At 70.8% G+C, this 57,671-nt stretch carries 37 protein-coding genes and 2 pseudogenes (2 of these 39 only partly in view); 24 read left to right on the top strand and 15 right to left on the bottom strand.

Annotated elements, in window-relative coordinates:
* The 8 genes and pseudogenes from ACWCHM_RS15835 to ACWCHM_RS15800 form a co-directional block, all read left to right on the top strand.
* Nucleotides 1–6,060, top strand: partial view of a DUF6531 domain-containing protein gene (locus tag ACWCHM_RS15835; RefSeq protein ID WP_454222949.1) — the 3' portion only. 4,020 nt of this gene lie to the left of the window's left edge; 6,060 of the gene's 10,080 nt are visible here — the last part of the coding sequence; its start codon lies beyond the left edge, outside the window; it ends in the stop codon at nt 6,058–6,060.
* Nucleotides 6,061–6,144: 84 nt separating this feature from the next.
* Nucleotides 6,145–7,104, top strand: a complete 960-nt coding sequence (locus ACWCHM_RS15830; RefSeq protein WP_454222947.1) for a GlcNAc-transferase family protein — start codon at nt 6,145–6,147, stop codon at nt 7,102–7,104.
* 367 nt (nt 7,105–7,471) lie between these two features.
* The gene (locus ACWCHM_RS15825) at nt 7,472–9,934 is read left to right on the top strand and encodes a hypothetical protein (RefSeq protein WP_454222946.1); all 2,463 of its coding nucleotides are present in this window, start codon (nt 7,472–7,474) and stop codon (nt 9,932–9,934) included.
* A gap of 5 nt (nt 9,935–9,939) precedes the next feature.
* A complete protein-coding gene (locus ACWCHM_RS15820; protein ID WP_454222944.1) occupies nt 9,940–11,301 on the top strand; it encodes a condensation domain-containing protein in 1,362 nt (453 codons plus the stop codon).
* Between the two features lies 1 nt (nt 11,302).
* Nucleotides 11,303–12,532 carry an MFS transporter gene (locus ACWCHM_RS15815; RefSeq protein ID WP_454222943.1) on the top strand — a complete coding sequence of 410 codons (1,230 nt, stop codon included), beginning with the start codon at nt 11,303–11,305 and terminating at the stop codon, nt 12,530–12,532.
* A 637-nt stretch (nt 12,533–13,169) separates the two neighbouring features.
* Entirely contained in the window at nt 13,170–15,968 is a 2,799-nt protein-coding gene (locus ACWCHM_RS15810; RefSeq protein ID WP_454222942.1) for a LamG-like jellyroll fold domain-containing protein, read from the top strand.
* Nucleotides 15,969–16,060: 92 nt separating this feature from the next.
* Nucleotides 16,061–22,858, top strand: a complete 6,798-nt coding sequence (locus ACWCHM_RS15805) for an RHS repeat-associated core domain-containing protein (RefSeq protein WP_454222941.1) — start codon at nt 16,061–16,063, stop codon at nt 22,856–22,858.
* A 521-nt stretch (nt 22,859–23,379) separates the two neighbouring features.
* A pseudogene (locus ACWCHM_RS15800) lies at nt 23,380–23,670 on the top strand (helix-turn-helix domain-containing protein); the annotation flags it as partial.
* A gap of 157 nt (nt 23,671–23,827) precedes the next feature.
* On the opposite strand, the gene ACWCHM_RS15795 reads toward ACWCHM_RS15800, so the two are convergent.
* Nucleotides 23,828–24,424: a helix-turn-helix domain-containing protein gene (locus ACWCHM_RS15795; protein WP_454222939.1), complete on the bottom strand. Its 597-nt coding sequence runs from the start codon at nt 24,422–24,424 to the stop codon at nt 23,828–23,830.
* 141 nt (nt 24,425–24,565) lie between these two features.
* On the opposite strand from ACWCHM_RS15795, the gene ACWCHM_RS15790 reads away from it, so the two are divergent.
* Both ACWCHM_RS15790 and ACWCHM_RS15785 read left to right on the top strand, forming a co-directional pair.
* A complete protein-coding gene (locus ACWCHM_RS15790) occupies nt 24,566–25,258 on the top strand; it encodes a class I SAM-dependent methyltransferase (RefSeq protein ID WP_454222937.1) in 693 nt (230 codons plus the stop codon).
* A gap of 79 nt (nt 25,259–25,337) precedes the next feature.
* Nucleotides 25,338–26,930, top strand: coding sequence for an MFS transporter (locus ACWCHM_RS15785; RefSeq protein ID WP_454222936.1), 1,593 nt, complete (start codon nt 25,338–25,340; stop codon nt 26,928–26,930).
* A gap of 174 nt (nt 26,931–27,104) precedes the next feature.
* Here the strand turns inward: ACWCHM_RS15785 and ACWCHM_RS15780 are convergent, their stop codons facing one another.
* Nucleotides 27,105–29,210 (bottom strand): ThuA domain-containing protein, encoded by a 2,106-nt coding sequence (locus ACWCHM_RS15780; RefSeq protein WP_454222935.1) that lies wholly within the window; start codon nt 29,208–29,210, stop codon nt 27,105–27,107.
* Nucleotides 29,211–29,261: 51 nt separating this feature from the next.
* Nucleotides 29,262–32,102, bottom strand: a complete 2,841-nt coding sequence (locus ACWCHM_RS15775) for a PQQ-dependent sugar dehydrogenase (protein ID WP_454222934.1) — start codon at nt 32,100–32,102, stop codon at nt 29,262–29,264.
* Between the two features lie 1,266 nt (nt 32,103–33,368).
* On the opposite strand from ACWCHM_RS15775, the gene ACWCHM_RS15770 reads away from it, so the two are divergent.
* From ACWCHM_RS15770 to ACWCHM_RS15750, 5 genes are all read left to right on the top strand, one after another.
* A complete protein-coding gene (locus ACWCHM_RS15770; RefSeq protein WP_454222933.1) occupies nt 33,369–35,033 on the top strand; it encodes an Ltp family lipoprotein in 1,665 nt (554 codons plus the stop codon).
* 494 nt (nt 35,034–35,527) lie between these two features.
* On the top strand, nt 35,528–36,487 hold the full coding sequence (locus tag ACWCHM_RS15765; protein WP_454222932.1) for an acyl-CoA dehydrogenase family protein: 960 nt from the start codon (nt 35,528–35,530) through the stop codon (nt 36,485–36,487).
* Nucleotides 36,481–37,218, top strand: coding sequence for a PIG-L deacetylase family protein (locus ACWCHM_RS15760; protein WP_204960832.1), 738 nt, complete (start codon nt 36,481–36,483; stop codon nt 37,216–37,218). Before ACWCHM_RS15765 ends, ACWCHM_RS15760 begins: the two co-directional genes overlap by 7 nt.
* Nucleotides 37,215–37,841, top strand: coding sequence for a class I SAM-dependent DNA methyltransferase (locus ACWCHM_RS15755; protein ID WP_454222930.1), 627 nt, complete (start codon nt 37,215–37,217; stop codon nt 37,839–37,841). Before ACWCHM_RS15760 ends, ACWCHM_RS15755 begins: the two co-directional genes overlap by 4 nt.
* 5 nt (nt 37,842–37,846) lie before the next feature.
* Complete coding sequence (locus ACWCHM_RS15750; protein ID WP_454222928.1) at nt 37,847–38,572, top strand: glycosyltransferase; 726 nt, start codon at nt 37,847–37,849, stop codon at nt 38,570–38,572.
* A 99-nt stretch (nt 38,573–38,671) separates the two neighbouring features.
* On the opposite strand, the gene ACWCHM_RS15745 is transcribed toward ACWCHM_RS15750, so the two are convergent.
* The 3 genes from ACWCHM_RS15745 to ACWCHM_RS15735 form a co-directional block, all read right to left on the bottom strand.
* Nucleotides 38,672–41,311, bottom strand: a complete 2,640-nt coding sequence (locus tag ACWCHM_RS15745; RefSeq protein WP_454222927.1) for a beta strand repeat-containing protein — start codon at nt 41,309–41,311, stop codon at nt 38,672–38,674.
* Nucleotides 41,312–41,831: 520 nt separating this feature from the next.
* Entirely contained in the window at nt 41,832–42,197 is a 366-nt protein-coding gene (locus tag ACWCHM_RS15740; RefSeq protein WP_454222926.1) for a darcynin family protein, read from the bottom strand.
* Complete coding sequence (locus ACWCHM_RS15735; protein WP_454222924.1) at nt 42,187–43,104, bottom strand: NAD(P)H-binding protein; 918 nt, start codon at nt 43,102–43,104, stop codon at nt 42,187–42,189. The genes ACWCHM_RS15740 and ACWCHM_RS15735 overlap by 11 nt, the downstream gene beginning before the upstream one ends.
* Before the next feature lie 109 nt (nt 43,105–43,213).
* Between ACWCHM_RS15735 and ACWCHM_RS15730 the strand changes: the two genes are divergently transcribed.
* A complete protein-coding gene (locus ACWCHM_RS15730) occupies nt 43,214–44,152 on the top strand; it encodes a LysR substrate-binding domain-containing protein (protein ID WP_454222922.1) in 939 nt (312 codons plus the stop codon).
* 79 nt (nt 44,153–44,231) lie between these two features.
* Here the strand turns inward: ACWCHM_RS15730 and ACWCHM_RS15725 are convergent, their stop codons facing one another.
* On the bottom strand, nt 44,232–45,497 hold the full coding sequence (locus tag ACWCHM_RS15725; RefSeq protein WP_454222920.1) for a prolyl oligopeptidase family serine peptidase: 1,266 nt from the start codon (nt 45,495–45,497) through the stop codon (nt 44,232–44,234).
* Nucleotides 45,498–45,934: 437 nt separating this feature from the next.
* Nucleotides 45,935–46,552: a TetR/AcrR family transcriptional regulator gene (locus ACWCHM_RS15720; protein WP_454222918.1), complete on the bottom strand. Its 618-nt coding sequence runs from the start codon at nt 46,550–46,552 to the stop codon at nt 45,935–45,937.
* 97 nt (nt 46,553–46,649) lie between these two features.
* Here ACWCHM_RS15720 and ACWCHM_RS15715 point away from each other — a divergent pair, with 97 nt between their 5' ends.
* Entirely contained in the window at nt 46,650–47,294 is a 645-nt protein-coding gene (locus tag ACWCHM_RS15715; RefSeq protein ID WP_281898626.1) for an O-methyltransferase, read from the top strand.
* Here ACWCHM_RS15715 and ACWCHM_RS15710 read toward each other — a convergent pair.
* From ACWCHM_RS15710 to ACWCHM_RS15695, 4 genes are all read right to left on the bottom strand, one after another.
* A complete protein-coding gene (locus ACWCHM_RS15710; protein ID WP_454222916.1) occupies nt 47,272–47,733 on the bottom strand; it encodes a hypothetical protein in 462 nt (153 codons plus the stop codon). The two genes, ACWCHM_RS15715 and ACWCHM_RS15710, sit on opposite strands and share 23 nt — an antisense overlap.
* 97 nt (nt 47,734–47,830) lie before the next feature.
* Entirely contained in the window at nt 47,831–48,745 is a 915-nt protein-coding gene (locus ACWCHM_RS15705; RefSeq protein WP_454222915.1) for an alpha/beta fold hydrolase, read from the bottom strand.
* Nucleotides 48,742–49,431, bottom strand: a complete 690-nt coding sequence (locus ACWCHM_RS15700) for a TetR/AcrR family transcriptional regulator (RefSeq protein ID WP_454222913.1) — start codon at nt 49,429–49,431, stop codon at nt 48,742–48,744. Before ACWCHM_RS15700 ends, ACWCHM_RS15705 begins: the two co-directional genes overlap by 4 nt.
* A gap of 56 nt (nt 49,432–49,487) precedes the next feature.
* Nucleotides 49,488–50,474: an aldo/keto reductase gene (locus tag ACWCHM_RS15695; protein WP_204960844.1), complete on the bottom strand. Its 987-nt coding sequence runs from the start codon at nt 50,472–50,474 to the stop codon at nt 49,488–49,490.
* Between the two features lie 129 nt (nt 50,475–50,603).
* Here ACWCHM_RS15695 and ACWCHM_RS15690 point away from each other — a divergent pair, with 129 nt between their 5' ends.
* The 6 genes from ACWCHM_RS15690 to ACWCHM_RS15665 all read left to right on the top strand — a co-directional run bounded on the left by ACWCHM_RS15690 (nt 50,604) and on the right by ACWCHM_RS15665 (nt 55,448).
* Nucleotides 50,604–51,452 carry a helix-turn-helix transcriptional regulator gene (locus ACWCHM_RS15690; protein WP_204960845.1) on the top strand — a complete coding sequence of 283 codons (849 nt, stop codon included), beginning with the start codon at nt 50,604–50,606 and terminating at the stop codon, nt 51,450–51,452.
* 101 nt (nt 51,453–51,553) lie between these two features.
* Nucleotides 51,554–51,673, top strand: coding sequence for a MerR family DNA-binding transcriptional regulator (locus ACWCHM_RS15685; protein WP_454222911.1), 120 nt, complete (start codon nt 51,554–51,556; stop codon nt 51,671–51,673).
* Between the two features lie 44 nt (nt 51,674–51,717).
* Entirely contained in the window at nt 51,718–51,846 is a 129-nt protein-coding gene (locus tag ACWCHM_RS15680; protein WP_454222910.1) for a hypothetical protein, read from the top strand.
* Between the two features lie 126 nt (nt 51,847–51,972).
* Nucleotides 51,973–53,217: a sensor histidine kinase gene (locus tag ACWCHM_RS15675; protein ID WP_454222909.1), complete on the top strand. Its 1,245-nt coding sequence runs from the start codon at nt 51,973–51,975 to the stop codon at nt 53,215–53,217.
* Nucleotides 53,214–53,876: a response regulator gene (locus ACWCHM_RS15670; RefSeq protein WP_454222908.1), complete on the top strand. Its 663-nt coding sequence runs from the start codon at nt 53,214–53,216 to the stop codon at nt 53,874–53,876. The genes ACWCHM_RS15675 and ACWCHM_RS15670 overlap by 4 nt, the downstream gene beginning before the upstream one ends.
* A gap of 78 nt (nt 53,877–53,954) precedes the next feature.
* Entirely contained in the window at nt 53,955–55,448 is a 1,494-nt protein-coding gene (locus ACWCHM_RS15665; protein ID WP_454222906.1) for a serine hydrolase domain-containing protein, read from the top strand.
* A 16-nt stretch (nt 55,449–55,464) separates the two neighbouring features.
* On the opposite strand, the gene ACWCHM_RS15660 is transcribed toward ACWCHM_RS15665, so the two are convergent.
* A complete protein-coding gene (locus tag ACWCHM_RS15660) occupies nt 55,465–56,079 on the bottom strand; it encodes a TetR/AcrR family transcriptional regulator (RefSeq protein ID WP_454222905.1) in 615 nt (204 codons plus the stop codon).
* A 62-nt stretch (nt 56,080–56,141) separates the two neighbouring features.
* On the opposite strand from ACWCHM_RS15660, the gene ACWCHM_RS15655 reads away from it, so the two are divergent.
* The gene (locus ACWCHM_RS15655; RefSeq protein WP_454222903.1) at nt 56,142–57,080 is read left to right on the top strand and encodes an NAD(P)H-binding protein; all 939 of its coding nucleotides are present in this window, start codon (nt 56,142–56,144) and stop codon (nt 57,078–57,080) included.
* A gap of 36 nt (nt 57,081–57,116) precedes the next feature.
* Here the strand turns inward: ACWCHM_RS15655 and ACWCHM_RS15650 are convergent.
* Together ACWCHM_RS15650 and ACWCHM_RS15645 are read right to left on the bottom strand one after the other, a co-directional pair.
* A pseudogene (locus ACWCHM_RS15650) lies at nt 57,117–57,311 on the bottom strand (MmyB family transcriptional regulator); the annotation flags it as partial.
* A 104-nt stretch (nt 57,312–57,415) separates the two neighbouring features.
* Nucleotides 57,416–57,671: the final stretch of an ATP-binding protein gene (locus tag ACWCHM_RS15645; protein ID WP_454222902.1), read on the bottom strand. The gene runs 2,435 nt beyond the window's last position; only the last 256 of its 2,691 coding nucleotides appear in the window; its start codon lies off the right edge, out of view; the stop codon is at nt 57,416–57,418.

Genomic DNA, 57,671 nt, shown 5'->3' with positions numbered 1-57,671 from the left:
CGGGTCTGGCGCTACACCTACGATCCGGCCGGGCGGCTCACCACGGAGACCGACTTCGACGGCCGCACCCAGCACTACACCTACGACGCGGCCGGGCAACTGACCAGCCGCACGAACGCCACGGGCGACACCACCCACTACGTCCACGACCTGCTCGGACGGGTCGTCGAGCGGCGGGCCGGCGACGCCGTCACCCGGCTGGAGTACGACGACGCCGGCCACCTCGCCGGGGTGCGCAGCCCGGACGCGGTGGTGCGGTTCGAGCGGGACACCGAGGGCCGGATCATCGCCGAGACGATCAACGGCCGCACCGTGCGCACCTCCTACCAGGGCGGCCAGGCGCTGACCCGGACCACACCGTCGGGCCGGTCGAGCCGATGGACCCTCGACGCACAGGGCCGGCCGGTCATGCTCGCCGCCGGCGGCCACGTGGTGCGGTTCGACCACGACGCGGCCGGGCGGGAGATCAGCCGGGCCGTCGACGACGTGGTCGCGTTGCGGCAGACGTTCGACGGGACGGGCCGCCTGTCCGCCCAGCACGTCGCCGACGCCGCCGTGCGTGGCTTCGGCTACGACGCCACCGACCGGGTCGTGGCGATCACCGACACGCTCGACGGCGACCGTTCGTTCCACGCCGACGAGACCGGACGGATCCACACCGTCACCGCCGGCGGCACGGAGCGGGAACGGTACGAGTACGACGCGGCCGGCAACCTCGTCGGCACCGGCGACGGGCGCTGGGAGTTCGCCGGCGGCGCGCTCCTGCGCTCGGACGACGCGCGGTTCACCTACGACGGGAGGGGCCGCCTGACCACCCGGATCGACGCCGCCGGCAGTTGGCGGTTCAGCTGGGACGCCGAGGACCGGCTGACCCACGCCGTCACACCCGACGGCGACCGGTGGCGCTACCGCTACGACGGCTTCGGTCGCCGCATCGCCAAGCAACGCCTGGCCGCCGACGACACGATCCTGGACGAGGTGACCTTCTCCTGGGCCGGTGACCTCCTGGTCGAGCAGACCGACGGCACCGGCACCGTCTCCTGGGACTACCGGCCCGACGGGTCCGCACCGGTCACCCAGACCAACGGCGACGACAGGCTCCACACCGTCGTCACCGACGCCGTCGGTACGCCCACCCACCTGGTGGAATCCGGCGGTCAGCTGCGCTGGTGGTCGCGCGGCGACCTGTGGGGCCGCACCGGTGACCCGGCCGGCACCCCGCTGCGCTTCCCGGGGCAGTACCACGACACCGAGACCGGCCTGCACTACAACCGGTTCCGCTACTACGACCCGGCGACCGCCCGCTACCTCAGCCCCGACCCGCTCGGGCTGGCCGGTGGACCCAACCCGACCGCGTACGTCGACGACCCACTGACCAGCATCGACCCGCTCGGCCTGGCCCCGTGCAAGCCCGGCAAGAGGAAGAGCGGGGGTGGCCACCGGTCGTCGCGGCACAGTTCGCACCGCAGGCACAGTTCGCACGGCGAACCGAGCAGCCTCCCCCCGGAGGCGGCCCCCCCGGCGACGGACGAGCTGGTCCGTGCGCCGGACCCGGGGGTGGACACCGCGTACGGTCCCTACGACATCTTCGGCACCGACGACCAGGACGTGTCGCGCCACTCCGTCAGTCAGCTCTCCTCCGCCGAGGGCTCCTCGTACGCCGACGTCCAGCAGACCCTCACGCCGCTGCCCGCACTGGGCTCGACGATCGACTTCAGCCAGGCGGAGCGTGACTGGAAGAAAATCGAACGTCGAATGTCCAACTACGACAAACTGTGGAACAACAGGGAGCTCAGGAACGCCTACGACGACTTCAAGAAACAGCTTGAGCTGGAGCTGCGACTGAGGAACCAGGGCGCGACGGACGACGAGATCGACGCCGAGGTGGTCAGGCAGTTCGGCACCGAGAAGGTCGAACCGTTCGCGCAGCTCATGGCGGACAACCATGCCTTCTCCGTGCCGGCGAAGTGGTGGTACAAGCACCAGAAGGACCGCGACTTCGACACCCAGCTGGCCGACGCCGTGGAGAAGTACCGGCCGCATCTTGCACTCTGGGGAAAGATCGGCCCGGCAGTCGCCGAGCGGATTACCGAGCAGGACGGCAAACGGATGCTCGAGGCCTCGCCCGGCGGGCAGATCTTCGACAACGTCATGCTCGGGATCGACAACTACAACAACTACACGCCCGGATACAAGCGACTGTGGGAGAAGTTTTCCCACCAGCTCGTGGCGGTCACCAAGGGCATCGTCGACGCACACGTGCTCCGGGCGGTCATGGTCGGGAGTGTCCTGGACACCACCGAAGCGAAGATCCTGTTCGACAAGGTGGACAAGGGTGAGATCGAGGGCCTGCGCGTCGTCGCCTGGGAGTTCGTCGGCAAGAACCAGATCGCCAGGGCGGCCGAGTACGTCGTCAGCTCACAGAAGTCCTACGACGATAAGGTACCGAAGCTCTACAAGGGCCACACCACACCGTCGTTCGACGCGCACCAGCAGCAGCTCTACGAGCAGCTCTCGTACCGGCGTGCGGACTACAACCGGATCGGGCTGCAGGACTCCATGTCCGATGTCTCGCCGGTCGAACGCAGGGACAGCAACTACATCTTCGTGGTCTCCGACCCCAACAACGGCGTCTCGGAAAGCCCCGAGAGTCTCTCCAGGAAACTGTCGAGGGCGCAACAGCACGAGCGACCCGACAACCCGTTGGCCACGTTGGACCAGATGTTGGCCGTGCTGAAGTACGACCAGGACCGGTCGGGCAGTGACGCTTCGGTCGCCGATCTCGGGGACAACCTGCAGAGCACGTACCTGGACTCCACCCGCGACCGGTACGGCTCAGGCGACAGCATTCCCGTGCCCCCGACCCGGAACAACAGCGCGCTGGATCCGGGCGACTCCAGTGCCGGCCCCTTCGCGGAGAACCCCGGTCCGAGTCCGCACGGATCCGACTACTCGCCCACGCTCGATCCCGTCATCGAGGACGCCGAACCCGTCAGCGACTGGCGTCACTTCACCGAGGACTGGCGGGCCTACGACATGCCGGCAGCCGACGTCGCACGCAGGGACTCCCACGAGGTGGCGCCGTCCGAGCGCAGCCACCGTTCCCACCGCTCACGCAGGAGATCCCACCGGCACCCGAGCGGGACGGTCTCCGATCCCCGCAGCAGGTCCGGCAGCTCCCGCACGTCCAGCGGGTCCGGCAGCTCGCACCGCGACCAGGGCAGCCCGAACGCCGATCCCGGCAGGACCAACCAGGAATCCGGCTACGACCAGTCGTCCTTCCCTGAGCAGTCGTCGTACCCGGAGCAGTCGTACTATCCTGAGCAGTCCTCGTACCCGGAGCAGGCGTCCTACTTCGACCAGCCGGCCGCCAGCCAGGTCGTCTACACCGACTACTCGGGCGTGCCGTTCAGCTACCTGCCGGCCTCGTCGGCGAAGAGCACCGACGAGACGTACTGCGAGGCCGACCCGATCGACGTGACCACCGGCCGGATGATCCTCACCGAGACCGACGCGACGCTGCCGGGCCTCCCGCTGGTGCGCACCTACCGCTCCGACTACCAGTGGGGCCGGTCCTTCGGCCGGTCCTGGGCCTCGACCCTGGACCAGCGGGTCATCGTCGACGGCGAGCAGGTCCGTTACCTGGCCGCGGACGGATCCATTCTGACCTATCCGCTGGTCGCGGAGGGTGCGACGGCGGTGCCGGTGCTCGGGCGGGCGTGGCCGCTGCGCCGGCTGACGGGCGGCGGCTGGTTGCTCACCGACCCCGAGGCCGGCCGCGCGTGGGTGTTCGCCCCGGCACACCGTGGTGAGTCGCTGCTCAGCGACGTGACCGACGGCGGCGTCCGGTGGTCGGTCCAGCGCGACGACGCCGGCACCGTCACGGAACTTCGCTCCTCGTCGGGCGCGACGATCGAGTTCACTTCCGCCGCCGGGCTGATCACGGCGCTGCGCCTGCCGGACCAGGACGGGGCCCTGGTGGAGGCGTCCCGGTTCACCTACGACCAGGACGGCCACCTGACCGAGGTGGTCAACTCCTCGGGCGACCCTGAACGCTTCGTGTACGCCGACGGCCGGATCGTGCGGTGGGAGGACCGCAACGGCGAGTGGTACACCTACGCCTACGACGAGGCGGGCCGCTGCGTCGACACCGACGGCAGGGGCGGCTACCTGCGTTACCGGTTCGCCTACTCCGACGGTCTGACCGTCGTCACCGACTCGCTCGGCGCGACGCGCACCTACCAGCTCAACGACCGCCTCCAGGTGGTCGCGGAGATCGACCCGCTCGGCGCGACGACCCGGTACGAGTGGGACGACGCCTACCGACTGCTGTCCCGGACCGACCCGCTGGGCCGGACGACGACCTACGGGTACGGCCCCGACGGACGTCCGACCACGGTCACCAGGCCGGACGGCAGCCGGGCCCTGACCAGCTTCGACGAGCAGGGCCGGGCCACCTCGCGGACGGACTTCGACGGTTCGACCGTCCGCCGGGAGTTCGACACCGACGGGCGGGTACTGGCCGAGATCGACGCCAGCGGCGAGGTCGTGCGCTTCGACCGGCCCGCCGGGAACGGCCATGGCACGGCCATCCAGATCGGTCCGGCGGTCGTCGTCCGCGACGCGGCACGTCAGGTCACGGCGATCAGCACCACCGACGGTGACACCAGGTACACCTACGACCGGCTCGGCCGGGTCGTCTTCATCACGACCGACCAGGGCACCACCGAGATCGGCTGGACGTTGGAGGGTGAACTGTCCTGGCGGGAGAACCCGGACGGCGGTGTCGAAGAGTTCGGCTACGACGGCGAGGGCAACCTGGTCGAGACGGTCGACGCCACCGGCCGCCGCACGTTCTTCGAATACGGCGCGTTCGACCTGGTGACGGCCCGGATCGACGACGACGGCGACCGCACCGAGTACGCGTACGACACCGAACTGCGGCTGACCACCATCACCAACCCGGCCGGTGAGACCTGGCGGTACACCTACGACCCGAACGGGCGGGTGACCGAGGAGACCGACTTCCAGGGCCGCACCCAGCGGTACGCCTACGACGCCGCGGGTCAACTCGTCGCCCACACCGACGCGGCGGGCGAGGTCACCCACTTCGGCTACGACCTGCTCGGCCGGGTGGTCGAGCGGCGTACCGGCGACGCCGTGACCCGGCTGAGCTACGACCCGGCCGGCCGGATCGTCTCGGCCGTCGACGTCGACTCGGAGATCCGGTTGGAGCGGGACGCGATCGGTAGGATCATCGCCGAGACGGTGAACGGACGTACCGTGTCCAGTTCGTACGGCGACCAGTTCGACGCCGTCACCGCGCGGACCCGCCCGTCCGGCGCGGCGACCCAGTGGTCGTACGACGAATCCGGCCGACCCACCGTCCTGGTGGCGGGCGGGCAGCAGCTCCGGTTCGCCTACGACGGCGGACGTGAGGTGAGCCGCAGCTGGGACGCGGGCCTGACGATCCGGCACGATGCCGGCCGGGCGGCGACGCCGGACCACCGCCCGGGCGACGTCAGGTACACGATGGACGCCCTGGGTCGGCCGGTCACCCGGTCCGACGCCGCCGGTGACTGGAACCTCACCTGGGATCACCGGGACCGGCTGACCACGGTCACCACGCCTGACGGCGACCGCTGGGACTACCGTTACGACGCGTTCGGGCGGCGGATCGCCAAGCAACGCCGCGGCGTGAAGGGCGTGGTGGTCGAGGAGACCGACTTCGTGTGGTCCGGGGACCTCCTGGTCGAGCAGCATCACCGAGCCGACGGCGACCGAGTCACCACGACGGCCTGGGAGTACCACCCCGGTTCGGCATATCCGGTCGCCCAGATCGTGAACGGCACGGTTTTCGCGGTGTTGACCGACGAGGCCGGCACCCCGACGCAGGTCGTCGGCACCGACGGCAGCGGACCGGGCGACGTCCCGCTGCGGTCCGCCGGCCGTTACCTGGACGCGGAGACCGGCCTGCAGTACGACGGTTCCTGCTACTTCGACCCGGCGACGGCCCGCTTCCTGCCGGAGCCGCGGTTGGCCCCGGTGCCGGTGAGCTGAGTCCACTGCGGCGTCCGCCCCGTTCACCAGCGGTGATCGGGGCGGACGCCGCCGGTCAGATCGAGGAAGGGACCGACGCCAACCGTGGCGAGCATTTTCGTATCGGTCGCGGCCTACCGCGACCCGGAACTGGTGCCGACCGTGCTGGACTGCCTCGCGAAGGCCGACCGCCCGGACGAACTGCGCATCGTGGTCAACTGGCAGCATCTCGGCGGGGAGGACGTCGCGGCACTGTACGCCGACCCCCGGGTGACGGTGCTGGAGTTCGACGCCCGGCTCAGCCGCGGAGTGGGCTGGGCCCGGGCGCAGATCCAGCGCCACTACGTGGACTCCGACTGGTATCTGCAGGTGGACAGCCATACCCGGTTCGCCCCCGGCTGGGACACCCGACTGGTCGCGATGGCCCAGCAGACCGGGGCGGCCAAACCGATCCTGACCTGTTATCCCCCGACCTACGAACCGGCTGACGAGTTCACCGATGGCGGCGAACCCACCCTGATCTTCCTCGACGGATGGACCCACGACGGACTGCCCCGGTTCAAACACTTCCAGATAGCGGACTGGCGGCAGGCCACCGCGCCGGTCCCGGCCCGTTTCGTGGCCGCGGGATTCCTCTTCGCCCCGGGTTCGTTCGTCAGCGAGGTGCCCTACGACGGGCGTATCTATTACCAGGGGGAGGAGATAAACCTGGCCACCCGCGCCTTCACCTGGGGGTACGACCTGTTCCACCCGGTCGAGGTGCTGGCCTGGCACTACTACATCCGGGAGAATCAGGTCCGGCACTGGATGGACCACCAGGCACCGGGCGAGGATCACTGGTACGACCTGGATCGGGCCGCCCGCCGCCGGGTACGGACCCTGCTGCGGTACCCCATGGTGGGCGGCTACGGCACCGGCCCGGTCCGCCCGATGACGGCCTACCAGGAGTACGCGGGCGTCGACTTCGAACGGCGTACCGCGACGGCCGAGACGCTGGCCGGTCGGCTACCGGCCGCCTGGAAACCCACGCCGGAGCGGGAGGACGCCGACGGGCGCGGTGGGTGACCTCGGAAGCCGAGGGCCGGAGCGGCAGCCCGGCCAAGGTGCTCCTGTCCGACCCGGGCAACCCGTGGACCACGACGAGGTGATCAGCCGGGTCTGCGCCGCCGACCATGCTCCAAGAGATTGATTTCGCTCAATTGTTGGACGAGAATGTCGGGATCAGGGGCCGTCATCGCCCGTCTTCCTCGTCCGGTCGGGAGGAGGTGTCGAGCATGGAGCGCTACGAGGACCTCGAAGGAACCGCTGTGGGCCTGATCAACGCCGTCATCAACTGACGCGCCGGTCACCAACCGGGCGGGCACGGGTCGTCCCATCACCGCGTGTCCGCCCCCTCGGCACCGAACCAACGGACCGGCGCGGGAGGACAGGGGTGGCCGACCTCACCTGGCGGGATCCGGCGGCGTTGCCGCTGCGCCCGTTCATCGACCTGACCGCCGATCCCACGGTCGCGCCGTCCCTGGTCGCCGAAGCGGCCCTGTTCTGCGCCGCCCAGGCCGACCCCTGCGGTTGGCTGCCCGCCCACGCGGTCCCCGCCGACCTGCGTCGCACGATGTGCCGCGCCGGCCTGCTCGACGCCACGGACCCGCTCGTCGCGCCACCCGGGGTGGCGGAGCGGCTCGCCAGCGGAGACCACGCCGGTCTGCTGTGGGCGGCCCGACTGATGCGTGCGCTGGGCCGCTGGGACGATGCCGCGCAACTGCTGCGGCGCATCGGAGCTGACGCGCCACCCCCGGTGTACGCCTGGCGTGCTCTCCTGCTCACCGAGGACGGCCGGCAACCACCTCCCCCGGTGCCGCCCGAGGTGGCGGGCCTGCCGGTCCGGCTCACCACCGCACTCGCCCACGCCCGGTCCGCCGGGACGGCCGGCCAGCCGGCCGGGAAGGCGCTCACCGTGGCGGAGTCCCTGGCCGCCGGTCTCGCCGGCGAACGGTTCGGGGTGATCGCCCGGGCCCGGATCCTCGCCGTGCGGCTGGGCTGCCCGGGTGAGCCGGGGCCCGAGGCCGACACGGTCCGCGCCGTCGCCCACGACCTGGGCAAGGACCGGAACGACTTCCTCGCCCGCGACGCCGCGCTGGCGCTGCTGCGGGCCGCCACCCTCGCCGCCCCGAACGGGACCGCTGCCTGCTCGGCGTACGAGTTCGCGGGCGTCGCCCTCGCCCTCGATCCGACCGGCGCGGCGACCCGGCTCCTCGCGGCGGACGCGGCCCTGGCGGCGGGCGACCGGGAGGCGGCCCGCACCCACTACCGGGTGGCCGCCCGGACCGGTCTGGCGGAGCGGACCGCCGCGCTGGCCGGACTGCTCGACCTGGCCACCCCCGCCGCGCCCGGCGCGAACCGCGAGTCCACCGGCGGGTCGGCTCCGGCAGCGGACACCGGCGAACTGGTGGGGGCGCTGGCCGACCTGCTCGCCACGGATCGCCGCGCCGAACGGGACCGGTTGGCGGTGCTCGTGGCGCGGCGTCCGGCCTTGGCCGGCACGGCCTGCGCCGACGCGGTGCGGTGGGCGGTCGCGGCGCAGGGCGGTCCGGCGGCCGGGGCGCGTCCGCTTCCGCTGGAGCGCTACCGGCCGTTCCTCGACCTGAACCCGAGCGCGCTCCTCGACCCGGTCGACACCCCGCCGGTCGCGATCCACACGCCGCTGATGTCGTACGCCGCCGTGCTGGAGCGTCGTGAGCCGTGGTTCCGGGAGATCCACCCGCAGCGGGCCACGGCCGCCATGTTCCGCGACGAGATGCAGGCGACGGCGGCGGTGTACGGGTACCCCTCCGGTGCCGCCTCGGCCGACTACGCGACGTGGCTGGCGGCGTCCGACGGCTGCCCGCCCGGGGTGCGGGACCGGCTGGCCAACGTGTCGGACCTGCCGCTGCTGGACCGGGCGCTGCTGGGCCGGCTGCTGTCCGCGCTGGGCTTCCACGCCGAGGCCAAGCGGATCCTTCCCGGGCCGGACGTGCCGGTCCGCGACCCTGTGGACGCGTACGCGCTGGCCAGCTGGATCTTCGCCGAGCAGATGCTCACCACGGGGCACGCGGCCGAGTTGGAACCGCACTTCCGCACGCTGTACGACCAGCTCGGCGACGACGTCAGGTACGCCCGCACGCGGGTGGTCACCACCATCAACGCCACCGTCAACGCGGCCCGACGCCGGGAGCCCGACACCATCGCCCGGTGGCGCAAGCTCGGCGAGGAGGACCTCGCCCGGTACACCGCGCTGCCCGAGGTGTCGGAGTTCGACGCCGCGATCATGACCAGCAGATGGTTCCGGGCCATGGGGTTCCTACCGTTCCTCACCGGCGACCGTGACCTGCTGCGGGCGGACCTGGACCGGTGGCTCGGCATCGCCCGGGAGGTGACCGGACACGACGGGCACACCCGGGTCATCGCCGCCGACAACTACTTCCCGGCCGTGGAAACCGCCGTACGCACCCACACCCACCTCGGTGAACGCGACACCGCGCTGGCCCTGGTGGACGAGCTGGCACAGCGGATCGACCCGATCGACCCGAAGACCTGGCTCACCGCCGGGGAGCTGCGGTACCAGGCCGGCGACCACGGTGGCGCGCTTGAGGCGTACCTGCGGGCCGCGCACCTGCAGTTCCCGTACGGCCGGATCTCCTGGTTCAACGCCGGCCAGGTGCACGAGCAACTCGGCCGGGCGGACCTGGCCGCCGAGTGTTACCGCCTGTCGCTCGCGCACTGGCCGACCGGGGTGACGCCGCTGCGCCGGCTACGTGACCTGCACCTGCGCGGCCGGCTACCCGACGACGGGGGAGTGCTGGCGGCCTGGCTGGCGGGCCAGCCGGCGTGGTCGCAGCTGCCCGCGTTCCCGGGGTGAGCGGGGTGCGGGTGCCGCCCTACGGGGCGCAGCGCGAACTGCTGCTGCTCAGCGACACCGACCCGGCCGGCCTGCCCCGGCACAACCCGATGCCCCGGGCCTGGACACTGTGGCGCGTCCGGGGCGGGGTGGACGTGCCGCGTCTGGCCGCCGCCATGCGGGCCGTCGCCGCCGGCAACGACGTGTGGCGGGCCCGGTTCGCCGCAGGCCCCGAGCTGGTGTACGGACCCGGGCAGCCCTTCCCGGTGACCGTCGTGGACCGCTCCGGCGTGCCGGCGGACCGGCGGGCGGCGGCGGTCGGAGCGGCCCTCGGCGACGCGGTGTACGCGCCGATCGACCTGCGCCACGACCCGCTGGCCGGGGCCTGCCTGGTGCGGCTGGCCCCGGACGACCACGCGCTCGCCCTCGTGGTGGACCACGGCTTCGCCGACCACGCGACGCACACCCGGTTCGTGCGTCGCACGGCTGCGGCGTACCAGCATCCGCGGCGCACGCCGCCGCCGCTGCCGTCGTTCTTCGCGCACGCGGCCGAGGTCGCCGCCGACCCGCGGCGGGCGGCGTCCCGGGAGTTCTGGGCGGCGGCGATGAGCCGGGACGTCCCGGCGGTCGCCTTCCCCGGCGGGCGGTGGAAACCGTGGCCGGACACCACCGCCAGCGCCGCCTGGCCGCTGCGGCTCGACCGAGCAACCACCCAGGCCATCCGGTACGCCCGGGAACTCACCGGCGCGACCGGCTCCGGTCTGCTGCTGGCGGCCCTGACGTTCCTGCTGGAACTCTGGACCGAGACGGACGTCCCGGTGCTGTACGCGCGGGGCGGCCGGTGGACCCGGGAGAGCATCGAGGTTCCCGGCGCGCTGCACGAGGCGGTGGTGAGCGTACCGCCGGGCCAGCGTGCGTCCGCCTCGCTCGCCGACCGGGTCCGTGGTCTCACCGCCGCCAACGCCGCCGCCCCGCCGCTGTTCGGTCAGTGGCTCACCGACTTCGGTGGGGTCGAGGCCCTCCGGGAACGGCGTCGCCTCGTGCTCAACGTGGTGGCGGCGGAGCCCACCGTCACCCTCGGTGACGCCACGATCGGCCCGGCGGACCGGCTGCTGCGCGGCAGCGTACGCCCGCCGGAAGGCCGGCGTGGGTTCCCCGCCCACAACGCGCTGCACCTGGCGGTGACCTGGTCGGCCGAGCAGCCTGAGGTGACCGTGCACCACGACCCCGAGGTGCTGCCCGCTGCCGCGCCGTTCGGTGCCGCCCTGCTCCGGTTCCTCGCCCTGCTGGCCGAACAGCCCGACATCGCCGTCGACCGGGCCGCCGACCTGCTGCGCGCGACCTGGCTACGGGCGGCCGACGCCCCGCCCACGGCCGCGTCGACCTGACGTGACGGACCGCCGTGGCGGGCTGCTCCGGCAGCACGACTTCCGGTCCCTGTGGCTCGGGGCGGTCGCCAGCCAGTTCGGTGCCCGGATGGCCCTGGTGGCGCTGCCGCTGGTGGCGGCCGGCCCGATGCACGCCTCCGCCTGGCAGGTGGGGCTGGTCGGCACCCTGGGCACGGTGGCGTTCCTGGTGGTCGGCCTGCCCGCCGGCGCGGTCGTCGACCGGGTGCGGCAGCGGCGGTTGCTCATCGGCACCGACCTGGGGCGGGCCGTGCTCGTCGCCTCGCTGGCCGTGCCGGTGGCGTCGGGCGGGACGGCGCTCGGCCAGGTGTACGTCGTCGTCCTCGGCGTCGGGGTGCTCACCGTGTTCTTCGACGTCGCGCACCAGAGTTACCTGCCCCGGGTGGTGCGGGCCGACGAACTGGTCGAGGCTAACGCCCGGCTGAGCACCACCCTCGCGGTGGCGCAGGTCGCGGGGCCCGCGCTGGCCGGGTTGGCCGTCGACCTGGCCGGCACCCGGCCCGCCGTCGTGGCGATCGCGGTGGGGTTCGCCGGGTCCGCCGCCTACCTGGCCCGGATCCGGGCGGTCGACACGCGGCCCGTCCCCGCCGGCCGGTCCCGGCTCGCCGGGCAGATCCGCGACGGCGTGGCCTACGTGCTGCGCCACCGGGTGCTACGCCTGCTGGCGCTGGCCGGCGGCGCGTACAACATGTTCGCCCTGGTGGTGCAGACGATGGTGCCGGTGCGCCTGGTCAGCGAGCTGGGCGCGTCCCCGGCGACGGCCAGCGCGTACTTCAGCGCGGGCGGTGCCGGCGGCATCCTCGGCGCGGTCGTCGCCCGGCGGCTGGTCCGACGGCTCGGGCTGTACCGCGCGGTCTGGCTCTGCCTGCTCGTCACCGCCCCGTTCGCGCTGCTCACCCCGCTGATCGACAGCGTCGGTGGGATCTGGTTGGCGGCCGGCGGCTACCTGGTGCTGTGGGCGGGTGCGACAGCCTCCAATGTGGCCCAGGTCAGTCTGCGCCAACAGTTGTGCCCGCCCGACCTGCTCGGCCGGATGAACGCCACCATGCGGTTCCTGCTCGGCGGGGCGATGCCGGTGGGTGCGCTGGCGGGCACCGTGCTGGGGGCCGCCGCTGGTGCCCGAGTTGCCCTGTGGGTGGGTGCGGTCGGTCTGCTCCTGTCCTGCCTGCCGCTGCTGCGCCTGCGCGTCCCCGCCGACCGGCGGCCTGCATAGCGGACGTCTGCTCCCGGTCGGTGTGGATCTTGTGGGATATCCACCCTGCTACGGCCCGTCACATCAGGTTATCTGGGTGTCCGTTTCGGCGTTGGTCGGGTTGTTTGTGGTGTCAAGTTGTGACGGCTCTTTACGGGCCAGCTGAGTGATCTCTAAGGTCCCGGTGACTTCGATCGTTGATCACGGGGGCAGTTGTGCGGGGATGGGTGGGTCGTACGGTGCTGCGCGCCTTGGCGGCGTGGCGCGGTGGACGGCTGCTGTAGCCACGGCGGTGTCCATCGTGGTCATGGGCTCCGTCATGGGTACGCCGGTGGCGCGGGCGGCGTCGCCGGCAGTGGGTGAGTTGGAGGCGGACGGTGAGGCTGCCGCTATGGCCCTTGCCTACCGCTATCGCAAGCCGGTGCTGGTGACCGGGATGATGTCGCCGACGTCGACGGTGTGGGCGCAACCTGATGGGACGTTCCGGGCGCAGATGCACTCAGCGCCGGTGCGTGCCCGCACGCCGGAGGGCTGGGAGGATGTCGATCTGAGGTTGGCACGGCAGCCGGACGGCTCCGTGGGGCCGAAGGTTCATCCGTACGGATTGTGGTTGTCGGGGGCGCGGCCAGCCGGCAGCGACGGGTTGGTACGTGTTGGCGTGGGGCAGCAGCAGAGCGCCCTCGGCTGGGCCGGGGAGCTGCCGGATCCGCTGCTGGTGGACACGACGGCGACCTATCAGAACGTGAAACCGGGCGTCGATCTGGTGGTGGAGGCCCGTCCGACGGGCTTCCGGTACTCCTTCGTGGTGCATACGGCGGCGGCAGCGGCGGGGATGACGTCGGTGTCGATGCCCTGGTCGACCGGCAGTGAAGCCGCTTCCGCCCGGCTGACCGGTGCGGGATCGGTGGAGGTGTCGCAGGGCGAGATGTGGGACGCGCAGGTGTCCAGCAGTGGTGAGCCTCTGCACCGTGCGAACGTGGCTGTCGCCGCTGCTGTCATCGATGGTCAGAACAGTCTGGTGATGACGCCTGACCGGGAGTTCCTCGACAGTCCCGGCCTGGTCTTCCCGGTGACGATCGATCCGTCGGTCAACCTGAGCCCGTCGTTCGACGCGTACGTGCAGAACACCATCTCCATCACCGACAAGTCGGGCGACGACGAGCTGCGTCTGGGCTACATCGTGGATCCGAACGAAGGCTGCTCGTCGGCCTGCCTCGCACGGTCCTTCCTCAGTTTCCACAACCTCGGCGGCTACTCGGGGGCGACAGTCGTCTCGGCGGAGTTGTTCCTGTGGAACTACCACTCGTACTCCTGCACGAAGGCATCCTGGGAGACCTGGCGGGTGGATTCGGTCTCGTCATCGGTGCGTTGGGGCAACCAACCCGCCTGGCGGGAGAAGGACGGCACCTCCGACGGCACGAAGGGGTACAACTCCGGGTGCGGTGACGGCTGGGTGTCGGCGTCGGTGAAGGAGACGTTCCAGACGAGCTTCTCGGGCAATTCGGCGACGGCGAACGTGGGGCTGCGGGCGTCCAACGAGTCCAGCAACAGCGGATGGAAGAAGTTCAACTCCTCCGAGGCGTCGTCGAACCGGCCGTACGTGACGGTGGTGTACAACCGTGCCCCGAACGTGCCGACGCAGTTGGCGATCGACTCGTGCTACTCGGTCTGCAAGTCCCCGGCGGTGGTCCGATCCGGTCGGCCGACGCTGTCGGCGATCGTCTCCGACCCTGACGGTGGGACGATGCGCGCCGAGTACGAGGTGTACGACAACGCGAAGACCACCTTGAAGGCAAAGTCCGGGACCGCGGTCACCGGTGTCACCTCCGGCACGGCGAGGCCGTGGCGGGTGACGACGACGTTGCCCGACGGGACCTACCACTTCCGGGTCCGGGGTTGCGACAGCTATCAGTGTGGAAGTTACTCCGGCTGGTTCACCTTCACCGTCAACACCCAGGACCCGGCCTTGCCGACCATCGCCGGTGTCACGTATGCGGAGCAGTCGACCGGGGCGTGGAGCGGTGGTCCAGGGCAGGCGGGAACATTCACCTTCGGGCCCAACGGCGCGTCCGACGTGCAGGAGTACATCTACGACCTGAACGGCGCCAACGCGGTCACCGTGCCCGCCGGAACGGCACAGGGGCAGATCCTCACGGCCAACCAGCAGCAGGTGTCCACCGACCTGACCGGCTTCGGCGGGCACAACGCGACCCTCACCCGGGACACCGGTCGTGGCCACAACAGCGGTCAGTCGCTGAAGATCGCGCCCTTGGCGTCCGGTGGGACGGCCACCGCACCGCAGGGGGACACCTTCGCCGACCTCGGCGGTGACTTCGGTGGCCTGCGGCTGGGCATGACCGGCGGCAGGCGGTACTGGATCACTGGCTGGATCTACGTGCCGGCCGCCACCGGCCTGGGGACCAGCGGCACCTACGGCACCAGCCGGGGGCTGCGGATCGCCGCGTTCTACAAGGTCGGCTCCCTCAACGTCGAGGTGACCTCGCCGAAGGCGACCGTGGTCGACGGCTGGCAACAGTTGTCACTCGTGATGTCGGTGCCTGTCGGCGCGACCGAGGCGTTCGTCCGGCTCTACAACGGTTTCCCCTCCGGCCAAGCCAGCAAGGTCGTGTACTGGGACGACCTGTCGGTCAGGGAGGTCGTCGGCACCAGCACGACAGAGTCGATCACCCCGAGCAGGGACGGCGTGAACGTCCTGTCGGTGCAGTCCCGGAACTCGGCCGGTGCCACCTCCGATCCCCGGATCTACCAGTTCCTCGTGATGCCCACCAACGGCGAATGGGCGTGGACGTTCGACCAGGACACCGCCGCCGCGGTGTCCGCCCCGACCGGATTCACCGCCGCCTACACTCCCACCGGAGTCATACCGTCAACGACCGGTCATATCGGGGAGGGGGCGGTGTACCTGGACGGAAGCGGGTACCTCTCGACGTCCGCTCCGGTGTTGAACACAGCCGACCCCGGCGGATTCACCGTCGCCGCCTGGGTGCGGCTGACGGACCTGACCACCTCCCGTACGGCCGTGTCGCAGCTGGGTGCCGCCAACGCCATGTTCCGGCTCGGCTACCGCAACGACGTCGATCTCGACGGCGACACGATCAGCGACTCCGCCTGGTGCTTCACCGCCACGGCCGCGGACGCCGTCAACGCACCCGAAGCCACGGCCTGCACGAGTCAGTTCGTCGCGGCGGACGACTGGGTGAGTCTCGTCGGCGTCTACGACAAGCCGACCGGCACGATCCGCCTCTACGTCAACGGAACGGCACCCGACGGTGCCGAGGCGGCCACCAATATCGTGGGCGGTTGGGCTTCCACCAGCCCACTCCTGATCGGCCGGGGCAACGATCCCACCGACCGGTGGGTCGGCGACATCGACCATGTCAAGGCCGCCAGACGCGTGTGGAACTCCACCGACGTCGACAACTACCTCGACTCGTGATCCGCCCTCTGGACACTGTGCTCGCCGGCCGTACGAAGAAGGGAACCTCTGTGAGGTCGTTCGGTTCAGCCCGCTGCTCCACCGCGCGGGGCGTGCGCGCTGTCGCCGCTGCTGCCGCTGTCGTCATGGTGACGGCGCTCGCGCAGGTGCCCGGGAGCGAAGCGTCGGCGGCCTGGCGACAGCCCAGGCCGAAGGACGTCACCGGCGTGGCCGTCAAGCCGCTCAAGCACACGGTGCGCCCGTCCTGGACCGCCGGTGGGCGGGAGGTCGGCGCGGCCGGCGCGGTCACCTGGCCTGTCGGCGACGAGACGGTTGAGTTGTCACCCGCCGGTGCACGCAGTTCCGCCGCCACCAAGACCCGAGCGGGGAAGCTGCCGGTCTGGGTGTCATCCGGCGCAGTGGCGGCCCCGGCGACACAGGAGACCCCGCACCGCGAGGCCGCCCCGGTGACGCGGGCGCGGGTCGAGATCGCGAACCGGACGGTCACCGCGAAGGCGGGCGTCTCAGGACTGTTGCTGAAGGTGTCGCGGGCCGATGGTTCGTCCCAGGACGGACTCGTCACCATCGAGGTCGACTACTCCCGGTTCGCTGCGGCGTACGGCGGGGACTGGGCCTCCCGGCTGCGCCTGACGCGGGTGGCCGACGGAAGATCCCTGAACAGCCGCAACAACCTGAAGACCCGCACCGTGACGGCGGCAGTGCCCGTTCCCGGGAGCGGATCGGCGAGCCTGGTCGCCCTCGCCGGCGGCGCCTCCGGCGACAACGGGGACTACTCGGCCACCAGCCTGTCGCCTGCGGCTACCTGGCAGGTGTCGGCGCAGACCGGTGCCTTCTCCTGGTCGTACGCCCTCAACGATCCGCCGGCGGTGGGTGGCCCCGAGCCCGGTCTGAACATGTCCTACTCCTCGGGAGCGGTGGACGGCCTGTCGGCGAGCACCAACACCCAGGGCTCGTGGGTGGGGGACGGTTGGAACCTGTGGCCCGGGTTCATCGAACGCAAGTACAAGGCGTGCGCGGACGATAAGGACGCCATGCGGGGTGGGGAGCCCAACAACAAGACCGTCTACGGCGGTGACCAGTGCTGGTACAAGCCGGAGGGCAACGCCACCATTTCGCTCAACGGCAGCGCCGTGGAGTTGGCGAAGTCGTCCGGCAACACCTGGAAGGGTGTCTCCGACGACGGCACGAAGATCGAGTTGCTGACGGACACCAGCCTCGGCAACGGTGACGCCGACGGCGAGTACTGGAAGGCCACCAAGCCCGACGGCACCCAGTACTACTTCGGCCGTAACTACGGCCCCGGCGGCTCCTCGGGCGGCACCGCCACCAAGTCCACGTGGACGCTGCCGGTGTACGGCAACCACCCCGACGAACTCGGTTACACCGCAGGTGACTTCGCCGCCTCCCGCACCACCCAGGCCTGGCGGTGGAACCTCGACTACGTCGTCGACCGGCGCGGCAACACCATGACCTACTTCTACGACCGGGAGGACGGCGCCTACGGCCGGGAGGGCGACAAGGACAAGCGCACCACCTACCACCGGGCCGGTTGGCTGACCCGCATCGAGTACGGCAACCGCAGCACCGCGGCCGCCACCGTCCGTCCCGCCGCGCGCATCGTCTTCGACACCGCCGACCGGTGTGCCAGCAACTGCTGGAACGACGGTGACCCGGTCAAGGCGTCCTGGCCGGACACCCCGTGGGACCAGTACTGCAAGACCGCCCCCTGCACCGACCAGTTGTCGCCCACGTTCTGGACGGCGAAGCGCCTGGCCACCGTCCGCGCCCAGGTCTACTCCGGCACCGGCGACACCTACCAGGACGTCACCACCTGGACGTTGCGGCACACCTACCTGCAGGCCGGCGACAACGAAGGCAAGCCGATGTGGCTCGCCGGGGTGACCCGCACCGGGAAGGTCACCACCGCCGGAGGCGCCGAGGCCAGCGACCCCGAGATCGTCTTCGACCCGGGCACCGAACCCCTTCCCAACCGGGTCGACGCGATGGCCGACGGCCGGTCCAACCTGTTCCGCTCACGCATCAACACCATCACCACCGAAACCGGCGCACAGATCGCGGTCAGCTACTCCGCACCGGAGTGCGTCCGCAACGCCCTGCCGACGGCGCACAGCAATACGAAACGCTGCTACCCGCAGTACTACGGCCCGAAGGGTGAGGAACCGACCCTCGACTGGTTCCACAAGTACCGTGTCGACCGCATCGACGTGTACGACAACACCGGCGGCTTCGCCCACCAGCAGACCAACTACGACTACCTCGACACCCCGGCCTGGCACTACGACGATTCCGAACTGGTCGACGAGAAGAAGCGCACCTGGGGCGAGTTCCGCGGCTACGGCAAGGTCCGGGTCCGCACCGGCCTCGAATCCGGCGTCCAGACCGCCACGGAGTTCCTCTACTTCCGCGGCATGGACGAGGACAAGCAACCCGCCTCGGCAGGGGAGAAGCCACCCACCGGCTCCCGTGACGTGTGGATCACCGACTCGCAGAACGTCCGCGTCGAGGACCACGAGGCGTACGCGGGCATGATCCGTGAGGAGACCACCCTGCTCGGTGCCGGCGGCGGTTGGATCTCCGGGACGATCACCACCCCGTCGAGGCAGGGCCCCACCGCGACCTTCGGCAACCTCAAGGCCTGGATGGTCAACAGCGAGACCGTCCGCAACCGGACCAAGCTCGCCAACGGCACCACCCGCTGGACCAAGACCGTGACCACGGTCAACAGTGACAACCTGCCCACCTCCATCGACGACCAGGGCGACGAGAGCACCACCACCGACGACACCTGCACCCGCACCTGGTACGCCCGGAACCCGAGCCTCTGGCTTCTGAACCTGCCGAAGAAGACGGAGATGGTGGGCGTCGCCTGCGCCGCCACCGCCACCCTTCCGGCCGATCTGTTGTCCGCGTTCCGCACCACCTACGACGCCGCCGACAACAACTGGGACACCTACCTCCCCGTCGCCGGCAACGTCGCCAAGGTGGAGGAGATCGACGCCTGGAACGGCACCACCCCGACCTGGATCACCACCGGCACGTACAAGTACGACGCCGTCGGACGGGTCCGCGAAAGCACCGACGCCCTCGGCCGACTGACCAAGATCGGCATCACGCCGGACGTCACCGGACCGGTCACCGCCATCACGACGACCAACCCGCTCAACCAGAGCAGCACCACCACCTACTCAACCGCCTGGCAGAAGCCCGTCACCGTCACCGACGCCAACGGCATCCGCACCGACCTCACCTACGACGGGCTGGGACGTCTGCTCAAGGCGTGGCTCCCCGGCCGCACCAAGGCCGCCAACCCCACCGCGCCCAGCGTCGAGCACATCTACCAAGTGCGGAACACCGCCGCGACGGCCGTCACCACCAAGACCCTGCTGCCGTCGAACACCACCTACAACACCTCCATCACCCTCTATGACGGGCTGCTGCGCCCCCGGCAGGTGCAGCAGCAGACCCTCGGCGGCGGACGGGTCCTCACCGACACCGTCTACGACTCCCGCGGACTGCTCGACTGGTCCACCGCCCCCTACTACGACAAGACCAACACCCCACCGAACACCACCGTCTACGGCGGCGCCGGCACCCCGGCCGTCCCCGCGCTGACCCAGAACGTCTACGACGGCGCCGGACGCCTCACCGACGCCATCTTCAAGGTCGGCGTCAACGAGACCCTCAACGAGAAGTGGCGCACCACCACCAGGTACGAGGGTGAGAAGACCACGGTCATCCCACCCAAGGGCGCTATCGCCACCACCACGATCACCGACGCCCGCGGGAGAGCCGTCACCCTGCGGCAGTACAAGGACCGCGCCAACGCCGGCAGCGACACCGCCACCACTTTCGACGCCTCCCAGTACCGCTACACCGACCGTGGTGAGATCGCCTCACTGACGGACCCGGCCGGCAACGTCTGGCGGTACGAGTACGACCAGCGCGGTCGCAAGAAGCGCGACGAGGACCCCGACCGTGGCGTCACCACCTTCACCTACGACGACGCCAGCCAGCTCATCAGCACCACCGACAGCCGCACCAAGACCCTCGTCTACGGCTACGACAACCTCGGGCGCAAGACGAGCCTCCGCGAGAACACCACCACCGGCCCCCTGCGCGCTGAGTGGACCTACGACACCCTGACCAACGGCATCGGGCACCTCACCAGCAGCACGCGCTACGAACCGGCCGGCACCACCAACGCCTACGTCACCGAGACCACCCAACTCGACGGCGCGGGCCGACCGACCGAGAACCGCCTCACCATTCCGGCCGCCGACAGCGGCCTGTGCCAGTCCGGCACCCTGACCCCGTGCACCTACACCTGGACCAGTACCTACCGCGACAACGGCACCGTGGCCACCGCCGAGCAACCCGCCGCCGCCGGCCTGCCCAAGGAGAAGCTCAGCTACCTCTACAACGAGGTCGGCCTGCTCCAGGGCATCCTGGGTGGGGGGCAGATCTACCTCTACGACACGGTCTACAACAAACTCGGCCAGCTCACCCAGCAGATCAGTGGCCCGTACGGCAAGCGGACCTGGACCACCAACATCATCGACGAGAACACCGGCCGTACCACCAACACCAACGCCATCCCCGAACTCAGGTCGGACGTGTTCAACTTCGGCTACGAGTACGACAACGCCGGCAATGTCGAGAAGATCGCCGACCGGCCTGCCGGCGGCACCGCCGACACCCAGTGCTACAGCTACGACGGACTGCGCCGTCTGGAAAACGCGTGGACGCCCGCCAACGGCGACTGCGCGGTCAGCCAACGCCTGAACACCAACCTCGGCGGCCCCTCACCGTACTGGCACGCCTATACCTACTACCCCGGCACGGACAACCGGCACACCGAATGGATATCCAAGACCACGCAGCTCGGCCCCACCGCCAAGACCTCCATCCGCACCTACGCCTATCTCGGCCAGCCCGGGGTGTCCGGTAGCCACCCCCACGCGGTGAACACGGTCAAGACCAGCGTCGAACTGACCGGCACCACGGTCAAGACCGAGACCTTCGGCTACGACGAGACGGGCAACACCAGTTCCCGGCTCGGCCCCAACGGCACCCAGACCCTCACCTGGGACCACGAGGGAAAGCTCTTCGCCTCCGCCGACAACGCCGGCACCACCAGCTACGTCCACGACGCCGACGGCAATCGCCTCATCCGCCGTGACCCCGCTGGTGCCACCCTCTACCTCCCCGGCGGCACCGAGGTCCGTAAACCCACCAGCAGCCCCGCCACCGCGACCCGCTACTACACCGGCGCGCAGGGTGTCATCGCCGTTCGTACCTCCGCCGGCAGTCTCGACTGGCTCGTCAGTGACCACCACGGCACCGCCGAAGCGGCCATCAGCAACACCGACCTCAGCGCCACCCGCCGTCGCAGCACACCCTTCGGTTCTCCTCGCGGCACCACGCCGTCCACCTGGCCGGTCGCCATGGACAAGGGCTTCCTCGGCGGCACGGTCGACGACACCGGGCTCACCCATCTCGGTGCCCGAGAATACGACCCACAAATCGGGAAGTTCATCTCCGTGGACCCCGTCATGGACCACGGCGATCCGCAGCAGTGGAACGGCTACGCGTACTCCCACAACAACCCCGCCACCTTCAGCGACCCTACCGGGCTCATCGACGCCGACTGCGCCGTGATCGCTGGCGGCTGCCCCGACTACCACCCCGGAAACGAGCCGGCCAACCAGCAGGTGAAGGGGTCCGGCGGTAACCCGTGCTGGCCAGCGAAGTGCAGCCCTCAGGGCAACGGCGGTCAGGATCCGTTCAACCCGAAAACCTGGACCGAGCAGATGCCCGACGGCCGTAAGGTGCCGAGCAAGGGTTACGTAACGCTCCAGGTCTGGGCGCAGCTTCTGTACGGTGCCAACGGCACGGGTACGCACGTGTCGAACCTGAACGCCATGGAACTCGACAGGGCCCGGCGTGACGTCTTCTGCTACAACTTCTCCGAAATCTGCAAGAAGGAGCTCGACGACTCCATCGCCGCGCAGAACAAGTTCCTGGGCGACCTGCTCGGCATCACCGACGCCGTCGACTGTGTCCACGGCAGTGTCTCCGCCTGCGCCTGGACCGTCATCGGGTTCGTGCCGATCGGAAAACTCAAGGCGGCCGGCACCATTGGTAAGGCGCTCTACAAATCCGGAAAGACGCTCTGCAGCTTCGGTGGCGAGACGCAGGTCCTCATGGCCGACGGATCGTCCAAGCCCATCAGCGACGTGCGGGTGGGAGACAAGGTCCTGGCCACCGATCCAGAAACGGGCGAAACGAGTGCGCGACCGGTTACCCATACCTGGATCCATGAAGATGGACTGCGTGAGCTGAAAGTCGGCGGATCGACGGTCGCCACGACTGAGGACCACCCCTTCTGGGTCGCCTCAGAGAAGCGCTGGCTCGGCGCTGGCAAGATCAAAATGGGTCAGAAGCTGTCCTCGACGGAGGGTCGCGAAGTCGCAAGCGACGGGGTTGCGGCAGCTCCAATGCGTCTCGACATCGCCTACAACCTCACCGTAGGTGAGATAGACACGTACTATGTCTTCGCCGGCAATACTCCGATCTTGGTGCACAACTGCGGTGAAACGATCAAAGCCGGAGATCTCGAAGGTCTGTTTACTCCCGGTCAGTTGACTCGCGACCCCGCCTCGCAGTGGTATCACGAGATGCTTGAAAATGACGACCTTCTGGGTGGAATTAACAGTGCTGAACATGGTGACGGGATCTTGGTGTCGAGAGACGGGCTCATTCTCGGCGGACATCACAGGTTGGATGAGGTGATCAGGCGTGTGAAAGACGGCCGCTTGGATCCCGACACGCCGATTACGATCCAACGCCACCCATGCTCATGCGACTGAATCGGATTAGGATATTAGGAATTTTGCATAGCTGATTTCCCGAACGCATCGTCGAGATTTTTGGTGAGAGGATTTGTAAGTCTGATGTCGATGGTGAGACAACAAGACCCGGATTTTCGCGTGTGCTGCGTCAGCTTCGATTCATTGCTGGAGATGCAGCGGGACGCGGAGGGTAGGGGATTCGCCGCTAGGTGGACGTCGCTCGATGCTCTTCGTGCTCAGGTGAAGGAGGCGAACGTCCTGGTTTCACCACTTATGCGGGAGTTTAGGGGTGGTCAGATCCGTGCTTACCGATGTGCCGTCCTTTTCTCTATGGTTGGTGGAGGGGGTGGGGGAGGATTGACGACTATCGATATTGCTCCAGAGAAGTTCGATTTATTGGCGCGGTTGGATAGGGATCCGGATGTGAGAGAGGCTCTGGCAAGCGTGTTCACACTCGCTCTGGGCGGAATTTCTGCCGTATCCAAGAACTAAAGGATGTCTGGTAACTCCGTCGGTGGTCCATGGTGGATCATGTCCGGGTGCAGGTGATCAGTGCGGCTCGCCCGGAGCGGATCGTCCCGTTCACCGGGCTGCAGCCCGCCCAGTTCCGCAGACTGGTCAGGCTGGTCGCCGAGCGTGGCGGAGAAGCCATCGCTGACGGCCGGCCGGGCCGGCAGTGGCTTCTCGACCTCGCCGACCGAGTGCTGCTGGTAGCCGCGTACTGGCGCACGAACCTGACGATGCGGCAAATCGGCCCCCTGCTCGGGGTGTCGCACTCCGCCGTGCACCGGGTCATCGACACCCTCGGCTCCCTGCTCGCCCTCACCCCAGGGGGCGCCGTTCCACTTCCTCGATGGCGTCAGGGCTGCCGTGGCCAAGGTGCAGGAGCTGCGGGTGACCGTGTTGTTGAAGTCGCCGCTGTGACGTCGAGGGCCAGGTGTTGGCCGCGGCCCTGTTCGACCCGCGTCGCCGTCCCGGCTGGATCTTTCACGCGGTCGTGCCCGGTCGTGGTGCGGCACGTACGTGGGCGCGTTCGCCCTGTCTGCCGACGAGGCTCAGGAACTCGACGGGCCCGGAACTGGTCGCGCCGAACCAGTGCGGGGTGCGGGTGTCGAACTCGGCGGCCTCCCCGGCGTGCAGGATGAGGTCGTCGTCGCCGAGGACCAGGCGCAGGGTGCCGTTGAGGACGTAGACCCAGTCGTACCCCTCGTGGGTGCGCAGGTCGGGCACGCGGTCGTCGTCGCCCGCCGGCAGGACGAACTTGTAGGCCTGAATGCCGCCGGGCCGGCGGGTCAGCGGCAGGATGGTCACGCCGTCGGCGGCGGCGATGGGCCGCAGGTTGATCCGGGGGTCACCGGTCAGGGGCGCGTCCACGAGTTCGTCGATGGTGACGCTGTGGGCGCGGGCGAGCGGGAGCAGCTGTTCGAGGGTGGGGCGTCGTAGACCCGCTTCGAGCCGGGACAGGGTGCTGGCGGAGATGCCGGTTTCCTCGGCGAGGTCGGTGAGGGTGATGTTGCGGCGTAGCCGCAGCTGCTTCAACCGGGGGCCGACCGCGTCGAGGGTGCGGTTCACGTTCTCGTCCACCCGGCCATTTTGCCATTCGGCAAGAATCTTTGCGGGTTCTCCCCGGTGGTCGCAGGATCGCCCCATGGTTAGCGAAGACGGGGAAAGGACAGGTCGGATGGCTGCACCGAAGGAGATCGTCGCGGTCACGGGGGCCGTCCGATGACGCACAGCTTCGACCGGGACTACTGGCAACGCCACTGGCAGCCCACCGCCGGGCACGGGCCCGGCTCGATGGCCGGCAACCCGCCGAACCCGTACCTCGCCCGGGAAACCGCCGGCCTGACCCCGGGCACCGCGCTGGACGCCGGGTGCGGTGCCGGCGCGGAGGCGATCTGGCTCGCTACCCGTGGCTGGCGGGTCACCGCCGTCGACATCGCCGCCGAGGCGCTGACCCGGGCCGCCGACCGCGCGAGCGCCGCCGGGCTGACCGGACCGCCGATCCGGTGGGTGCAGGCGGACCTGACCGACTGGGAGCCGGGCGTCGGCTTCGACCTGGTCGCCACGCACTACGCGCACCCCGCGATGCCGCACCTCGCGTTCTACCAGCGCATCGGCGGATGGGTGGCGGCCGGCGGCACCCTACTGATCGTCGGCCACCTGCACACGCCGCACTCCGGCGGCCACGGGCAAGCGCCGCACTCCGGCGGCCACGGGCACACGCCGCACTCCGGCGGCCACGGGCACCACCATCCCGCCGAGGCGACGGTCACCCTCGCCGACATCACCGCCGGCCTGGACGTGGCCGCGTGGGAGATCCGCACCGCCGAGGAACACCACCGGGCCATCCCCGGCCCCGGCGGACACCCGGCCATCCTGCACGACGTCGTCGTACGCGCCACCCGCCGCCCCTGACCCACCGTCGCCGCGACGCCGGGACCGAGGTCCACCCCCGGCGTCGTACCGAACTGCGCCCTCGAAAGGAAACCCACGCATGTCCTCGCCCGACAGCTCGTCCCACCTGAGCGGCCCCGACGCGACGGTCCACGACCCGCGTCGACGCCGTGCGATCCTGCTCGCGGTGTGTGTCGCCCTGATGGCGGTCATCGCCTCCGTCTCCGGGCTCAACGTCGCCCAGCCGCAGGTCGCCGTCGAGTTCGACGCGTCGCAGAGCACCGTCCTGTGGATGATCAACATCTACACCCTCAGCCTGGCCGCGCTGCTGCTCCCGCTCGGCGCGCTCGGTGACCGGGTGGGCCGCAAACCGGTCCTGCTCGCCGGCCTGGCCCTGTTCGGCGTGGCCAGCGCGGCGGCCGGCCTGGCCAACTCCGCCACGATGATGATCGCCGCCCGGCTGCTCGCCGGCGTCGGCGCTGCGATGATCATGCCGGTCACGCTCGCCGTCATCACCTCCACCTTCCCCGACGGGGACCGTTCCAAGGCCATCGGCATCTGGACCGGTGTCGCCGGTGGCGGCGGCATCCTCGGCATGTACCTGTCCGCGGTGCTCGTCGACTGGGCGAACTGGCGGTGGCTGTTCCTGCTGCCTGTCGTCCTTGTCGCCGCAGCCGCCGTTCTGGCCCTGCGCGCCGTCCCGAACTCCCGCGAGAAGGCGCGGCACCGCTTCGACGTCACCGGGTCGCTGACGTCGGTGATCGCCGTGACCGCCCTCATCTACGTCCTGCACGAAGGCCCGGTGCACGGCTGGACCGCGCCGGTGACCATGGTCAGCCTGCTCGTCGGTGCCGTCGCCGCCGTCGGGTTCGTGGGGTGGGAACTACGCCACCCGGCACCCCTGCTCGACGTCCGCCTGTTCGGTGACCGACGCCTCGCCAGCGGTTCGCTGGCCCTGCTGACGCTCTTCGGCGTCCAGGCGGGCATCTTCGTCGTCCTGTTCCCCTACTTCCAGGCCGTCCTCGGCTGGTCCGGCCTACGCGCCACCCTCGCGCTCATGCCCATGGCGGCGATGATGATGCTGTCATCAGGCCTCGCCCCGCGGGTGGCCGCCCGCGCCGGAGCCCGCGCGACCATGGCCACCGGCATCGTGCTCGGCGGTGCGGGCCTGGCCTTGATGGCCACCCTCGTCTCCGTCGACGGCGGCTACCTGGCGATCCTGCCCGGCATGCTCGCCATGGGACTCGGGATGGGCCTCACCCAGACCCCCTCCACCGAGGCCATCACCTCCGCCCTGCCCCGGGAACGGCAGGGTGTCGCGTCCGCCCTCAACGACGTCACCCGGGAGTTCGGGACCGCGCTCGGCGTCGCACTGCTCGGCGCGGTCCTGACCGCCGGCTACCGCAGTGCCGTCGACACCCACCTCGACACGGTCCCCGCCGGCACCGCCGAAGCCGCCCGCGAGGGCATCGCCACCGCCATCGCCACCGCCGACACGGCCGGTGCCCAGGCGCCCGCACTGGTCCGCGCCGCCCAGGAGTCCTTCGTGGACGGCTGGCAGCAGGCCATGTGGGTGGGGACCGCCGTGATGGCGGTCCTGCTCGGATACGTCCTGGCCCGGGGCCCGCGACGGACCGCGCCCGGAACACCGGTGACCGTGCCGACGTCGCCGGGCGACGTCACCGTCGGATGACAACGGCCTGACACGGCCGGCCGGTCGTCCACGCGGCGGTGCAGGTCCGGGGCCGGTCACCACCCGGGAACCACCGGTGTACGCGGATCGCGGCGGCGGTGAACGCCACCGTCGGACCCGACGTGCCCCCGCTGCCGGACCGGCAGCGGGGGCACAGGCTGTCCACCTACCGGATCACGGCAGGGTCCACTTCTGGTTGGCGGCGGCGAGGCAGGTCCACAGGTGGACGGCCTGGCCGTCGGTGGCGCTGTTGTTGGACACGTCCAGGCACTTGCCGGACTGCGGGTTGCGCAGGGTGCCGTCGGTCTGGGCGGACCAGTTCTGGGCACCGCTGCCGTTGCACGTCCACAGTTGGATCTTCGTGCCGTCGGCCGAGCCTCCGCCGGAGACGTCCAGGCATTTACCCAGTGCCTTGACCGTGCTGTTCGGGGTGACCGACCAGGTTTGCGCGGTACTGCCGTTGCAGGTCCAGATCTGGATCTGCGTACCGTCGGCGGTGGCCGCGTTGCGGACGTCCAGGCACTTGCCGCCGAGCCCCACGATCGGCCCGGTACCCGGGGTGCCGGGGGTGCCGCCGCCCCGGACCAGGGTGAAGTCGTCCACGTCGAACAGGCCGGTCCCGGAACCGGTGAAGGTCAGGTACACGGTCTGCGTACCGGTGGGCACCCCGGCCAGGGTGGTGCTGACGTCGGCGTACGTGGTCCAGCTTCCGGTGTTGGGCACCGCCACCTGGCCGAGCAGCGGGCCGGTGGCCGAGCCGGTCCGGACGCCGATGGTGCCGCCGGCCCCACCGGAGACCACCCGGGCCCGCAGCGAGGTGACCCCGGTCAGGTCGAGACCCGGGTACGCGGCCCAGTCGCCCGGGTCGACGTAGCCGAGGGTCTGCCCGCCGTTGGCCCCGGCCTTGGTGAACGCGCTGACCCCGTTGGCCGAGCTGAACGCCTCGGCCTGCACGGTGGTGGTGCCGCCCGGGGTACCGCCCAGCTCCCTGATCCGGACGTTGCGGAACGACACGTCGTCGCCCGTACCGTGGTTCTGGAGCCCGACGTGGCCGGCGAGCGAGCGGGCCGGGTCGGTGTTGGTGAAGTCGTTGATCTTCCGTCCGTTGAGGAACACCTGGAGGCGTTCCCCCTCGACCAGCAGCTCGTAGCTGTTCCACTCGCCCGGCGGGTTCAGGGCGGCGTCCCGGGCGGCCAGCTCGGCGGACTGGAAGGTGTAGACCGCACCGGTGGTGCGGTCGGCCGCGTCGGTGGCGTCGATCTGGATCTCGTAGCCGTTGTCCACCGCCGACCACGGGTCGGTCGACGGCGGGAAGCCGATGAAGACGCCCGAGTTGTCGTCGCCTGACATCCGCCAGTCCAGCTTCAGTGAGTAGTTGGTGAACTGCTTGGCGCTGTACCAGTACAGGCCCATGCCGCCGACGGAGGTGAGGGTGGCGTCGGTGTTGCCGAAGCTGCCCGGACCGGCCTGCGACCAGCCGGTCGTCGACCCGTTGTAGAGGGTGACGTAGCCGGTCTCCGGGCGGCAGTCGGCCTTCGCCCGACCGGCCGCGTACCGGATGCCGCCGAGCAGGTGGCTGCGGAACGCCGCCTCCGCGTACGACCCCTGGGTGTGCCCCAGGCCGGTGTAGAACGACCTGCCGGAGTTGACCGTCTTGCACCAGGAGATCGGATGGTCACCGCCCATCGAGCCGCCCGAGTACGACGACTCGTCCAGGGTGGCCAGGACCCGGGCACCCGAGCGCGGGTTGGTCTGGTAGTTGTACCACTCGTCGGTGCGGGTCCAGGTCTGCGGCAGGTGCCCGGTGGCCGGGTGCGCCCGGTTCTCGACGCGGACGGTCGCCTGCTGGATGGCCGGGTGCGAGGCGAAGTAGCCGCCCACCAGGCTGCCGTAGTACGACCAGCCGTACTCGGTGTCGGCGGCGGCGTGGACGCCGACGTACCCGCCGCCGCCGTTGACGTACGACTCGAAGGCGGACTGCTGTGCGGCGTCCAGGACGTCACCTGTGGTGTTGAGGAAGACCACCGCCTCGTACGGGGCCAGGTTCGCGGTGGTGAACCGGGACGCGTCCTCGGTCGCCGTGACGGTGAAACCGTTCGCCGTACCGAGTTCCCGGATGGTCTGGATGCCGACGGCGATCGAGTCGTGCCGGAACCCGGCGGTCTTGGAGAACACCAGCACGTCGTACGGGGCGTCGGCCGCACCGGCCGACGTCGGGACGGCGAGGATCGCGGCGGCGGCGGTCACCGCGCCGAGGATGGATCGAAGGAGTCTGCGCATGTCACTCTCCCGAACGGGTGGAGGAGGGTGCCGGGTGCCCCGCTTGCCAGGTCACGGCAGGGTCCACTTCTGGTTGGCGGCGGCCAGGCAGGTCCACAGGTGGACGGCCTGGCCGTCGGTGGCGCTGTTGTTGGACACGTCGAGGCACTTGCCGGACTGCGGGTTGCGCAGGGTGCCGTCGGTCTGGGCGGACCAGTTCTGCGCCGCGGTGCCGTTGCACGTCCAGAGTTGGATCTTCGTGCCGTCGGCGGTGCCTCCGCCGGAGATGTCCAGGCACTTGCCGAGTGCCTTGACGGTGCTGTTCGGGGTCACCGACCAGGTCTGCGCGGCGGTGCCGTTGCAGGTGTAGATCTGGATCTGGGTGCCGTCGGCGGTGGCGGCGTTGCGGACGTCCAGGCACTTGCCGCCGAGCCCGACGATCGGCCCGGTGCCTGCGGTGGTGCCGCCGGTGACGAACGTGAACGCATCGAGGTCGAACAGCGCTCCGGTGCCCCCGGCGAAGGTGAGGTAGAGCGTGCCGGTGCTGGCCGGCGCGCCGGAGAGGGTGCCGGTGACGGTGGTGAAGGTTTCCCAGCCGCCGGTGACCGGGACGGTCGCCTGGCCCAGCACGGTGCCGGTGGGTGAACCCGTGCGCACCTGGAGGGTGCCGCCGACGCCGCTGGAGGAGACCCGGGCGCTGAACGAGGTGGCCTTGTCGAGGCGGTACGGCTCGAACGCGATCCAGTCGCCGTTGTCGATGCTGCCGACGGTCCTGCCGCCCTCGGCGGGGGTCTTGTCGTAGACGGTGATCCCGGATGAGGTCGTGAAGTGCTCGGCCTGGCGCTTGCGCGGCTGGAGGGTGTGCTGGGTGTGGGTGGTGAGGCCACCGGCGTCGGTGTACTCGGCGTCGAAGATCGCGAAGATGTTCGCCGCGTCGTCGTGCTCGCCGTCGACCGGGATGGTGATCGTGCCGGAGCAGCCGCTGGTCGAGGTGATCTGGTGACCGTGCTGGTCGTGGCCGAGCACGTAGGTCATCCTGACCCTGGCGCAGTCGACGGTGCCGTCCTCGGGGTCGGTGACGGTGATGCTGAACGGCACGGTGTCGCCGTAGGAGAACAGCGAGCCGTTCGCCGGGCCGGTGATGGTGACCGTCGGGGCGGTGTTGCCGACGCCGATCCGCACACTGGCCGTGCCGGTCGCGCCCTGCGGGTCCCGGACGGTCAGGGTGACGTTGTAGGTGCCGTTGGCGGTGAACGTCTTGCTGGGGTTCGCCGCCGTGGAGGTGGTGCCGTCACCGAACGCCCACGAGTAGGTCAGCGCCCCACCCTCCGGGTCCGACGACCCAGCCGACGAGAATGCCACCGTCAGCGGGGCCGCCCCGGAGGTCTTGTCGGCGGTGGCGACGGCGGTCGGCGCGCGGTTGCCACCGGCGACGTAGTCGTACCGGTACAGCGCCGAGTTGGCGTCACCGTTGAAGTAGCCGGTGCCGTAGTCGAGGACGTACAGCGCGCCGTCCGGACCGAACGCGGAGTCCATGACCTGCTTGCCGTTCCAGGGGAACGACGCGTCGATGGCGCCCCGGGAGCCGTCGGCGTTGACGTGGATCGGTTTGATCCAGCCCCGGCCCAGCTCGGTGGCGAAGAACTGTCCGTCGAAGGACTGTGGGAACTTCGTGGTGGACGGGTTCGACGCGCTGTAGCGGTAGACCGGGCCGGCCATCGGCGACTCGGAGCCGCCGCCGAACTCCGCCGGGCTGCCGGCGTCACCGGCGTACCGGATCCAGGCCGGTTGGGCCGCCGGCAGGGTGGGCAGGCCGGTGTTGCGGAACGAGTTGTTGGTCGGCCCGCCGGCACAGTTGTACTTGGCGCCCGCGGTGCCGGCGGCGAAGTCCCACTCCGCGTACGTCTCGGCGGCGGTGTTCGTGCCGGTGCAGTACGGCCAGCCGTAGTTGCCCGGTCCGGTCACCCGGTTGAACTCGACCTGCCCGCTGGGGCCGCGCGTGCCGGTGGTGCCGGCGTCCGGGCCGTAGTCCCCGACGTAGACGACGCCGGTGGCCTTGTCCACGCTCATCCGGAACGGGTTGCGGAACCCCATCGCGTAGATCTCCGGACGGGTCCGCGCGGTGCCCGGGGCGAACATGTTCCCGGCCGGGACGGAGTAGCTGCCGTCCGCGTTCACCCTGATCCGCAGGATCTTGCCGCGCAGGTCGTTGCTGTTGGCCGCGCTGCGCTGCGCGTCGTACGCGGGGTTGCGGTTGGTCCGCTCGTCGATCGGTGAATAGCCGGCGGAGTCGAACGGGTTGGAGTCGTCGCCGGTCGACAGGTACAGGTTCCCGGCCGCGTCGAAGTCGATGTCCCCGCCGACGTGGCAGCAGATGCCCCGGTCGGCCGGCACGTCCAGGATGGTGACCTGGCTGGACGTGTTCAGCGTCCAGTTGGCGTTGAGGGTGAACCGGGACAGCCGGTTCACGCCCTGCCAGGCGGAGAAGTCCGTCCCGGTGGCCGGGGCGTCCCCGGCGGGGGTGGACAGCGGCGGGGCGTAGTACAGGTAGACGTGCCGGTTGGTGGTGAAGTTGGGGTCCACCCCGACGCCCTGCAGGCCCTCCTCGTCGTGGGTGTAGACGGGGATGGTGCCCACCACGGTGGTGGTGCCGGCCGCGTCGGTGCGCCGCAGCGTGCCGTTGCGGGCGGTGTGCAGCACCGACCGGTCGGGCAGCACCGCGATGGTCATCGGCTCACCGACCTCGGGCTCTCCCTTGGCCAGGGTGACCTGCTGGAAGTCGGTGGGGTTGATGGTGTGGGCCTGGGCGGGGGCCGGGCTGCCGAGGGCGACCAGCCCGGCGGCGGCGACCAGGAGCAGTGCGGAGCTGACCGACGTCGTTCGCCGGCCGAACGCGCCATGGTGTGAGGACACTGGCTGTCCGTCCCTTCCTGACGTTCGATTGCCAGGGCGGGGCGCGCGCCGTCGCGCCGGATGCCGTAGCGGGGGAGGGGGTCGATGGATCACCGCGCCGCCGGTTCACCTCGCCGAAACACCTTCGTGATGGCGAAGACATTAAGCTGTTTCGATCCCGCTGTCCACACCTTCTGTCGAGCCGGGGCAGACTTTCGCTCGAATCACGAAAAGTCCCGGTGTTGAGGCCCCGCGCGGCGACGGCGGGAACGGTCGCTCGGGTTGGCGGTCGACGCGGTCAGACGCCGGCGAAGGTGAGTAGCCGGTCCATCTCGGTGATGGGCCGGGTCGCTGCCGCCGTCGCGTTCCTGCCGTAGCCGGCCGACCCGGTTGTGCAGCGTTTCGTGGTTGACGCCTAGCTCCGACCTGCGTCACGCATCGTGTACTGGAATCGCGCACCAGCACTGCGGCCTGTGCCGAAACTCCTCGGGGGGCTTGCTCTGCCGAGGCGCAGCGGCTTTCTTCCCGTGGCGAGAGGTCAAGATAGGAGCCGTCCGGCCTCAGGAGATCACTTCACTGTCGGGCCATCTGCCACTGAACAGCCAGACCTGGTTGTTCGGCACAGGATGCGCTGGCGGACAATCAGGTCTGTGACGATGCCCGTGCTGCTCCCCGGCACCCAGACACTTGTCGACTGGCGATCTAGTATCTCTCGGTCTGATCTAGGTGTTGGCCTGCCTTCCGCAACTTTGATCAGCTTGTTGGTCGTGAGCATGAGTTCTGCGCAGCATTACGAACGCAGCCATCGAATTGGCAACTGCGGGCGTCGCGGCGACAAATTTTCCTTAGTGCGAAGACTGGATGGTCCTCGCTGTCGCATGCCACGTGGTCGTACGGGAAAGCTGCCACGACTTGCCGGCAGATTAACCCACCCTTTGGTTAGCGCTGAACGCCGCGGACGCGGCCGTGCTTCTGTGCTTCACCGTGCCGCAAGGCGTGCCCGTTGCTTAATCGACCGGTGATCCGATACGCGGAATGGTGGAGGCCCGACAGCTTTGGTGGTTGCGGCTCCGACGTTCGGGCAGGCGATGGTTCGGCCGGGAGGTGCATCGGTTCCGGCAGATCGATGGTCGGTAGGCTGTTAAGAGCTCTTTCTAAGGTATTGGTGGCATAATTCTGGGATCGCGAAGTCAGGCCTGGTTTTGGTGGTCGCGGCGATACCAAGGTTTTCCGATTCGGCAATCGTTGCGGTGTGTGTAGTCAGCCGCGCCATTCGGGGAGGCGTAGATGATCAATGGGGGAGATTCGATGCACCATGCCGATGTTGTGGTCATTGCGGCGCTGCCGGAAGAACTGGCGGCGGCGCGGGATGCTGCTCTGGAGAGCAGTTCGGAAGGCATGGGAATTGCTCGGTGGGAGCAGCGCAGCCAAAATGATTTGCCATACCTTTGGGGTGAATACCGTGTCCAAGGGTCGGTCCGGTTTGCGGTGGCGCTGGCCCGGCCGACTCACATGGGTGGCCGCACGACCGGTACGTTTGCTGCGACGATTGTTGACCGGTTAGGCCCGGCAGCGGTAGCTATGTGTGGAGTGTGTGCCGGTAGTCCCGAGGAAACTGCGCTCGGCGACGTTGTGATCGGTGAGCCGGTCTACGAATGGGACGAGGGTAAGCACTCTCCGTCTGGGTTCCGCGGTGAACATCGGCAATTTCCTATGAATGTCCGATGGGTGCGTGCCGCGCAAGATTTTGATCCCACCGCTTTGCCCAGCTATGGCGACGCCACCGAGGAGGAGGCGTTGATGTGGTTCCTGGAGCAGATGGATCGGGGTCGGGAGCCGCGGCACCATCCCGCTGTCAAGCGTTACTTTCCTAGCGGGACGTGGGGGGCGCGCCTGGGCCGGCTGGAGGCCGAAGGCTTGATCATGCGTGAGTCGAACGGCATGTCCGTGTTGACCGCCGCCGGGGCCGATCGCGTTCAGCAGTGGCTTTACGACGACGTTGATGGGCCGCAGAGGTTGCCGTTCCGTGTGCTCGTCGCACCCATGGCCAGTGGTAGTTCCGTCATCGCTGACCCCCGCCAGTGGGACGAGCTGAAGGCTATGGGCATCCGAAAAATCGGGGCCATTGAAATGGAGGCCGCCACGATCGCCACCATTGCTCAGGCTAAGGGGCTGCCGTGGGTTGTGGCCAAAGGCGTGATGGATCATGCCGACACCAAAAAAGATGATCGCTATAAGCAGTTCGCTGCCCGCGCCTCGGCCCAGGTGTTGTTCGCCCTTCTGGGGCAGCTGATGTGCGGCAGAGACGCTGGTTCCCGATATGGCGACCGCATTGTTGAGCGGGAGCCTGCACCAGTCACCCTGGGTCGTGTAGCCGAACCGCGAGCGCGCGTCTCCGGGTCGGCCCAGGAAAATGTCGCGTCGCAGTCGGATATTCTCGCGTCCGGAATTAGTTCTCCGGACGCGACCATTCGTGTTCCAAGCGACAGGCAGAGATCTGTGGAGCGCGAAAATGCTATTCGGTCGGCCCGGGAGTATCTGAAAATTGGCGCGTTTTCCCGCAAGAGGCTGATTGAGCAGTTGTCGTCGGATGTTGGTGAGGGTTATTCCTTGGATGCGGCGACTTATGCGGTGGATTCTTTGGGTATCGATTTTAATGAGCAGGCTGTGAGGTCGGCCCGGGAGTATCTGAAGACTGGCGCGTTTTCCCGCAAGAGGCTGATTGAGCAGTTGTCGTCGGATGTTGGTGAGGGTTATTCCTTGGATGCGGCGACTTATGCGGTGGATTCTTTGGGTATCGATTTTAATGAGCAGGCTGTGAGGTCGGCCCGGGAGTATCTGAAGACTGGCGCGTTTTCCCGCAAGAGGCTGATTGAGCAATTGTCGTCGGATGTTGGTGAGGGCTTCACCCACTCGCAGGCTGTGCATGGGGCCAACGAGTTGGGTCTTTGAGAGGCGTCCCATTCTGCAAGCTGCACCGTTTGTGCATCAGTCGGCGTATTAACCCGGCGGCAGTGGTGGGCTCCCGGCGACACGATCGAGCAACCGTGCGAGGTGAACCGGCGTCGACAGGCCGCCAGCCATGCGCTGCTCCTTGCGGCATACGGCCACTGCGCGTCAGGCACGTTCAGGACAGCCGGGACGGCCGCAGGCCGTCGGCTCTGCAGACTCGGGTATCTGTTCCCTTGATGGTCCCGCCCCGGCGCAATGAGACGAGGGCTACCGGCGTCATCCGGTCGTCACGCGCTCGTGTGCGTCGTGTTCAGGTTTCGCCCCCGGGGAGAGGGGCATCTTCCGGCGGCGACCCGTGCGGGCCGCGCGTCGTCCGAGTGGAGGTGCCCGATGACGACCGGTCGTGCCGAGATGTTGCCCGTGGTGGACGGCGTGCCGGGCCGGGCCGGGCGGCTGCGGTCCGGAAGACCGTCCCGTCCGGCGGGCACCCGGTGGTGACCCCCGGAGCCGACGACCCCGGGACGGCGTTCCGGTCGGCCGTCCACGCCGGGCTGCTCGACCTGCCGTTGCCCGGCGGCGGACGCACCCGTGACCGGTTCCTGCGTTTCGTCGAACTCGGCCGCGCCGACCTGGCCCTGGCCCGGCTGGGCGAGGGGCACGCCGACGCCCTGGCGATCCTCGCCGAACTCGGCGTGCCGGTCGACCCCGACCGGCGTCGTGAGCCGTGGGGTGTCTGGGCGGCCGTGCCGGCATCGGTCACGGCGACCCGCGACGGCGACCGGTGGCGGCTGGCCGGTGACCGGCCATGGTGCTCCGGGGCGGGTCTGCTCGCCCACGCCCTGGTCACCGCGACCGCCGACGACGGCATCCGGCTGTTCGCCGTCGAGGTCGACGCCGCCGGGGTCACCGCGTTGCCCGACACCTGGCCGGCCGTCGGCATGGCCGCCAGCGACAGCCGTACCGTCAGCTTCGACGGCGTGACCGCGCTGCCGGTCGGCGGACCCGGCTGCTACACCGGGCGGGCGGGTTTCTGGCACGGCGGGCTGGGGGTGGCGGCGTGCTGGTACGGCGGGGCGGTCGGGGTCGCCGACACGCTGTACGCCGCAGCGCGGCACCACCGGCTCGGCCCGCACGCCCTGGCGCACCTCGGGGTGGTCGACGCGGCCCTGACCGCCGCCCGGGGCGTGCTGTTCGCCGCCGCCGACGAGATCGACGCGAATCCCACCGGGGACGCGGACCGGTTGGCGCACCAGGTGCGGGCCACCGTCGAGGCGGCGGCCACCACGGTCGTCGACCGGGTCGGCCGGGCGTTGGGGGCCGGCCCGTTGTGTCAGGACGCCCACCATGCCCGCCGGGTCGCCGACCTGACCGTGTATCTGCGGCAGAGCCACGCGGAGGCGGACCTGGCGCATCTGGGTGAACTGGTGGCGGCGGTCGGGGACCCCGGATGGTGAGGCCGATCGTCGACGCGGGCACCGACGAGAGCAGTTGGCGTGCCTGGCCGGCACCGGCGGGTTGGCCCGTACTGACGCTGGACGAGCGGGTGCGGGCGGTGCCGCCGCTGGTGGTCGCCCCGCACCCCGACGACGAGGTGCTCGGGGTGGGTGGCCTGGTCGCGATGCTCGCCGGCGGCGTCGAGATCGCGGTCGTCACCGACGGGGAGGCGTCGCATCCGGACTCCACGGTCCACTCGCGGGCGGCGCTGGCCGCGATCCGGCGGGCCGAGACGGTCACGGCCTGCGCGCTGCTCGGGGTCGCCCCCACGGCCATCGACCATCTCGGGCATCCCGACGGCCGTGTCGACGAGGGGGCGCTCGTCGAGGCGTTGACCGGCCGGCTGAGGCCGGGGCGGTGGTGTGTCACGACATGGCGCGGCGACGGACATCCGGACCACGAGGCGGTGGGGCGGGCCGCCGAGGTCGCCTGCCGGCGTACGGGTGCGACGTTGCTGGAGTTCCCGGTGTGGACGTGGCACTGGGCCCGGCCGGACCATCCCGACGTGCCGTGGCACCGCGCGCGTCGGATCGACCTGACCGGGGCGGCCCGATCGGCCAAGCTCGCGGCGGTCGACGCCTTCCGGAGCCAGGTGCTGCCGCTGGGGCCGGCACCCGCCGACGCCGCGATCCTGCCCCCGCACGTGCTCGCCCGCTTCGCACGTCCCTACGAAACGGTGTTCGTGCCATGACCTCAGGCGGCACCCCGGCCGGGTACTTCGACGACATGTACGCCGGGGCGGAGGACCCGTGGAGTTTCGAAACCCGCTGGTACGACCAGCGTAAGCACGAGATGACGGTGGCCTGCCTGCCGCGCCGCCGGTACCGCTCGGCCTTCGAGCCGGGGTGTTCGACCGGGATGCTCACCCGCCGTCTCGCCCCGCGGTGCGACCGGCTGCTGGCGGTCGACATCGCCGCCGCGCCGGTGGCGAGCGCCCGACGGCGGCTGGCGGAGCAGCCGCACGTCCGGGTGGAACGGATGCGTGTCCCCGACGAGTGGCCGGCCGTGGCGGACGACGGTTTCGACCTGATCGTGCTCTCCGAGCTGGGCTACTACTTCGACGACGCCGGACTGGAACTGCTGGTGACCTGTACGGTCGACTCGCTCGAACCCGGCGGCACGCTGGTGGCCGTGCACTGGCGGCCGGCGGTGGCCGAGCACGCCCGCAGCGGCGACGACGTGCACCGGCTGCTCGCCGGTGTGGACGCCCTGGCGCGGACGGCCCGGCACGAGGAGGCCGACTTCCTGCTCGACGTGTTCCTGCGGGTGCCGCCGCCGGCCAGGTCCGTCGCCCAGGCCGACGGTCTGTGGTGAACCGGATGGCGGTCGTGGTGCCCGCCCACGACGAGCAGGCGTTGCTGCCCGGCTGTCTGACCTCCGTCCTCGACGCGCTGCGGCACCTGCCGGTGCCCTCGGAGGTGATCGTGGTGGCCGACGACTGCCGGGACGCCACGGCCGCCGTCGCCGCCCGGGCCGGCGTCGTCGTGCTGACGGTACGGGCCCGCAACGTCGGCCGGGCCCGGGCCGCCGGCATGACGTACGCGCTGCGCGACGGCCCGCAGGGGTTGTGGCTCGCCACCACCGACGCGGACAGCCGGGTGCCCCGGCGGTGGGGCGGCTGGCAGTTGCGGCACGCCCGCGCCGGCACCGACCTGCTGGTCGGGACGGTACGGGTCACCGACTGGGCGTCCCGCGCCACCCCGGTCCGTGACCGGTACGAGACCCGGTACCGGCAGGGGCTGACCGACACCGGCCACCGGCATGTGCACGGTGCGAACCTGGGCTGCGCGGCCACCGCGTACGAGCGGCTGGGCGGCTTCGCCGACCTGCGCCACGGTGAGGACCACGATCTCGTCGAACGTGGTCGTCGACAGGCCATGCGGGTCGTCGCCGACGCCGGCTGTGCGGTACGGACCAGTGCCCGCCACGACGGCCGGGCCCCGCACGGCTTCGCCGGCTACCTCGACGCCCTCGACGACCGGCCCACGGCCCCCTCGACGGTGCAGCCGGAGCGGACGCCGTGCGGCGGGTGCACCGTGGCGTGACGAACCGCCCTGCACCTACGGCGCGCGAAGCGCGCGTACCGGAAAGGGCGGCGTCGCTCCCGGCCAGGGCCCGGTCGGACCCTGGCCGGGAGCGTCCGGTCAGCCGATGCGGCCGGCGCGGTGCCGGCGGCGGGTCAGCACGACCAGGACGGTGCCGAGCAGGGCGAGCAGCACCCCGACGGTCAGCGGCGCGAGCATGGCGTCACCGGTCACCGGCAGGATCCCCCCGACGTAGCGGAAGGTGGATCCGTTGGAGGTCCCACCGGCGGTGTTCACCACGACCGTGGTGTCCCCGGCCGCGCAGGGCGGTGTGCGGAAGGTCAGCGAGCGACCGTCCGACGACACGGTGACCTGGTCGGCCGGGATGGTCGTGCCGCAGATGGTGACCGTGGTGCCGCCCGGTACGAACCCGGAGCCACCGACTGTCACGGTCGTGCCGCCACCTGTCGGTCCCTGTCCGGGGCTGACGGTGTCGATGCGCGGCGGGACGGGCTGGTAGGTGAACCCGTCGGGTGCGGTGACGTCGTCACCGGGCAGCAGGACGGTGACGTCCACCGCCCCGGGTGAGCCGGGCGGGGTGACCACGGTCAGCGAGGTGCCGTCCGGGTTCACGACCAGGTTGGTGCCGGGTGTGCCGCCGAAGTTCACGCCTGTCGCGCCGGTGAGACCGGTGCCGGTGATGGTCACCGTGGTGCCACCGGTGGTCGGTCCGGTGTCCGGCACGATGGAGGTGATCGTCGGTGCGACGTACGTGAATACCGGCGCGGCGGCGGTGCCCGCGGGGAACACCAGTCGCACGTCTGCCGGCCCGGCCGCGTTCGGCGGGGTCACCACGGTGATCGTGGTGCCGGCCGGGTTGACGGTGAACCCGGTGCCGGGCACCCCGTCGAAGGTCACGCCGGTCGCGCCGGTGAACCCGGTCCCGGTGATGGTGACCGTGGTGCCGCCCGAGGTCGGTCCGCTCGTCGGGGTCAGCCCGGTCACGGTCGCGGCGCTGCCGTCGGCGAGATAGGTGTAGCCCAGCGGTGCCGCCGTACCGCCGCCGGTGGTCACCACCACCACGGCGGGTCCGACCGCGCCGGGCGGGGTGACCGCCGTCAGGGAGGTGCCGCCCGGGGCGACCGTGATGTTGGTGGCCGGCACCCCGTCGAAGGTGACTGTCGTGTCACCGGGGACGAAGCCGGTGCCGGTGATCGTCACCGTCTGGCCGCCCGACTGGGGACCCGCGTTGGGGGTGATCGACGCGACGGTCGGTGGCGCCGCCACGTACGTGAATCCGTCCGGGGCGGTCGCGTCCGCGCCCGGGAGGAGCACGGTGACGTCCACCGGGCCGACCTGACCGGGCGGGGTGACCACGGTCAGCGAGGTGCCGCCCGGGTTGACGGTGACGTTGGTGCCCGGGGTGTCGCCGAAGGTCACTCCGGTCGTCCCGGTGAAGCCGGTGCCGGTGATCGTCACTGTCGTGCCGCCGGCGGTCGGTCCGGTGTCCGGCACGATCGAGGTGATCGTCGGCGGGAGGTAGGTGAATGTCGGCGCGGTCACCCGGCCGTCCGGGAAGACCAGCTCGACCAGGGCCGGGCCCGCCGGGTTCGGCGGTGTCACCACGGTGATCGTGGTGCCGGCCGGGTTGACGGTGAACCCGGTGCCGGGCAGGCCGTTGAAGTCCACACCGGCGGCCCCGGTGAAGCCGGTGCCGGTGATCGTCACGGTGGTGCCGCCGACGGTCGGCCCGGAGGTCGGCGTGAGGCCGGTGATGATGGCCCCGCTGCCGTCGGCCAGGTACGTGTAGCCCAGCGGTGCGGCCGTGCCGTTCACCGTGCCGACCACGACCTCGGCGGGTCCGACCGCGCCGGGCGGGGTGACCGCCGTCAGGGAGGTGCCGCCCGGCGCGACGGTGACGTCGGTCGCGGGCACCCCGTCGAAGGTGACCGTGGTGCCGCCCGGGATGAAGCCGGTGCCGGTGATCGTCACGGTCTGGCCGCCCGACTGCGGGCCCTCGTCGGGGGTGATCGTCGCGGTGGTCGGTGCCGCCGGCGGACGCTCACAGAGCGCCTCGGCCACGATGACGGTGCCGACGGGAATGGTGGTCGGGACACCGAGGATGCTGCCCGACAGGGTCAGCACGGCCCGCACCGTGATCGCGATGGCGCCGGTGGCGGTGGTCGTCTCGACACGGGTCAACGAGGCGTTCAGGCTCGCGTCCAGCAGTCCCGGCACCACCACCGCCGCGCTGCCCACGACGGCGGGGGTGTTCGCGGTCAGCGTCACCGCCGAGCCGAAGAGTTCCAGCCCGACGAGCGTGGTGTCCGCACTGGTCGCGCCGACCTGCGGACAGACCGCGGTGGCGGTGACCTCCGCGGCGTTGAGCACGTCGATGCCGAGCACGGCCAGGTTGAGCCCGTTGACGCTGGAGGACGCCGACGACCCGTCGGCCGCCCGGGTGGCGGTGACCTCCTCGACGGTGCCGCTGGCGGTCACGCCGACCGCCCCCGGCACCGAGATCGCCAGCAGCGTCTCGGTGTCGGTGCCCCCGCCGGCCGGCGCGGTGGCGGTACCGATGGTCGCGTCGGCGCTGATCACGGCTATCCCGGCCACCTCGGCCGACAGGTCGACGACGACACCGCGGGCGCTCGCGTCGCCAGGTGCCGCCAGTGCCGGCGTCCCCAGGGTCAGGGTTGCCAGGCTGGCGACCAGGAGCGCCGTGGCGGCGCTCGTGGTTCTTCGTAGGACGGTCCTCACCAGTTTCCCCCGTTCAGATGGAATGACGGGCCTGCGTGATGTGGCGGCAGGCGTCAACGAGTGAACGAGGACAAATCGGTCAAGTTACGCATTTCGTATTCTTGGGGTCTGGCAACCATGGGCGGTGTCGGCGTGGTACCCGAAGCCCCCGGTCGAGCGGTCAGGGTGGACCGCAGCACTCGCTGGTGCAACCCCGGCCCGGTGCCGGGTTGCCCGACCAGGGGCACAATCTCCTCACCGCCGACGACCTCGACTACGCGCACACCGAGGGCCTGGACGTGTGGCCTACACCCCGTTGATCAACGGTGGCTACGTCCGCCCCGACAAGCCGCTGCCCGAGGCCTACGACCACCCGGGACGAGCCGGGTCCTCGGTGTGCTCGACGAGATCACCGTCGAGACGGGGGCGACCCGCAACCAGGTGGTGCTCGCCTGGCTGCTGCGCCAGGGGATCCGGCCGATCGTCGGCCGCCGAGCCGGTGCCGCCGTCGGGTGACAGCGGCACCGGCCCCGGCGGCGCCTCAGGTGGCGACGGTGGCCAGCGGCTTCAGGCCGTAGGTGTGGGCGTAGCCGTTCTCGGTGCCCACGAGCAGCTCGACGACCTCGAAGTAGCGGTCCCAGAAGGGGGTCTCGCGCAAGGCGTCGATCAGCAGCCGGTAGGCGTCGTGGTCGTCCGCCTCCCAGACCCAGATGTCGGTGACCCGCGCCGAGTAGAACTCCGTGTCGTAGAAGCGCGAGCGGACACCACGGGTGCGGGCCTCGATGACGGGCAGAACGTGGGTGGTGAAGGCCTGGACGCGTTCGGCCACGGTCATCGCCAGCCACTCGGGAGTGGTTTTGACGAGCATGAAAGCGGTGACCGGCGGCCCGGATCGGTCAGCGGGCACCGACGGCCCCCTGGGTGGTGCGGACGGCGGGCCGGAGTGTGCGGTCGCACCACTGCGCGAACGTGGTGGCCGGCCCCGCCTGCGGTGAGCGGGCGACGCCCGAGTCCAGGCCCTCGTCCTTGGCGCGTTTCATGTCGACCATGGCCTCGACGAACGCTTCGTTGAGACCGTAGCCGAGCATGGTGGAGCGCAGGTCGTCGAGCGGCTGACGCCGGTAGCGGACCGGACGGCCCAGTTCCTCGGTCATGATGCGGGCCAGGTCGTCGGGCGAGAGGTCCTGCGGGCCGAGCACCGGGACGTCGCCAACACCGCTCCAGGAGCGGTCCAGCAGCAGCCCGGCCGCGGCGGCGGCGATGTCGGCGACGGCCACCATGGGAGCGCGACGGTCCGGGGCGACGGTGTCGGTGAAGACGCCGTCGTCGCGGATCGCGTCGACCTCCTCCAGCAGGTTCTCGAAGAAGGACGGGCAGGCCAGGGCGCGGTAGGCGACGCCGGAGCCGGCGATCAGGTCGTCCATGGCCAGGGAGGCGGTGACCAGCCCGGCGCGGGTGGCCTGCGGGGTGCCACGGCCGAGCGCCGAGACGCCGACAACGTGGCCGACTCCCTGCTCGGCGAAAACCCGCGCGGCCGGGTGGGTGAAGCCGCTGTAGGCGTCGTCAGGCGGGACGGAAGCGTCCGGTGGCACCAGCCAGAACACGGCGTCCGCCCCGGCGAAGGCACGTTCGACGGTCGCGGCGTCGCCGTGCGAGCCGACGACCACCTCGACCCGTCCACGGACGCCTTCGGGTAGCCGGGCCGGATCCCGGACGATGACCCGTAACTCCTCACGGCCGGCGGGTACGGCCTCGATCAGCAGCGACAGCAGGTGCCGCCCGATGTTCCCGGTGGGACCGGTAATGACGATCATGAAACCTCGATTGTCGGATCGGCAGGACTCAGCCATCGTGCGGAGCGGCGCCGCATTGCCACAATGGGAACTTCAGCATCCAATCATTGCCCGAAGTGGAACCATTGCGGTGAGCAGCCCAGCCCCGAACCTCGATGCCAACCTCGCCGTCGCCCTCGACGCCCTGCTGACCGAGCAGAGCGTCACCCGCGCCGCCGCGCGGCTACAGACCTCCCCGGCGGCGATGAGCCGTACCCTGGCCCGGTTGCGCCGGGTGCTCCGGGATCCACTCCTGGTCCGGGCCGGACAGCGGATGGTGCCCACGCCGCGCGCCGAGGCGCTGCGCGACGAGGCTGCCGCGGTGGTACGCCGGCTGGAGGCGTTGCTCGCCCCGAGCGGCGGAATCGATCCCGCGGCACTGCGGCGCACCTTCACCGTCCAGGCCGCGGACCTGGTCGGTGCCGCGGTCGCGCCTGGTCTGCTCCGGTTCGCCCGACAGCGGGCACCTGGCGTTTCGCTGCGGGTGCTGGCCGAGGAGTGGGAGGCGGGCCCCGCGCTGCGGGACGGACGGATCGACCTGGAAATCGGGGCCATCGACCATGTCGACCCGGAGACCCAGGTCGAAGAACTCGTCACCCTGCGGATGGCGGCCGGAGTCAGGGCCGGGCACCCACTCACCGAGGGAACTCTGACGGCCGCCCGGCTCGCGGCGGCCGAGCACGTGGCGGTCAGCCGTCGCGGACGCTTCAGCGGACCGCTGGACACGGCCCTGGCCGCGCAGGGGCTCAGCCGGCGGGTCGGCGCCGTCCTGCCCGGACACCTGGCCGCGATGATGCTGGCCGCAGCCGAGGACGTGGTCTGCCTGGTGCCGACCGCGCTGCCGGGCGAACCTCCGTCACGGCTCAGCGACGCGGCACACACGCTGGGGCTGCGCCTGCTGGACATTCCACTGCCGCTGCCACCGCTGACCATCGGCATGGCCTGGCACCCACGGCACGGCGTCGACGGCGCCCACCAGTGGCTGCGTGCCGCCGTGCGTCAGGTGCTCCGCCCCGCCCGAGCGGAGTAGAACCTGCGCGTCAGGACCGCGCACACCTCTCCGTCGGGGCGGGCCGCACCGCTGGGGGAGAACTCGCGGATGCGGCTGATCACCGGCGGCGGCGGGACATCCACTGCCAGAGGTGGGTGCCGTCGACGCTCGGGTCGTTGCGGGCCACGTAGATCCAGGAGAAGTGGCCGGGGAACCGGTAGCCGTTCCAGACGACGTGGTCGTACAGGGTGATCAGTGATCCCGGGATGAGGTCGTGGGCGTGGACCGTGTTGGTCTCCGGCGGCACGGTGTCGTCGTCACGCGAGGTGACCAGCCAGGTCGGGGTGTCGATCGCCGCCAGCTCCGCGTCGGTGACCAGCGGCGGACCCTCACCACCGAGCGGCTCGACGACGCCGCAGATCGGCACCGACGCGGCGAACAGGTCGGGGTAGGCGACGGTCATCTTCAGGGACATGTAGCCGCCGTTGCTGCAGCCGACCACGTGGATCCGGTCGGGGTCGACGTGCTCACGACGGACGAGGTCGTCGACGATCTCGCGGATCAGCGGGGCGAACCGGGGACCGTCCTCCATCCAGTAGGAGGTGCTCTGCGGGGCCACGACGTACGCGCCGGAGAAGATCCGTTGGGCCTGCGGGGTGGCGAAGCCCAACGCGCCCCGGTTGGCGCGCAGCGTGGTCTCGTTGTCGTAGTAGCCGTCGGGCAGGGAGGCGCCCTCGCCGGCACCGTGCAGCCACAGGATCAGCGGTCGCCTGCCACGACCCGGTGAACGCGTCGGGGAGTACAACCGGTACTTCAGGCCCGACCCCGACACGTGGTGGCTGAAGGCGTCCACCTCGGGGTTGGACAGCCGCCCCTGCACGAAACCGGTGATGGTGACGGGCGGGCCGTGACGCCGCACGAGCGGGGCGTTCTGGGTGATGGTGTAGACGAGGTCCAGCCGGACGTTGCGCCCCTTGCTCAGGATGTAGCCGAGGGTGCCGCCGCCGAGCTGACCTTCGGCGTGGCTCAGGTCGAGCACGATGTCGCCCCGTCTGTCGAGCCGGGCTGCGGTCACCGTACGGTCCAGGTCGTACTCGCTGAAGATCAGGTCGCCGGGAGCGATCGGGATCGGGCTGGTGGCCCTGGTGTGCACCGTGAACGTGTCGGCGTGCAGCCCGGCGGGGTCGATCGGTCCGAGCCGGCCGGTGTGGAGGGTGACCGAGGTGACCTGTTCGCCGCCGTCGAGCGTCGTCGCGTCGAGGGCGAAGCTGACGCTCACGGGGTGGTGGCCGTCGGCGTGGGCGGCCGGGTCGGGCAGCGCGAGACCGAGGGCGACGCCGGCGCCACCGGCCAGGACGGTGCGGCGAGAGACCGACGCGGACATGCGACCCCCGACAACTACGTAGACATCTGTCGATAGAGGGTCAACCTAGCGCCGGGGAGATCCGCTGGCAACCGGTGTGCGGGTGACCCCACCACCGGCGATGATCTCCACGGCCAGGCGGGTGGGGCGGTCGGCGAGGAAGACCCGGCCGCGGGCGTCGTGCACAAGGTCGAAAAGGTGCCAGCGGGTTCCTGGCGACTCCGTGGCGTTCCGGTGCAGCCCGTCCGAGCGCACAGGGAGCCGGCCGTGCCACGAGTGGTCGTGTTCGACGAGACCGGCGGTCCGGGACGTGCTGGGCGTCGTCGACGAGCCGGTCGTCGAGCCCGCAGCCGGCGAGGTCCGCGTACGGATCGGGGCCTTCGCCGTCGACCCGCTCGACCAGATGGTCCGGGCCGGGCAGCCCCGCGGCCCGTGCGGTTGCCGCACGCGCCCGGTGCCTAGGCGGCTGCCCCGCCCGGCTGTTGCGACCGGGGCGACGCCTCGGGCTGCTGTCGGGCCGCCAGGGTGACCAGCACGTCCAGCAGCGCGGGTGTCACGGGTTCGCCCGTCACGAGCACCCGGAAGTGGATCGGCCCGACCACCTGGTCGACGAGCAGGTCGACGTCCGCGTCGGCGGGTAGTTCGCCCCGGGTGGCCGCCCGGTCGAACGGTACCCGGTCGCGGGCGCGCAGCCGTGGCAGGACCTCCGCGCGTAGCCGGGCGGCCAGTTCGGGGTCGTGTTGGGCCTGGCCGGCCAGGGCCCGGAACACCGCGCCGGAGTCGGACACCTCCAGGAAGCGGACCAGTTCGTCGAGGTGGGCTCGGAGGTCGGTGTGGAAGGTGCCGGTGTCGGGCAGGGTGAGTTCCTGGGCGCTGTCGGCGGCGAACGCGTCGACCAGGATGTCGGTCTTGGAGCGCCACCACCGGTAGATGGTCTGCTTGGCGACGCCGGCCCGGGCGGCGATGCCCTCGATGGTGACCCTGGCGTAGCCGATCTCGGCGACGAGGTCGTCCGCCGCCTGGAGTACGGCCTCACGGGCCGCCTCGCTGCGGCCGTGCCGGTTGCCGCGGTGCATCGGACGCTCCTTCCCCGTGCGGTGTCCTCCACGTCCCCGACGACGCTACAAGACCCACATCTTCCATAGACGCAACGTTGCGTCTAGTCTACGACCCATGACGACGACACTGCACGACCCGGCGGTCCGCGACCTGATCGACCGGCTGTTCACCGAGGCCGAGCGCGACGACGAGCGTTCGCCGGGTCGGCCCGCGCCCACGGCCACCGCCCAGGAGCGTTCCGACCTGCTCGAAGACGTCTACATGCCGATCTCGGCCCGGGGCGGCGACCTGCTCTACGCCCTGGTTCGCGCGGCCCGACCGCAGACGGTGGTCGAGTTCGGCACCTCGTACGGGATCTCGACGCTCTACCTCGCCGCGGCCGTACGGGACAACGGGGTCGGGCACGTCACGACGACCGAGCTCAGCGCGACCAAGGTGAAGGCGGCCCGCGCCAACCTGGAGTCGGCCGGGTTCGGCGACCTGGTGACCGTGCTCGAGGGGGACGCGTCGACCACCCTCGGCACGGTCGGCGGCCCGATCGGCCTGGCCCTGCTCGACGGCTGGAAGGAGCTGTGCCTGCCCGTCCTGCGCCTGATCGAGGACCGGCTCGCCCCGGGCGCGCTGGTCGTCGGCGACGACTCCACGTTCGCGTCGATGGGTGACTACCTGGCCTACGTCCGCGACCCGGGCAACGGCTACGTCAGCATCGACTTCCCCGTCGAGGACGGCATGGAACTCAGCTGCTGGACGGGCCGCTGACCAGGGAACCGGGGTGGCCGGGGTCAGTCCGGCGGCGCGGTGCCCGGTGAGATCGCGCCCCGGACGCACGCGGCCAGGAGCCTGCGCCGCCGCTCGTGCTCCTCGTCGGGTTCGTCGGCGGTCGCGGCGTAGCCGATGCTGGCCGCCGACCATGCGAACGCCTGCTCAGGACCAGGGTGAACAGGTCGAAGGGATCGCCCGGGCGCACCCGGCCGGCGGCCTGCGCCCGGGCGATCGCCGCCAGCTTCGGCTCGTGGTCGACGGCCCGGCCCAGGCTGCCGGTGGGCTGCCGCTCCAGGCGTAGCCAGGTCGGCAGCCGGACCAGTAGGGAGTCGCGCAGGTTCGCGTCGTACATCGCCAACGCCGATCCGGGCAGGTCGTCCGCGTCGAACGCGACCGCGCTCATGAGCTGGTCGGCGATGACGGCGTCGAACGGCAAGGCCGACGACGCCCGCGAACTCGGCGCCGTCGATCTGCTCGTCACGACCGACGACGCCCGCCTCCTTCGCACGACCGGGCGGGGTAGGTCGAACATCTCATTGCGTGCTCCGGTGCCCGGTGTCGGGAGCGCGCCCGGCCAACGCGGTGATGAACGTGACGATCTCGTCGGGGTTCTCCTCGGCCATGAAGTGCCCGCTGCCGGTGGCCCGGTAGGTGAGGTCCGGGGCCCAGGCACGCCAGAGCGCGGAGGCGTCGAAACCGAGCTGGGCGCCCCAGTCCTGGGAGATGACGCCGACGGGCATCGTGAGTTGCGCGCCGCGCTCACGGTCGGCGACGTCCATGTCGAGGTCCACGCTGGCCGTCGCGCGGTAGTCGGCCACGATTGAGTCGATCGCGGCGACGGAGCTGTCGACGTAGTGGTCGCGCTCGTCGCGGGTGAAGGTGGTGCCGGTGGGGTCCCAGGCGTCGAGGAAGGAACCGAAGAACTCGGGACCGACGGCGGCGATCATCTTCTCGGGCAGGCCGGCCGGCTGGGCCATGAGATAGAGGTGCCAGGCGACCTTGGCGTCGACGCCGTGCAGGACGGCCCACGTGTCCAGGGTCGGCAGGACGTCGAGGATGCCGAGGTAGCGTACCGCCTCGGGGTGGTCGAGCCCGGCGCGGACGGCGACGAGGGCACCCCGGTCGTGGCCGATCAGCCCGAACTGGTCGAAGCCGAGCTGACGGGTGACGGCGACCACGTCGTTGCCCATCGTGCGCTTGGAGTAGGTGCCCGGGTCGTCGGCGACGGGCTTGCCGCTGGCCCCGTAGCCGCGCAGGTCGGGGACGATGACGGTGTGGTCGGTCGCGAGCTTCGCGGCGACGTGACGCCACATGTAGTGGGTCTGCGGGAAGCCGTGGAGCAGCACGACGGCCGGCCCGTGGCCGCCGACGGCGACGGTGAGGTCGACGCCGCCGTCGCCGGCGATCGTGTGGTAGGTGAAGTTGCCGATCACGAATGGCGTGGTCACGAATTCTCCCGGGTCGGGTCGGTGGTGCGGATTTCGGGATGGCCGGAGAAGAGGCCGGCGGGCAGCGTGGTCCCGCTGGTGGCGGAGGCGACGAGGGCCGGGATGATCACGGTGTCCACGAGTGCGGACAGGTAGGCGTCGTCGACCGCGAGGCCGTTCGCGTGCCGGAGCAGCAGCACCGATCCGACGACCTCCTCGAAGGCGAACGGGCTCGCCCCGGCGGGCAGTTCGCCGCGGGCGACCGCGGCGTCGATCACCGCCTGCGGCAGCCGGGCCCCGGTGGGGCCCGTGGAGTTCTCGATGGCGTCGCACAGTTCGGGGTCCTTCAGCCCGGCCTGGAGCAGCATCAACGCGGTGCCGGTGTCGGAGGCGGCCATCGTGCGTTCCAGCCGCCGGGCCAGGGCCAGCAGGTCCGCGCGCAGGGTGTCCCCCGGTGGCAGCGGGGACGTCGAGTGCCGGGCCGGCCCCGCCTTCACCGCGGCGATGACCATGTCCCGCTTGGATCCCCATCGCCGGTACAGGCTGGCCTTCGACGTCTGGCAGCGTCGGGCCACCGCCTCGAAGGACACGTCCTCGTACCCGTGCTCGGCGAGGATTCCGAGGACGGCCGCGGTGATCCGCCGCTCCAGCTCGGCATCGCGCGGCCGTCCCCGGGCCCCTGGTGGTTCTTCATTCCGATACGACACGCACCGTATCGTATCTCAGTAGGTTGGCACCGTCGACCGGGGGCCCCGTGACACCCTCAGTTGCCGACGCCGAGGCTGGCCATGAACGCCGCCGGGTAACGGTCACCGCGCGCGGCACCCTTCGGCACGGCCGCCTCGATCTCTTCGAGATCACCGGCCGACAGCTCCACCTCCAGCGCCGGCAACGCCTCGGCCAGCCGCTGCCGGGTACGCGCACCGACCAACGCGACGATGGACGGGTCCTGCGCCGCCACCCACGCGATCGCCAACTGCGCCACCGTGCACCCCTTCGCCTCGGCGACCCGGCGCAACGCCGCCACCAGGGCGAGGTTGTGCGACGCGTTCTCGGCAGCGAAGCGGGGAGCGTGGTTACGCGGATCGTCCGCCCGCCCCGGCACCCAGTGCCCCGAGAGCAGACCACGGCCCAGCACCCCGTACGCGGTCAGCCCGATGCCCAGCTCCCGCAGCGTGGGCAGCACCTCGGCCTCGACCGCCCGCGACAGCAGCGAATACTCGATCTGAAGATCGGCAACCGGGTGTACGGCGTGCGCCCGGCGGACGGTGGCCGCGTCGACCTCCGACAGCCCCACGTACCGTACGTAACCGGCGTCGATCATGTCCTTGATCGCGCCGATCGTGTCCTCGACCGGCACCGACCGGTCGAGCCGGGCCGGCCGGTAGATGTCCACGTGGTCGACGCCGAGCCGGGTCAGCGAGTAGTTCAGGAAGTTGCGCACCGAATCCGGGCGGGAGTCCTGACCGGCGAACCGCATGCCCGGCCCCACCTGCTGCCCGAACTTCACACTCAGCAGGTAGCTGTCCCGGTCGCGTCCCCGCAACGCCTCCGCCAACAGCAGCTCGTTGTGCCCCATGCCGTAGAAGTCGCCCGTGTCGATGAGCGTGACCCCCGCGTCCAACGCGGCCCGTACGGTGGCGATGCTCTCCCCACGATCGGCCGGGCCGTACGTGCCCGACATGCTCATCGCCCCCAGCCCCACCGCGGAAACCGTGGGACCCGTGTCACCCAACCTGCGTGTCTGCATCGAAACTCTCCCTCGTCGGTCGATCCCGGCTCCACCCTGCGCCGCTTCCCGGCCCGCCGGCAGCGGAGCGCTTGTCGTGGGAGCGCCACTCCCTGGCTCGGTGCCAGCCTCGGCGGGCAGCATGGAGGCATGCAGCGTGAGCAGCTCGCCGACTTCCTGCGACGCCGACGCGAGGCCATCCGCCCCGCCGAGGTCGGCATCCCCGACGGCCCTCGCCGCCGCACCGTCGGCCTGCGCCGCGAGGAGGTCGCCATGCTCGCCGGTATGTCCGTCGACTACGTCGTCCGCCTGGAGCAGGGCCGCAGCAGCCAGCCGTCGACCCAGTTGCTCGGCGCCCTGGCCCGGGCCCTGCGCCTGACCGACGACGAGCGCAGTCACCTGTTCCACCTGGCCGGCCACCAGCCGCCGCCCGCCGAGGGCGTCGCCCGCCTGGCCCGGGCCGGCCTGGTCCGGCTGCTCGACCTGGTGGGCGACACCCCCGCCATGGTCCTGTCCGACCTCAGCGAGGTCCTAGCGCAGAACCGCATGTCGGTCCTGCTCAGCGGAGACCACACCGGGCTGACCGGCGACCGCCGCTACGTCGCCTACCGCTACTTCACCGACCCGACCGTCCGCGACCTGCACGACCCGGGGGAGTGGCAGCGGCACGCCCGCCAGCAGGTCGCCGACCTGCGCGCGGTGGCCGGCCGGCGGGCCGGCGACCCGACCGTGACCGGCCTGATCGACCGGTTACGGGCGGCCAGCGACGACTTCCGGCGGCTGTGGGCCGAGCACGAGGTGGCGGTACGCCGGGCCGACCGCAAGACGTTCATCCACCCGCGCGTGGGCCGGATCACGATGGACTGCGAGACCCTGGTCACCCCCGATCTCGGCCAGCAGCTGCTGGTGCTGACCCCGGCCGACGCCGAGGCCCGGGAGCGGCTTGAGCTGCTGCGTGTGCTGGGAGTCGAGGAGTTTGCGACCGGCATGCCCCACTGACCGGGGAGCCCGTCGTGAGCACCTCCCGGCCGGGCCCGATCCACCCCCCGACGCCGGCTGCTGTGGACTCTCCAACGGCTTGAGACGTCAGGGTGGTGGCCGTGGACGCGTGGTTGTCGATCGGTGAGGTGGCCCGGCGTACGGGCCTGAGTGTCAGCGCCATCCGGTTCTACGCCGACGAGGGCATCGTCGCGCCGGCCGCTGCGGTGAGCGGGATCTGACCGAGGTACGGCGGCAGATCGTCGCCGTCGACCCCGGGCCGCAGGTGGCCCGGCACGTCGCGCTGCTCGGCAGGTACCACGCGCTGACCGCCACCATCAACGGCACACCGCAGCCCGTCGTGCACGCCCCGGCGTCCACCTGGCTGTACGCGGCCGTCGCCGCGCTGCCCTGACCAGGTGGGGACGTACGGGTGCCACGGGTGCGCGGGAACCGACGCGGGGTGCCATCTGCCTGGCTATCCTGTGGCACGTCGTGACGGGCTCGGCTCGCACCAGGAACCCACCAGAAGGCAGCCACCGTGACAGCCACCCCACGCCAGGACGCCCGGCCGGCGACGGTGACGGCGCACGGGGTCCTGGCGGTGCTGACGGTGCTCACCCTGGTGGGTAACCGGTACTACGGCGCGGACGGGTGGCAGGTCGCCGCCGCGGCAGGTGCCGCCGTCCTGCTCCACGGGGCCGCCGTGGTGTCCCGCCGCCGGCCGTGGCCGGGATATGCGACCGCCGCGCTGGGCATGCTCGTCCTGGCGACGATCTCCTTTCCGAGCTGGTCGGCGATCCTGCTGCCGTCGGCCCTGTGGTTCCCCGTCACGTTGTGGTGGCTGGCCGGCCTCGTCCCGGTCAGGTCCTCGGTGGTCGCGCTGGCGGTTGCCGTGTTCGGGATCATCCTCGCCGAGCTGGTGGCCTGGGACCGGCTGCCCCCCGGCATCCCCGGCTGGACCCTCCTGGTTGAGGGTGGGCTGCTGACGCTCGTGGTCGGCGGGGTGTGGGCTGCCGCCCTGCTGGTGCGTCGGCGGCGCGAGGCGGGCCGGCGGGCCGAGAGCGGCCGGCTGGCTGCGGCCGTCGCGGACGAGCGGGCCAGCATCCGCCGTGACCTGCACGACGTGATCGCCCACACGGTCACCGTGATGGTCGCGCGGATCGAGGCCGCCGCGGTGACGACGACGGACCCGGCGACCCGCCGCGAACTCGGCGACATCGCCGAGGCGGGCCGGGACGCCCACCAGGGTCTGCGGGCGATGCTGGCCACCCTGGGGCCGACCACCACGGCACCGCGCGCCGATGCCCGGCGCGACCAGGTGCCGATCTCGCTGGACGCCATCGCCGACCTGGTGTCCTCGGCGGCCAGCCCGCTGCACGCGGTGACGTTCGCGGAGGTGGGCCCGCGGCGACCGCTGAGCCTGAGCGCCGAGGTGGCGGCGTTCCGTACCGTGCAGGAGGGCGTCACCAACGCGCTGCGTCACCTCGAACCGCCGGTCGAGGTGACCGTTCAGCTCCGGTGGGGTCCGGCCGAGCTGGAGGTGGAGGTACGCGACGACGGTGGCTCGGCGCTCCGCGCCCCTGGCGGCTCGGCGCTCCGCGCCCCCGGCGGCTCGGCGCTCCGCGCCCCCGGCGGCTCGGCGCTCCGTGCCCCCGGCGGCCGTGGCACCGGCCTGCTGGGGGTCGGGGAACGCGTGCGCGCCGCCGGGGGCACCCTGTCGGTGACGGAGGGGGAGCACGGATGGGTGCTGCGAGCGTGGCTGCCCACGAAGGAGGGGGCATGACCAGGATCCGGGTGATGCTCGTGGACGATCAGGAACTGTTGCGGACCTCGTTGCGTACGGTCCTGTCGGCCGACGAACGCATCGAGGTCGCCCACGACGTCGCGAACGGCATGGACGCGGTCGAGGTCGTCCGGCGGCACCGTCTCGACGTGGTGCTGATGGACATCCGCATGCCGCGCATGGACGGGGTGGCCGCCACGGCGGAGATCGTCCGGATCGCACCGGCGACCCGGGTGCTCATGCTGACGACGTTCGATGACGACGACCTGGTCGTGGCCGCCATCCGGGCCGGCGCGAGCGGCTACCTGACCAAGGACGTCCGGCCCGCCGTCCTGGCGCAGGCCGTGTGTGACGTGGCCTCCGGGACGTCGGCGCTGGCCCCGGGGGTGGCGGCGACGGTCCTCGATCTCGTCCGGCAGGTGCCGACGCGCCGGACGGGGGCGCTGGCCGGCCTCACCCCGCGCGAGGTCGAGATCTTCGGCCTGCTCGCCCGGGGCAGGTCCAACGGCGAGATCTGCGCGGAACTGGTGCTGAGCGAGAACACGGTGAAGTCGCACGTCCGGGCCGTGCTGCAGAAGCTGGACCTGCGCGACCGCGTACACGTGGTGATCCACGCGTACGAGAACGGGCTGGTCGGTCGGCACGATCTGCCCGGCTGAGATCTCATTCTGCCGGGTGGTGCCGGCTCACCCCGTGGTGTGATGACCGTCGGTGACGGCCTGCCTAGGTTCGACGTCGTGCCTCTCCAACGTCTGCGTTCTCCCCGGGTGACCTCCCTGTCCGCCGTCGCCGCTGTGCTCGTCGCCGTACTGCTCGCCTGGGCGACGCCGGCCCACGCCACCGGCAGAGGGCTGGTCGACGACTACCGTTCCGCCTACGCGACGCCGGGGGTCGCGGCGGCCGTGATCGACGGCTCGTCGGTCGAGACGACCGTCCGCGGCCGGGACGGGGACGGCAACGCGGTGACGGCGGGGACGCCGTTCCGGATCGCCTCGATGAGCAAGTCGATGACGGCGACAGCGGTCATGCTGCTGGTCGACCGGGGCCGCGTCGTGCTGGACGACCCGGTCGTCACGGTCCTTCCCGACTTCCGGATGGCCGATCCGCGCTTCACCGCGATCACCGTGCGGCACCTCCTCAGCCACACCTCGGGCCTGTCGGCCAGCACGAACAACGAGTACGTGTTTCCGCCTCCGCGCGACGCGCGGCAGGCCGTGGCCCGGCTGGCCGACGAGTCCCTGGCCGCCGAACCGGGCAGCCGACCGGTCTACCACAACACCAACTTCACGATCGCCGCGAGGATCGTCGAGGTGGTGTCGGGTCAGCCCTTCGACGAGTTCCTGCGTGCCGAGCTGTTCACCCCGCTGGGGATGACCCACACCCGCTCGACGCCGGGGTGTTCCGATCGCGCCGAGGGTCTGCCGTCCGGGTACGGGGTCGTGCTCGGGTTCGCCGTCGCGGTGCCGGAGATGCCGGGGACGTGCGCCGGCAACGGCGGGGTGATCTCGACCCTGGACGACATGGTGCGGTGGCTGCGGTTCAACCAGGGCGGCCCCGGCACCGGCCTGCTCAGCGCCGCCGCCCTGACCGAGCTGCACACCGTCCAGCCCAGGGCCGGCGACTACGCCCTGGGCTGGCAGGCCCGCCCGGCCGCCGCCGGTACCCCGCCGATGATCGGCCACGGCGGGACCCTGGCGACGTGGACCGGGGACATGGTCTTCTCGCCCACGACGGGCAGGGCGGCAGTCGTCCTGACCAACAGTGTCGGCGCGCCCGGGGAGCTCTCGGCCAACCTGCTCGCCGAACGGCTCGGCACCCCGACACGGCCGATGAGCAATCCGCTCGACACCGTGAACGCGGTCCTGCTCGGGCTCACGGTGGTGCTGGCGGCGCTGCTGGTCACCGCGGCCGTCCGGGCGCGCCGCTGGGCCGTCCGGCGCCGTACGACGCGACGACCGCTGTTGATCCTGCGGCTCGTGCCCCTGACCCTGGCGACGGTGCTGGGTGCGACGCTGCCCGCGGTGCTGCCGATCCTGCTCTTCGGCGCGACCTTCGACCTCGGGTACTGGATCGTCTTCGCCTGGCTGCTGCCACTGCTGCCACTGCTGTCCCTCGTCAGCTGTGTGCTGGGGGCGGTCGCGCTCGCCCGTCGGCTCTGGTGCCTGCGCCACGCCGGTCAGGCGGTCCCCGCCGGGGACAGTCCTGCGGCGGCCGCGGCGACGACGGCGTGACGGCCGCGAGCGGGGGCTATGAGTCGTCCGTTCCGTGGCGCAGTTGACTGAAGGCCCGGTCCGCGTCGGCCACCGCCTCGGGTTGGACGTCGCGTGCGGTCCGCCCATCGGCGATCTTGCGCCAGTTGGTCCGAGCCAGTACCCGCTGGACCGCGATCACCTGGGCGGCCCGGAGCTGGCCCTCGATGCCCCGGTCGAGGGCGTCGGCCAGCGCGTCCTCGTCGTCGAGCGTGTACTGCACGAGTCGTCCCGCCAGGCTCGGTGTGGTGAACACCAGCCGGTGGAACGCCACCACCTCGGGTTGGTCGTTGAGGCCGGTGACCGGCTCGAAGCGGTCGAGGCCGGCCCGGAAGTGCCGGTGCAACGCCGCCATCGGCGTCACGTCGGGCCGACGGTCGCGGACCACCCGTGCGGCCTCGCCCTGGTGGTCGGCGAACCGGTGCAGGATCAGGTCTTCCTTCGTCGCGAAGTAGCGGAACAGGGTCGGCTTCGACACCTCGGCCGTCGCGGCGATGTCGGACACCGACACCCGGTCGAAACCGTGCGTCAGGAACAGCGAGATCGCCACGTCGGCGATCGCGTCCCGGGTCCATGCCTTCTTGCGTGCCCGCAGCCCGGTCCGTTCGATCATGCGGTCAGGGTAACATTCGTTACCGGGTTGCATTTTTAACTCGGTAACGTTTCGATGGGGTCATGAGGCAGGCAGACAACCCCCGCACCCCCGCCGCCGACGGCGTGGTCGCCAAGGCACCCGGCGACAGGCCGCCGGTGCTCGTCACCGGGGCGACCGGCCGGGTCGGACGATGCGTGATCGACCTGCTGACCGACGCGGGTGTGCCGGTCCGTGCCCTCGTGCGCCGCTCCGAGTCGGCGGCGACGCTGCCCGCCACCGTCGAGGTCGTCACCGGCGACCTCACCGTGCCCGCATCCCTCGACACCGCGCTGCACGCCGTCAGCACGGTCTTCCTGGTCTGGACCGCCCCACCGCGGACTGCGGCGGCCGTCGTCGACCGGCTGGCCGCCAGCGCACAGCGGATCGTCCACCTGTCCGCGCCGCACCGCACCCCGCACCCGTTCTTCCAGCAACCGAACCCGATGGCGGCGCTGCACGCCGAGATCGAGCGGCTCATCACCGGCACCGGACTCGGCCTGACGGTCGTCCGACCGGGAATGTTCGCGTCGAACGCCCTGCTCTGGTGGGCCACCGCGATCCGCGCCGGCAGCCCGGTCCGGTGGCCGTACGGGGCGGCCGAGACGGCACCCGTCGACGACCGCGACGTGGCGGCGGTCGTCGCGCGCACGCTCATCGAGGAGGGACACGTCGGTGGCGACCACGTCCTGACCGGCCCCGAGTCCCTCAGCCAGGCCGAGCAGGTGGGCATCATCGGTGACGTCCTGGGCCGCCCGGTCGCGTTCGAGGAACTGTCACCCGACGAGTTCCGGCGCGGGACCCCGCAGGCCGCACGACCGGCGGTGGACATGCTCCTGAACGCATGGAACGCCGCGCTGGGACAGCCGGCGTACCGGACCTCCACAGTGGCCGAGATCCTCGGAACGCCCCCACGAACGTTCCGACAGTGGGTCAGCGACCACGCCGCGGCGTTCGCCGTGGACCCTACGTCCGTTCCATGACATCGAGGGTGACCAACAGGTCCAGTGTGCCGCGACCGTCGGGCCCGCCCACAGTTCGCGGAACCGCGGAGTGCGGTTCAGCCGTTCGATCAACGTCGCGGCGTCAGGATCGTCCGGGTACCGGCCGGTGGTGGTCCGCAGGCCGGCGACGAGGGACTGCTCGAACCACGCCCGTTCCGCCGGGGTGTGCCGGACCCCAGGTTGCCGCGAACAACGGGATTGGGACAACACCGATCCGTCCACCGTGCCGGGCTCCCGAGCCGCCGCTCCCCGACAGCGTCAGGGCGGGAAGCGACACGGCCAGGTCCAAGGCGGTGGAACCCCGTGGCGGACGGTCACGCCCCCAGGCCGGGCTGATCCCTGAGCTGCCGGCGGGAGGTGACGCCGAGCTTACGGAAGACACTGCGTAGGTGGGCGTCGACGGTGCGGGGGCTGATGAACAGCCGGGCGGCGACCTCGTTCGACGTGGCACCGGTGGCGACCAGCCGTGCGATGTGCACCTCCTGCATGGTGAGCTGGTCGTACGTGTGACCGGACCGGCTGCGCGGCCGCTCGCCGGTGGCCCGCAACTCGTCGGCGGCCCGCTGGGCG

Source organism: Micromonospora sp. SCSIO 07396 (genome assembly GCF_053667945.1).
Note: the sequence above shows the minus strand (reverse complement) of the source record. Positions and strands in the feature narration are given on the sequence as shown.

Coding starts and splice junctions, on each gene's coding strand:
- ACWCHM_RS15660 (WP_454222905.1), bottom strand. CDS start 56,079: ATGATCGAACGGACCGGGCTGCGGGCACGCAAGAAGGCATGGACCCGG.
- ACWCHM_RS15720 (WP_454222918.1), bottom strand. CDS start 46,552: ATGCACCGCGGCAACCGGCACGGCCGCAGCGAGGCGGCCCGTGAGGCC.
- ACWCHM_RS15755 (WP_454222930.1), top strand. CDS start 37,215: ATGACCTCAGGCGGCACCCCGGCCGGGTACTTCGACGACATGTACGCC.
- ACWCHM_RS15780 (WP_454222935.1), bottom strand. CDS start 29,210: ATGCGCAGACTCCTTCGATCCATCCTCGGCGCGGTGACCGCCGCCGCC.
- ACWCHM_RS15790 (WP_454222937.1), top strand. CDS start 24,566: ATGACGCACAGCTTCGACCGGGACTACTGGCAACGCCACTGGCAGCCC.
- ACWCHM_RS15715 (WP_281898626.1), top strand. CDS start 46,650: ATGACGACGACACTGCACGACCCGGCGGTCCGCGACCTGATCGACCGG.
- ACWCHM_RS15760 (WP_204960832.1), top strand. CDS start 36,481: ATGGTGAGGCCGATCGTCGACGCGGGCACCGACGAGAGCAGTTGGCGT.
- ACWCHM_RS15770 (WP_454222933.1), top strand. CDS start 33,369: ATGATCAATGGGGGAGATTCGATGCACCATGCCGATGTTGTGGTCATT.
- ACWCHM_RS15655 (WP_454222903.1), top strand. CDS start 56,142: ATGAGGCAGGCAGACAACCCCCGCACCCCCGCCGCCGACGGCGTGGTC.
- ACWCHM_RS15750 (WP_454222928.1), top strand. CDS start 37,847: ATGGCGGTCGTGGTGCCCGCCCACGACGAGCAGGCGTTGCTGCCCGGC.
- ACWCHM_RS15735 (WP_454222924.1), bottom strand. CDS start 43,104: ATGATCGTCATTACCGGTCCCACCGGGAACATCGGGCGGCACCTGCTG.
- ACWCHM_RS15690 (WP_204960845.1), top strand. CDS start 50,604: ATGCAGCGTGAGCAGCTCGCCGACTTCCTGCGACGCCGACGCGAGGCC.
- ACWCHM_RS15725 (WP_454222920.1), bottom strand. CDS start 45,497: ATGTCCGCGTCGGTCTCTCGCCGCACCGTCCTGGCCGGTGGCGCCGGC.
- ACWCHM_RS15670 (WP_454222908.1), top strand. CDS start 53,214: ATGACCAGGATCCGGGTGATGCTCGTGGACGATCAGGAACTGTTGCGG.
- ACWCHM_RS15695 (WP_204960844.1), bottom strand. CDS start 50,474: ATGCAGACACGCAGGTTGGGTGACACGGGTCCCACGGTTTCCGCGGTG.
- ACWCHM_RS15785 (WP_454222936.1), top strand. CDS start 25,338: ATGTCCTCGCCCGACAGCTCGTCCCACCTGAGCGGCCCCGACGCGACG.